The following is a 55454-nucleotide window of genomic DNA, read 5'->3' on the forward strand; positions in this document are numbered from 1 at the left end:
CGGGATTCCATCTCCACGCTCACGCTACCCCGCCCAGGTGGGCAGAACCCACACCGAACCCTACGGTTCGCATGGGACCGCTTAGCTGATCAGAGACGCTTCAGCTGCAAGCATGGCATTCCTTCCCCGTCACGTCGGCAGCGGCGTCACCCACATGCGGGCCGTTGCCCCCGGTTCCTGACACACACCGGCTAAGGGCGCCCGAATTCTCCGAGAAACCGGGGCAGCGGAACAGAGGCGCCGCCATGCTCTGCCGTGGCGCACTCAGGCTTCGCCACGGCAGAGCAGCGGTTGTGAACGGGTCAGCTCTTGCCGAGCATCTTGTTCATCTGCTCGATCTCGGCCGTCTGCGCCTTGATCACCTCGTCGGCCAGCTTGAGGGCGGGGCCGTACTTGCCCTCCGCCTTCTCCTTCTCGGCCATCTCGATGGCACCCTCGTGATGCTTGATCATCATCTCGGCGAACATCTTGTCGAACTCGGCACCCTTGGCCTTCATGAGCGCGTCCATGTCCTCCTTGCTCATCATGCCGGGCATGCCGTTCGCCATGTCGTGGCCCTGGCCGGACATGTCGGCGGGGACCTCCTCGCCCCACGAGGTGAGCCAGCCGGACATCGTCTTGATCTCCGGATCCTGAGCGCCCTTGATCTTCGCGGCCAAGTCCTTCGTCTCAGTGGACTCGGCCCGCGTCGGGGCCAGATCGGCCATCTCCACGGCCTGCCGGTGGTGCTGGATCATCTCCTTGGCGAAGGAGACGTCCGCCGCGTTGTGGTCCCCGGTCTGCGCCGGCGCGCTGGTGGCGGGCGCCGAGGTCGTGGACTCCATGGAACCCATGTCGTGACCACTTCCGCCGTTGCCGCCACAGGCGGCGAGCACCAGGGCGGCGACGCCACTGGCGGCGACGAGACCGGTACGACGGATCAGCTTACGGTGCGTGTTCATGTATGACTCCTGCGTTCGCTTTGGAAGGTATGCCGATGAGCGCCTCCTCGCCCGGTGGGACGAGCCACATGGGGCACGGCGCCGGGGGGCGCTTCCTAGATCCGCAGGAGTTGAAGTTCGGACAGCGACAGAGGGGCACGGCCCCGGTCGGCTGCGAAGGTGTGCGTGGTGGCGAGGCCGGCAGTCGGCTCGTCGGGGCAGATCACCGTGGGCTGGAGCGCGGGGAGTGAGACCGAGGCCCCGACAGCGGCCGAGGCGCACGCCGGATCGGCGTGGTGACCCTGCCCTTCGTGGCCCGAGCAGTCGTGATCACAGTGCCCAGTCGCGTCGAGCATCACAGCCGCAGGCTGGTTCGAGCCGCTCGGCTGCGCGATCGCAGGTACGGGCCCCATCGCGTGCATGCCGAGCAGCCCAATGAGTACGGCCAGGACGAGAAGCCCATGCACACGCATCCACTTCGGCGGCACTGCGCGCTTCTTGTCGGCCCTCATGGCCTCATCGTAGGCCCTGTTTCGCATAGCTACGGCTAGGTGGCGTGTAGCGCTGCGTAACCGCCTTGGTCTTCGTTTCCCCGCCCGCCGTCTCGTGGAGCCGAGCGAGCCCGGAGCAGCTTTCAGCGGGTGAGGTCAGCCAGGCTGTTGAGTGCGGTGTCGATCTCTGCCGGGGTGTTGATGACGGCGGTGCCGATGCGGGTGTAGTTCAAGGTGGACAGCCGCACGCGGCGGGTGGCGGCGTGGTCGACGACCTGCTGATGGGTGTATCCGGCCACGCTGAAACAGGTGATGCCCGCTGACAGATCCGGGTCGGCAGGTGTGTGCACGGTGACCCCGGGGAGGCGCCTCAGCCCTTGCTTCACCCGCGTCGACAGCTGCGTGATGCGGGCGGCGACGCGTGCTCGGCCCAACTGCTCATGCAGCGCTACCGCCACCGGCAGGGCGAAGGCGTGCTCGAACGCCAGGAACCCGCCGGGTGACAGGGCCGCGGTTCCTCCGCTCCCGATGAAGCTCACGAACGTGGGCCGAAGCTGGTCGAGGACGTCCGGTGCCACCCAGATCAGCCCCGTTCCCCTGGGGCCGAACAGCCATTTGTGCGTTCCGGCGATCACCACGTCCGCGCCCAGGCCGGCGGCGTCCTCGTCGACTGCCGCCAGCCCGTGCACGCCGTCGACGACCAGCAGGCACCGGTCGGCAGGACTGCGCCCCTCATTGGCCCGGCGCACCGCCTCGGCCACCGCACGCACCGGCATCCGAAGCCCCGTGCTCGACTGCACCCAGGTGATCCCCACGACTCTGGTGTTCGGGCGGATCGCCTCGCCGACCGCCGCTGCGATGGCTTCCGCCGAAGCGGTGGCCGGATCGGCGAACCAGGAGGCCAGTCGCACCGTGTTGCCGTGCCTCTCGGCGGCCAGTCGGGCGGCGGTGCGATGGGAGATGTGGTCGAGCTCCGTCAACAGGAACTCTTGTCCCGGACGGGTCACGACGCCGTTGTAGACGACACCCAGCCCGATACTCGTGCTCGCCGTCATCGCGATGTCCTCGGCCCGGCCTCCCAGATAGGCCGCGAGCGCCTGGCGTACCCGAGGCCATCCCGTCGGACCGTCGGGCAACGCCATCCCCGTGGGCACCGACAGAGGGTTGGCGTCGACCTGTGCGCTCAGGTGATCCACCGCGTCCCGCACCACCTTCGGATGCGAGGCCAGGTAGAACAACGCGAGGTTCACCCATCCCGGCTCCAGACGAAACTGCGCCCGCAAGGCGTCCCAGTCCACTCGCCGATCGGGCGTAGTGACCGGCCGCTCCCGCGGTGTGCTCACTCCTACCGCGCAGGAGCTGGGTAGGAGGGTGACCGCCAGCGCTCCCGCAGATCTCGCCAGCAGATCACGCCGACTCGTCATCGACATCAGCACCCCTTTGCACCGCGACCGGCGAAGCGGTGGCGGAATAGCTGTCGGTGCCCTTCTGGTGACAAGGTTACGCAAGGTGGCCGCGTGTGCCCACTGCGCCATCACCCAAACGGCCCGAAGCGGGCCTCGTAAGAACAGCCGCTCCACCTGGGCGGGACTCCCCCGTGAGCTGCCCGTCTACTATGAAGTCGAACTCGGGATCAGCGGAGAGGACACGGCCCATGCGTCGGCTGGGGGAGCTCGAGGCGGAGATCATGGACCGCTTCTGGAGATGGGACCGCCCCGCGACCGTGCGTGAGGTCGTCGATGACATCAACCTGCACCGGGACGTCGCCTACACCACCGTGACCACGGTCACGACCATCCTCTTCCACAAGGGCCACCTCACGAGGGCCAGGAACGGTCGGATCTGGCTGTACAAGGCCGCGGAGACCCGCGAGGCGTACTCGGCCGCGCTCATGGAGGACGGCCTGGAAGTCAGCGAGGACCGGCCGGCGGCCCTGGTCCAGTTCGTGGAGAACCTCGACGACGACGAGATCGCGGCTCTCCGCAAGGCCCTCCGGACCGTCGGGCGACGGGCGAAGCAGTGAACGCGGCCCCGGCCCTCCTGGGGTACGCGGCCGTCGTGGGCGTCGCCGCCCCGCGCCTGATGGTGCGCAGCGCCTGGCCGCACCGGGCACCGGCCCTCGGAGCAGCCGTATGGCTCGCCCTCATGGTGTCGTTCACGCTCGCGACCGCGCTCGCCGCCTCCCAGCTGGCGGCCCGCACCGAGCATCTGCACGCGGGACTCGTGGGGTTGCTGCACGCATGCGGCCTGGGTACGGGGACCCCGGTGGTGCCCAACCCGACGACAGTCGACCAGCTGGCCCTGGCGATGCCCCTCACCGTGGTCATCGCCTTCGCCGGCGCCTTCCTCTTCCACCTCGCGCGCGCGGGACTCATGCGCGCCCGGCACCGCGACCGGCTCGACATGGTGGGGGTGCGCTGCGACCGCCTGCGCGCCACCGTCCTACCGCACGGCACCCCTGCGGCGTACTGCCTCCCGGGCCTCCGCTCCCGCATCGTCGTGAGCGAAGCTGCCGTGCGACTGCTCACGGAAGAGCAGCTCGACGCCGTCCTGGAGCACGAGCGGGCGCACATCGCCGGCCGCCATCATCTGCTGATCGCGGTCGCGCAGGCGTTCGCCACGGTCTTCCCCTGTTTGCCGCTCGCCCGCCGGGCACGGGAGGAGGTGACTGTGCTGCTTGAGATGATCGCGGACGACCGCGCCCTGCGAAGCCACTCGCACGAGGTCCTGGCGACCGCGATGTACGAGATGGCCGCCGGCCGGGCACCGAAGGGCGCGTTCGGCGCGGGCGGCTCGACTGCCCTCCTCCGCATGAAGCGCATCCTGGGCCCGCGCCGGGCCCCTCACCCGGCTCTTTGGGGTTCGGTGGCCTCCGTCGCCCTGGCCGTCCCGCTGCTGCCGCTGCTGGTCGCCTGCCCGCCCGGCGTCTGACCGTACGCCCGCAGGCTCCAACCGAGCCCTGGCTGTGGAAAGCCATGCATAGTTGTTGCACTAACTTTGCAGATACGCCTTCTAAGCAGCTAAGAATAGGGGTCGCCCTGCCCCTGCTTCACGAGGACACCGATGCCCCAGTCGACTCCGGCCGCGCCGCCACTGCTCCACCGTATGAGGGCCGCCCTCACACCTCGCGAATGGGCGCGCGCGGGCGGTCTGGCCGCAGCGATCCTGGCACTGCACGTCATCGGCTGGGGCACGTTGCTGCTGATCGTCGTCCCGCAGCACTTCAGCCTCGGCAGTCAGGGCGCGTTCGGCGTCGGCCTCGGTGTCACCGCGTACGTCCTCGGCATGCGTCACGCATTCGACGCCGACCACATCGCCGCCATCGACAACACCACCCGCAAACTCATATCCGACGGTCAGCGACCGCTCTCCGTCGGGTTCTTCTTCTCGCTCGGGCACTCGACCGTCGTGTTCCTCCTGGCGCTGCTGTTCGCCCTGGGCGTCCGCTCACTCGCCGGACCGGTGCAGGACGACGGTTCGGCACTCCAGCAGACCCTCGGGTTCATCGGCACCTCGGTCTCCGGCGTCTTCCTCTACGTGATCGCCGCCTTCAACGTGGTCTCGCTGATCGCGGTCCTGAAGGTGTTCCGCCGCATGCGTACGGGCCGTCACGACGAGACCGAGCTGGAGGCCCAACTGAACTCGGGCGGTGGCCTCATGAGCCGCGTCCTCGGTCGCGCGACGCGCGCCGTCGGCAAGCCCTGGCACATGTACCCGCTCGGCTTCCTCTTCGGCCTCGGCTTCGACACCGCGACCGAGGTGTCGCTGCTCTTCCTGGCCGCCGGCGCGGCGGGGGCCGGCATCCCCTGGTACGCGATCCTCTGCCTGCCGGTGCTCTTCGCGGCCGGAATGAGCCTGCTGGACACCATCGACGGCTCGTTCATGAACTTCGCGTACTCGTGGGCCTTCTCCAACCCGGTACGGAAGGTCTTCTACAACATCACGGTCACGGGCCTCTCGGTCGCAGCGGCTCTCCTGATCGGCACGGTCGAGCTCCTCTCCGTCGCCGGCGAGAAGCTGGAGCTGCGCGGCGGTTTCTGGGACTGGATCGCGGCGATCGACCTCAACAGCGTCGGGTACGCCGTGGTCCTGCTCTTCGTGGTGACGTGGGCGGGCGCACTGCTCTTCTGGCGTTACGGCCGTGTCGAAGAGAAGTGGGCCCCGCGCGCCGTCCCGGCCGAGGACTGACCAGCGCCCCACGTTCTCCGGGTGATCCGGGAGCAGCCCCGGACCACCCGCGCCGCTCTCGTCGCTGCGCCCGCGCCCTGGGGCTGCATCTCGACGATGTGCGCACCGTGCTCGAGATCCACCGTGGCGGCCGGCCCCGTGCGACGCCGTACGCGATCTCCTCGACGCACGCATCGCCGAGATCGACGCCACCGTCGCCGACCTGCTCGCCCTGCGTCGGTCCCTCGCCGAGACCCGCAAGGCCGCCGAGGACGGCCGCTCGTGCGAGGAGCCTTCGGCAGTCTGCTCGATCATCGAGCCCCGGGAAGTCTGAAGCGACCCCGGTCCGGCCGCGTCACCCAGGCTGGTTATGATCTCGCCGTGGTCACGGAACCTACGGCGGCGAGGAAGCCCCGCGCGCGGTCCCTGGTTCCGCCGTGGGCGCGTCTGCTGTGGCTCGGAGCCCTTCTCTTCGGGCTCCTGTACGCGCACGGCCTCCACGCCGACAGCAGCGCCGGGCACACGACACCAGGCGGTGTCGCCACGGCCCCCGTCGGCCACTTCCACGAGCAGCTTCAGGCGTCCGTCGACGACCGCGGCACCGACGGAGCGCCGACGCACGCCGTACCGGACTGCGCGACCGGACAGCCCTCCGTAGGGTCCGATGTCCTTCCGCCCGCAGCGTCCCCGCTTGACGCGGAGCGCGCTCTCGACGGCACGGCCGGCACCAGTAGCCCTGCGGTGACGGTTCCTCCCGCGGCGTCACCCTGCCCCGCATCGGTCGTTCTGCGCATCTAGCAGGCAGTCGAGGCGACCGGCCACCCTCGGGGTCCGAGCCCATTTCACCGACCCACCACCTGGTCACCTCCTCACGTCCGAAGTGCTATCGCGCCGTCGCGCCAACAGGCCACGATTCAGGCCACTCCCTCGCACTTTCGGCGCCGTCCCTTCCGCTCCCCTGGTCGGAAGGTCGACCGCTGCGCGCCCACCGCACCTTGGAAGGCTCCCTTGTCCCTGATCACCGACCGGCCCGCCCCTGACCACACCGCGCCGCAGCCCGTACCTGGAGGACGTGCCGCCGCCCGGCGCGCTCGATCCCGCCGCAAGCGCAAGACGCCTCTGGCCGGCCGATACATCGGCTACGTCCTGTACTTCGTCGGCGCGGGTCTGATCAGCGGCGCCGTGGTGCACCACCCCTTGGACCCCGCCCGCTACACCATGGTGGGGATCATCGGCGTCCTGGTGTTCCTGGCCGCCACGGTGGTCAACGAATTCCTGCTGGCCCAGGACCGTCCGCCGCTCGCCCGCGCCCTGGCCGTGGTCGCCGCCTCCCTCCTGCTCTCGTTCGGCATCGGCATGCTCAGCGGCGGGCTCCAGCACTTCGGCGACTTCCCCGCGCGCGGAGCCGTCCTGGTCCCGCTGGGGATCGTCGTCTCGTTCGTCGCCTTCGTACTCAAGGACGCGGAGACCTCCTCCCGCCGCATCTTCAGCCCTCTCGGGCTGGCCTTCCTGCTCCTCGCCGGCGGCAGCTACCTCGGTCTGAGCACGATCGCGGCCGGGATGGCCGGTGAGGCGTCGGAGGGCGGCGGGCACAGCCACGGCGGAGGCGGCGAGCCGGAGACGGACGACCACGGAGCCGAGCCCGAACCGTCGGCTCCTTCCTCGACCGCCGAACCGAGCACGCCCGGAGAGGCGACCACGAGCGCCGAGCCGGCGGACGACGGCCACGCCCACTGAGCTCGCGGTCCACCTCCGCCAGTCGGACGGGAACCGGACCGTGCCCCCATTCGTCTTCTAAGTCACTTAGATGCTTAGCTGGAAGGTGCCATGAAGAACACGAGATCCCGCAACCAGCGCCGTGCCGTACCCATGGTCGCGCTGGCTTCGGCCGCCGCGCTCCTCGTCGCCGGATGCAGCTCCGCAGGGGCGACCGACTCCGACACCGGAGGTGCCGGGAAGGCGGCGGAGAAGACCACCGAGCGCGGCGGGCCGTCCTTGATAGCCGTCGACACCGCGACCTCGGGGAAGATCACGGTCAAGGTCGACGGCGGCGTGCTGGCTTCCGTGGACGTGAGCGCGCGGGGGCCCGGGAAGGTCGAAGGCACACTCTCAGAGGACAAGTCCGTCTGGACCTCGACCACTCCCCTCGCCCCCGGCACCACGTACACGATCTCCGCCCAGGGCACTGGCGGTGACGGCGCGCCCCTGAGCAAGTCGTCGAGCTACACGACCCCCGCGGCCACGAAGACCTTCGTCGGCACGTACAACGTCGACAAGGGGTCGACCGTCGGTGTCGCCCTGCCGGTCTCGATCACCTTCAACAAACCGATCCACGACAAGGCCGCCGTCGAGCGGAAGCTCAAGGTGACCTCGTCCCCGGCGGTCGAGGGAGCCTGGAACTGGATGAAGGACCGGGACGGCAAAGACCGGATCGACTACCGGCCGAAGGAGTACTGGAAGCCGGGCACCGACGTCACGCTCCGCATGGACCTCGCCGGCGTGGACGCGGGCGGCGGCGTCTACGGCACGCAGCAGCGCGTCGTGAACTTCCGCATCGGCGACGCCGTGACCAGCACCATCGACGTCGTGAAGAAGACCATGACGGTCTCCAAGAACGGAAAGGCCCTGCGGACCCTCAAGGTCTCCACCGGCAAGGAGACCTTCGAGACCTGGAACGGCACCATGGTCGTCCTGGGCAAGGTCCCCTCGATCCGGATGAACTCCGCCACCGTCGGCATCTTCGGCCCCGAGGCGTACGACATGGAAGACGTGAAGTGGGACGTCCAGCTCACTCCGTCTGGAACGTACGCGCACGCGGCGCCCTGGAACGAGGGCAAGTTCGGCCGGATCAACGCAAGCCATGGCTGCATCGGCATGAGCACGGCGGACGCCAAGTGGTTCTACGACCAGGTGCGCTTCGGCGACCCGGTCACCGTCGTGAACTCCACGGACACGGTCGCGGTGAACAACGGCTACGGCGCCTGGAACGTCGACTGGGAGACCTGGAAGAAGGGCAGCGCGCTCTCCTGACCCGTCAGCCGCCAGTCCGACAACCCGAGGAGCGAGCGACTTAGATGGCTTGTGGCGGGCACGATCAGCGGTCTGCTGGCCCTGTTCAGCATGTACTGGGACGACTCACTGCACACCGACGAAGGCCGGGACACCTTCTGGAGCGCCCGGCACGTCCTGTTGTACGGCGACTTCGCGATCCCGTCACTGCTGTTGTCGGCGGCGGGGTCCGCGCTGGCCGTTCTCGCGGCAGAGGGGCTGCCTCGGGGCCAGGGGCAGGGTGCTCGGGTGGTGGCGATCGCCCTGGTCGCCACCATCGCCGCGCTTCAGCCCCTCCTCTCACCAGGTCGGGCGTCGGCCCACGATCCCGGCCAAGGAGATGTGGTGGGCGAGGTGGACTGGAACGTCTCGGTGCGCCGCTCCGTCGTCGAGGTCCAGGTCGAGGCGACCGCGCCGGAACCTCTCCGCGCACCCTCCCTCGTCGCCCGGCGCGCGGGCCGTGAGGTCACCGGCGCGCTGGCCCCCGATGACGCCGGGAAGTTCCGGGGCGCGATCACCCTGCGCGATGCGGGGCGCTGGTTCGTGTACGCCGTCTTCCGGGACCCGGGGAACCGTACGGTCGAGTCCTGGGTCCCCGTAGACCTGTCGGCGGGCGGGAGCGTACGCGGGACCCGAGCCCTGTACGTCCCAGCAGCGCCGGAGCAGCGGGAAGCAGGCAGGACCGCCGCAGCCATCGCGCTGTACGGCCTGTCGGGGACACTGCTCGTACTCACGGCTCGGTCGGGGCGGCGACGCCCCCGCCCGGCCCCCGGAGAGTGACGAAGATCCCTACTGTTCTTCTAAGCAGTTTCGTAGACTACGATCGGTTCCGCCGTCGGCCGGTCCCTCTGAGCAGGCTCCCCCGCAGTGGCGTGCTCACCCGGCCGGCGGCTTCCCCCTTCGAAGGAGTACGTCCATGGGCAGCTGGCCTCTGCGGAGATGGGCCGTCGCCGTGGCGGTGGCCCTGCTCGCGGCGATCGTGATCGGCGTGCCCACGGGTGTCGTCCCCTCGCCGTTCTACACCCGGATGACCCCGGTCCTCTGGTGGAACTACCCGGTGTGGATCGTCAGCTCGGTCCTTGAGGGGCTGCTGGTCTCGACGTACGTCCGTGTGGGCCCTCGCCCCGCCGTCGCGCAGGCTCCGGAGGAGCGGCCGGTGACGGCGCGCGCCCTGGGCGCCGGCCTGCTCTCGGCCTTCGCCGTCGGCTGCCCCATCTGCAACAAGCTCGTCGTGCTCGCCATCGGCGTGAGCGGCGCCCTGTCCTTGTGGGCCCCGCTCCAGCCCGTTCTGGCGCTCGGTTCCGTGGGCCTGCTCCTGTACGCGCTGGTGCGCCGGCTCCGTACCGCCGAGAAGTGCCCCGTACCCGCGTGACGCTCGACGGACAGCACATAGGGCGGCAGGCGCGACTCCCGCTGAAGCAGGCGTGGGGCACGGCCGGGCTCGCGGGGATCGTGCTCTACACCTCGTTCCCGCCGATCGGCCTGTGGTTTCTCGCACCGGTGGGACCGGCGCTCCTGCTGATCGCGGTCCGGGGGCGGTCAGCCCGGTCCGCGTTCACCGTGGGAGCCGTCTTCGGCGCCTTCTTCTTCGGCCCCCTGATCGCCTGGCTCGCCAACCTCGCCGTGGCCGCCTGGCTTGCCCTCACGGCCGCGCAGACCCTGATCCTGGCGCTCGCGACCATGCTGCTGCCGCAGCTGCTGCGGACGCCCGGCTGGCCGCTGCTCGCCGCGGCCTGGTGGGTTGCGGTGGAGGCCGTACGGGGGCGGGCCCCGCTCGGCGGCTTCCCATGGGGGCGGCTCGCCTTCGGCCAGGCCGATGCACCGTGGGCCGACTGGGCGGCCATAGGCGGCGCTCCCGCGCTCACCTTCGTCACGGCGCTCCTCGGTTCACTGCTGGCCTACGTCATCACGGCGCGGAGGGCTGCCCGCGTCCGGGCCTGGGCGATCGCCGCCTGCGGCACGGCCGCTCTCGCCTCGTCCCCATCGCTGATGACGGCCCCGGCGGCGAGCGGGAAGAGCGCTGTCGTGGCGGTCGTGCAGGGCAACGTCGAGCGCGCGCGAACCCTGGAGGAGCAGGCGCGTGTACGCGGTGTCGCCGAGAACCACGCCCGTGAGACCCGAAAGCTGGCCGACGACGTCCGGGCGGGCAAGGTCCCGCGCCCGGATGTGGTCCTGTGGCCGGAGAACTCTCTGGACAGCGACCCCGAGGCCGACCCCGAGCTGGGCGGGCTCGTCGCGGACTCGGTCCGCGAGCTGGACGCGCCGCTGCTGATCGGCGCGATCCTCGATGGACCCGGGGGCCGCTCGTACAACGCCGGGCAGCTCTGGCTTCCCGGGCAGGGGCCTGTGGCCGCGTACGCGAAGCGGCAGCTGGTCCCGTTCGGCGAGTACATCCCGGCCCGGTCCGTCCTCGGCGGGCTCGGCGCACTGCAGCTCATCCCCCGGGACTTCATCCCGGGCACGTCCCAGGCACCCCTCGCCGCCGGCCCCGTCCGGCTCGGCGACGTGATCTGTTACGAGATCGCGTACGACAGCCGGGTACGGGACACCGTGCGGGCCGGCGCGAACCTCCTCGTCGTGCAGACCAACAACGCCACCTACGAGCGAGGCTTCCAGGGCGGACAGTCGGAGCAGCAGCTGGCGATGGCCCGCATCCGGGCCATCGAACACGGCCGGGCCGTCGCCCTCGCGTCGACGAGCGGCGTCAGCGCGATCGTGGGGCCGGACGGAGACGTCAGGGACCGGATCGGCACGTGGCGCGGGGGCTACCTGGTCGAGCGGATTCCGCTCCTGGGCGAGCGGACGATCGCAGCAAGCCTGGGTTCGTGGCCGGAGGCTCTGCTCGGCACTCCGGCTCTGCTGGGCCTGATTCGGCGGCGCAAGCGGGCCCACACGCTGTCAGCCTCGTCGGCCTGCATGCCGAAAGAGGACCAGGACTTTACTAATCTTCTTAGATGAATGCTTTACGGTGAAATCATGGAGTTTGCCTACCTGCCCAGCCCGTCGACCGGGGTCCTCTACCTCGGCGCCCTTCCTCTGCGGGCCTACGCCTTCTGCATCATCCTCGGCGTCTTCGTCGCGATCTGGCTCGGCAACCGGCGCTGGGTGGCCCGGGGCGGGGAGAAGGGGGTCATCGCGGACGTCGCGATCTGGGCGGTGCCCTTCGGCATCGTCGGCGGGCGCCTCTACCACGTGATCACCAGCCCTGACGCGTACTTCGGCGAGGGCGGCGAGCCGATCCGCGCCCTGTACGTCTGGGAGGGCGGACTCGGCATCTGGGGCGCCATCGCCCTCGGCGGCGTCGGCGCGTGGATCGGCTGCCGGCGGTACGGCATCTCCTTCCCGGCCTACGCGGACACGGTCGCGCCCGGCATCGCGCTGGCCCAGGCGATCGGCCGCTGGGGGAACTGGTTCAACCAGGAGCTGTACGGCCGTCCCACCACGCTCCCCTGGGGCCTGGAAATCGACCGCGCCAACCGCCCGGACGACATGCTCGACGTGGCGACGTACCACCCCACCTTCCTCTACGAGTCCCTGTGGGACGTGGGCGTGGCCGTGCTGGTCATCTGGGCGGGCCGCCGCTTCGCGCTCGGACACGGCAGGACATTCGCCCTGTACGTCGCGGCCTACACCGTCGGGCGCTTCTGGATCGAGTACCTACGCATCGACGAGGCCCAGATGTTCCTCGGCCTGCGTCTGAACAACTGGACCTCGGTCGTGGTCTTCCTCGGCGCCGTCACCTACCTCGTGATCTCGGCACGCCGACAGCCGGGCGTCGAGGACGTGTCGCGCCTGGAGAGGCCGAACGACGTCCCGAGCGAGCGGACGACCACACCCTGACACACGAGGCTGCCATGAGCGGCAAGACCAAGATCGGCAAAATGCACACCCGGTCGGTCCCGAACCGGATCGTCGGCTGGACCTTGTTCTGGCTCGGCCTGGTCGTCCTGGCCCTCAACTGGATCGACCAGTTCAGCGAGCTGGCCGTCCTGCCCGGCGGCCACTCTCCGTTCTACCTGGCCGGAGGCATCGCGGCAGCCGTCGTCGGCCTCTGGCGCGCCGGAGTCATGGACGCCAAGCAGTAGCCGGCACTGGACCTTCCCCTGCCGGCCTGCCCCTCACCATGGGCGCGAGGATCTTCGGTTGGAGGTCGTGGGGCGCGGATCCAATCATCATCACCACCTGTATTGCGGCGGAGAATGAAAGCAGGAACATCCGGTTTCGTACCGCGGTGGTGAGGACCGTGGTGGTTGCTCTGCTGGCGATACTCCTCGGGGCCCTGATCGCGGCCGCCCTCTGGTACGACATCGTTCGTCTGATCAGCACGGACGAGAGTCGCTGCCCTCCTCTGGCCCGGCTTCGGGGGCATCGTGCCGCTCTGGCGGCCGCGGAGCGGTGGTGCACGGGGCTGCTCCTGCACGGGCGGATCGACGGCGAAGAGTACCGGCGCCGGATGAACGGCCTCGCGCGAGGCAGGAGGCGGTTACCGAGCCGCCGCGGGCACGTGCGGGTGAGCGACCGGGGCGAACGGCCGAGTACCGATGCCGAACCGCCTCCTCTCGAGGAAGCTGTTCCCCAAGCCGCGGCCCGACCGCCCGGTCCTTCTCTCGCCCGCTCGCCTCACCAGGGGTTTCCATGCCGTCTCTCCCCCGCTCGCGCAGTGCTGGCGTCGCCGTACTCGGCTCCCTGTGCTTCGTGCTACTCCTCACCGGCTGCGGCGACGGCGGCACAGAACCCACCCCACCCCGCAGCACGCCGCCCGCAAGCCCTACGGCAGCTGCCGCCGACCAGATCATCATCCGCGGCTTCGCATTCAAGCCGACGTCCCTGAAGATCCGCCCCGGCGCGACCATCACCGTCGTCAACCAGGACTCGGTTCCGCACACGGTCACGGCGACGGAGGGCGAGGCATTCGACACCGGCGAGATCGCAGGCGGGCAGTCGGCCAGCTTCACCGCCCCGGACAAGCCCGGCACCTACCCCTTCTTCTGCTCGATCCACCCGTACATGAAGGCGACGCTCACAGTCGCCTGAATCGCGTGAGCGGCACCGCCGTCCCTACGATGGAAGGGACGACCCGCGGCCCCGGGAGGTGCGCCGCTCATGGGATACCCCGGCTCGAACGACAAATCGGCCGCCCGCCGTGCGCGAGCGGAAGAACTGCGGAGAGCAGAGCGCGCTCGGGAGCACCGTAGGCGTGTCACCACGTTCGCCGTCTCGGCGGCGATTCTCGCGGCGGCCGTCGGCGGTGTCGGCTACCTCGTCTCGACCGGCGGCGACGACGGCCAGAGCAAGGCCGCTCCGATCGTGGGCGAGCGGACCTGGTCCGACCTCGGCCGGAACCATGTCACTGGTGACCTCACCTACCCGATGACGCCGCCGGCCGGCGGTGATCACGATCCTGTCTGGCAGAACTGCGACGGCGACGTGTACCCGACGCCAATACGGGACGAGAACGCGGTTCACTCGCTGGAGCACGGCGCTGTGTGGGTGACGTACACGAACAAGGCCACGGCGGCCGACGTCAAGGCGCTGGGCGAGCGCGTCACGAAGACGCCGTACAGCCTGATGAGTCCGCGCACGGACCAGGCTTCGCCGATCGTCCTCACGGCCTGGGGCCACCAGGTGGGTGTGAGCAGCGCCTCCGACTCCCGCGTGGGCGCCTTCCTCGACCGGTATGCCCAGGGGCCTCAGGCTCCAGAGCCCGGCGCCACGTGCAGTGTCGGGAACACATCCTGACCGTGCCGTACGCGCGGTCCGCTGCCCGCAGCGTCACCCGGTGCCGCTACGATGCCGCTCGTGACCACTGCCGCGCCCTCCCGCCTCAGGCTGCTGCCTGTGCTGCTGCTGGCGTGTGTCGTCATGCTGTGCCTCACTGGGATGGCCCGTCCGGCCATGGCAACGCCGGGCATGACCGGCTCGATGCCATCCATGGACATGGGCGAGATGATGCCCGGGATGCACGCCGCCGAGAACGGCGCGGCTCCGGCCGTCTCTGACCCCCACAGCTTCCAGCAGACCTGCCCGATGTCGAGTGTGAGCGACTGCGCCCAGCCGTCCGTTCCGCCGGTCGCCGGCGACCAGAGCGGGTGCGCGCACGCCGAGGACGCGCCGGCGCCGGCCTTCGCCCAGCCGGGGCCACCCCGCTCCGGTGTTCCGCCGCCCCTCGCCTCGCCCTCCCCTCCTGAACTGACCCGTCTCTGCGTCAGCCGGACGTGACGGCGGCCCGTCCGCGGAAGCCCTTCCTCGGACGCGCCCGCCCTCACGTTCAGCCCGGCATGCGCTCGTACACGTGCTCGTGCCGCCTTTCCTGTTCAGGAGTCCCGACGTATGCCGTCGTCCGTCACCCTGCTCGTCACCGGTCTCACGACCGGTCTGATCGCCGGTGGTGCCTCGTGTGCCGCCGTCCAGGGGGGTCTGCTCGCGGGTGCGGTGACCCGCCGCGCTTCCGCCGCCGCAGCCCCCGCCCGTGTACCCGCCCTGGCCGGGGCGCGCCGCTCGGCCGCGAAGGCGACGCCCGCCGCTCCCCCGGAGCCCAAGGCGCTCGCCCCCGTCGCCGCCTTCCTCGCGGGCAAACTCGTCTCCCACACCCTCCTCGGCGCACTGCTCGGCGTCTTCGGTGACGCCCTCCAGCCCAGCCCCCGCGCCCGGGCCGTGATGCTCATCGCAGCCGGCCTCCTCATGGTGCTGTTCGCGCTCGACCTGTTCGGGGTCAAGGCGGTGGCCCGCTTCGTGCCCCGGGCGCCCGCCTCCTTCGGCCGGCTGTTCCGGCGCAGCGCCAAGACCGAGTCGCTCGCCACTCCCTCCCTCATCGGCCTGGCGACCGTACTCGTCCCGTGCGGCGTCACGCTGTCCGTCGAGCTGATCGCCGTGACCTCGGGCTCGCCGGTGGCCGGCGCTGCCGTCATGGCGGGGTTCGTCCTTGGTACGGCCCCGCTGTTCGCCCTCCTCGGCTACCTCTTCCGCCGCTCCACCCGAGCGCTCTCGGGCCAGCTGGCCTCGCTCACCGGCGTCGTCGTCCTGGCGGTCGCCGTGTGGACGGTCGCCTCCGGGCTCCAGGCAGGCGGCTGGGTCAGCCTGGACCAGGGCGGCAAGAGCGCGTCAGCCGCCGCTCCCGTCTTCTCCCCCGAGCCCGGCGCTTCGGCGGGCGCGGACAGCGGTGACGAGGCCGAGGAGCCCGCACCGAACGATGCGCCGGTACGCGTCGACGCCTCCGGCCGGCAGGTGATCACCCTGACCGTGACGGACTTCTACACCCCAACCCAGTTCACCGCGAAGGCCGGCCTGCCCACCACGCTCATCCTGCGCGGCAAGGACTCCGGCGGCTGCGCGCGGGCCTTCACCATCCCCGAGCTCGGCGTCCAGGAGATCGTCGAACGCAACGGCGACACCGAGATCGACCTCGGCACGCGTGACGCCGGGACGCTCCGGTTCTCCTGCGCCATGGGCATGCAGACCGGCTCCATCGACTTCGAGAAGGCGTGATCATGCCACTGTTCGGCGGGAAGAAGAAGCACGAGGCGCAGGTCACTGGCCCCGAGGTGACCCTCGTAGTCGAGGGGATGCACTGCACGAGCTGCGGTCTGCTGATCGACGACGAGCTGGAGGAAGTCCCCGGCGTCCGGTCGGCGCGCACCGACGTACGGAGTGGACGTAGCACTGTCGGGTTCGAGGACGGCGCGGAGGTGGACACGCACGCGCTGGTGGCCGCGGTGCGTCGGGCCGGCGAGTACGAGGCCCGGCCGGTCGGCTGAGCGGAGACGGGCGAAATGGCCTGGCCGGGAACCCCGGCCAGGCTGTTCTCCGGGGGCCTGCGTCGAAGTCGACCTCGAGCCGCTTGCCCGGCAGCACGATCGACGTGCTTCTGCGCGTTGGCCACCGCCTCCCGCTGAACACACACTGAGACTGAGGAGGCCGACAGGCGCGGCCGGCACGGCCCTTCGGCCTTCGCCCAGAAAGTGAGGCACCCCATGACCACGGCCAAGGACATGCTCGCCACCTACCCGGCCGATCTCGGAAACATCGACCCGGACAAGCTCGCACGCTGCATCGAGGCATGCACGATGTGCGCCCAGGCGTGTACGGCGTGCGCGGACGCGTGTCTGTCCGAAGGAATGGTCGGCGACCTGACCAAGTGCATCCGCACCGACATGGACTGCGCCGACATCTGCAACACCACCGCTTCGGTGCTGTCCCGTCACACCGGCTACGACGCCAACATCACTACCGCGCTCCTGAAGGCGTGCGCGGTCGCCTGCAAGGCGTGCGGCGACGAGTGCGCCTCCCACGCGGACATGCACGACCACTGCCGCCTGTGCGCAGAGGCGTGCCGTACCTGCGAAGAGGCATGCAACGAACTCCTCGCGGCCCTGGGCTGAACGAACGGCAGGCGCCTGAGCCGTCCGTTCCACGCGGCGGCGCTGTTCGCGGTGGCCGGTTAAGGCCGAACGAATTTCTGCATTTGCATACCCTCAGGGGGTACCGGGAACGCCCTGAACATGGACAAGACGAACTGGCATTTAGAGGGCGAGTGGTTCGACGTCTGCAGCTGCTCACTGCCCTGCCCATGCACCTTCGCGCAGGCACCCACGAACGGTTCCTGCCTCTTCACCCTGGTGTGGAAGGTCCACGAAGGGCACATCGGGGACGTGCGGCTCGACGGCCTCGCGGTCGTGGCGCTGGGCGAGTTCGCCGGCAACATGTGGGCGGAGAACACCGACTCCCGGATGAGCGTGATGTTCTACATCGACGCCAAGGGAACTCCCGCACAGCGCGACGCGCTGGAACAGCTCTTCCGCGGCAACGTCGGGGGGTGGCCCGGCACGTTCGGTGCGCTGATCGGCGACGTGCGCGAGGTGCGGTACGCACCCATCACCTTCGACGCCGCCGAAGACCTGGAGTACTGGCGCGCGACCGTGTCCGACCGGGTGAGCGTGGGCGCGAAGGCGCTCACCGGCCCCACGGCCGACCCGGGGCGCCGGGTCCAGCTGGTCAACGCCCCGGGTGCGGAGGTCGGGCCCGGGCAGGTGGCGACCTGGGGCGTCGTGGAGGCGGACCAGGCCGAGGGGTTCGACTTCTCCCGTCCGTATCGCGGCGGGTCGAGCAAGCACTTCCCCTTCGACTGGCGGCCTGACGTGTGACGCCGGGGGTCACGGAGGCGGCCCGGCCGGGCATTCCGGCCGGGCCGCTCCCGTACGGCCGCGATCTCTACTTGAGGTAGCCGAGGACGGTCATCATCCCGGATTCGGCGTGGTAGACGTTGTGGCAGTGGATCATCCACAGGCCGGGGTTGTCGGCGTCGAAGTCGACCTCGAGCTTCTTGCCCGGCAGCACGATCGAGGTGTCCTTGCGCGCGCCGCCATCTGCGAGCGCGTAGGTGTGGCCGTGCAGGTGCATGGGGTGCCACATCGTCGTGCTGTTCACGAACGACAGCCGTACGCGCTCGCCCGAGCGGACCGGGTAGCGCTGCGCGGGGTCGTACTTCTTGCCGTTGATGGCCCAGTCGTACTTCGCCATCGAACCGGTGAGCTTGAACTCGATCGTCCGGTCGGGGCGCCCGGAGTCGAGCCGTACGGACTCGGCCGCCTTCAGCTGACCGCCGTGGACGACCTTGCCGTCGAGCTCCTTCGGGCGCACGGAGGCGGTCGGTGCCGCGCCACCTCCGGTGCGCAGGACCGCGAGGGCGGTGCGGTTCTTGCCCTCGGCGAGCGCAGTGAGCGGGAAGGTGCCGTTTCCGACGGTGACGAGCGCGTCCAAGCGCTCGCCCATGCCGAGCAGGAGCGCGTCGGCCTGCGTCTGCTCGACGGGGAAGCCGTCCGTGTGCGTGACGGTGAACTTGTGGCCGCCGAGGGCGATACGGAAGGCGGTGTCGCCGTCGGCGTTGATGATGCGGAGCCTGATTCGGTCGCCGGGCTTGGCGGCGAAGGTCTGCGGCTTGTCCGGCGTACGACCGTTGATCAGGTAGTGCGGGTACCCGACATCGCCGGCGTCACCGCCGAGCAGGTCGCTCGTGGCGCCCATCAGCATCCGGGAGGGGCCGGAGGGCTTCGGGGACGGGGACTTCTCGGTGGGCATCGACATGTTCGACATGTCGGGGCCCTCCATGCCGCCGGAGCCGCTGGAGCCTCCGTGGTCCATGCCGCCCATGCCCTTGCTCAGTTCGGCGAGCACGGCGTCGGGGGTGGAGCCGTCGACACCGTCGACCCAGTCGTCGAGGACGACGACCCACTCCTTGTCGTACTTCAGGGGCTCCTTGGGGTCCTCGACGATCAGCGGGGCGTACAGGCCCCGGTCCTGCTGGACGCCGGAGTGCGGGTGGAACCAGTAGGTGCCTGGGTGGGAGACCGCGAAGCGGTAGTCGAACGAGTCGCCCGGTTTGATGTCGCGCTGGGTGAGGCCCGGCACGCCGTCCATGTCGTTGCGGAGGGCGAGTCCGTGCCAGTGGATGCTGGTGGCCTCGGGGAGGTTGTTGGCCAGGGTGAGGGCGAGGGTGTCGCCGGCGGTGACCCTGACCTCCTGGCCGGGCAGGTCGTCCCCGTACGCCCAGGACCGGACGGTGCGTCCGCCACCCAGGTCGAGCGGGGTCTCGACGGCGGTCAGCTTGAACCTGCGCTCAGGACCGGGCTTCCGGAGGGCTTCGGTGGCGCCGACCTCCTTGCTGTCCGGGGCGAGGTAGTCGGCGCTCGGCGACATGCCGCCCCCGCCGGAGGAGTGATCCATGCCGCTCATGGATCCAGAGCAGGCGGTCAGCAGACCGGTGCCGGCGGCGGCGAGTCCGGCGCCGAGGACGGTACGACGGGTGAGTCGGGACATGACTGTGGAACCTCTTGACGTGGTCGTTGCATGGACAAGGCGGCGTTCCGCTCACGAGGTGGAGCAGCCGGTCTGCCTATATGCGCAACAACGAGAGGCGGGTCAGGAGGGACCTGGGCGGGGCAGGAGGCGGGATCGCGCGGAGGGCGTAAGCGAGCCGTACGGCCGGCAACAGCGCGTCGGCCCCGCGCCATCGGCGTCCGAGCGCCCCACGGGCCACCAGGAGGAGGCCGATTCCGACGCCGAGCACGGCGAGGCACACGGCCGTGACTCCGGCCCCGTGCGCGGGCCCGGGGGGCGTCGCCTGATCCCGGTCGGCCGCCACATGCTCCGCCGCCACAGCGGCGTGGGCACTTGTGATCAGGTGGTTCCCGGACAGGTGGGTGGGGGTTCGCCAGGGTGGCCGAGGACGTGCATCAGCACGATGCCCACGAGCAGCGCGACGGCGAGCACGAATCGGCCCCACCATGTCGCAGCCCTGGAGCGCCCTGCCACCTCAGCCTCCGTTCTCCGCCCGGTTCGACGATTACCGGACTCCCCGCACCTAGTACGGGGAGGGGGTATCGGCCCACTCATGTGATTCGGGTGATAGCTACAGGCCATGAGCCGTCACCGGCCCAGAACGGACGTCGCGGGCATCGCCCGTGCGTGAGCCACGATTCATCGCTCAGCCGTGAGCGCCCGTCGCACCGTCGGCTCCTTCGGGCCGAGGAATTTCGGGTCCGGCTGGAACGTCGCGTCGAGGCTGGCCTTGCCCGCCGCCACGATCTCCCTGACGCCGCTGTAGTACCAGGTCGCGTTGCGCGAGCCGGAGACTCCGACGCCGTAGGACTGGACTCCCGCCGCCTGGCAAAGGGCGACCGCACGCCGGATGTGGAAGCCCTGGCTGACGAGGACCGCCCGGTCGACGCCGAAGATCTTCTTGGCGCGCACGCACGAGTCCCAGGTGTCGAAGCCCGCAAAGTCACTGACGATGCGCGCGTGGGGGACGCCCCGCTTCGTCAAGTACATGCTCATTGCGTGCGGCTCATCGTAGTCATGGCGGCTGTTGTCGCCGGTCACCAGAATCACTTCGACACGCCCCTGCCTGTACAGGTCGGCCGCCGTGTCCAGACGGTGGACGAGGTAGGAGCCGGGCTCCCCGCCCTGCAGGCCCGCACCGAACACGACCGCCACCTCGGCGCGCGGCACGCTTTCGACGGTCCGCAGCCGGTTGTCCGACACCGTGAAGGTCCAGGTCGCGGGCAGAAGTGCCAGCACACAGAGGAGCATCGCCGCTTGCACGGTCCGCCGACGCCCGGCACGGGTGCGCGGCAACCGAGGCCGGCTCAGGGTTCGTAGCCTACGGAGGGTGCGGTACGGCGCGTGTGTGACGCGGAGCAGACGCATGACTTGGTTCTTCCTGGATCGCCGGCCGCGGCGTCCGGCAGATCGACTCCCGCCGGCTCCCTATCCCTCGGCCGTGTAGTGCACGGCGGTTTCGCCGGCTCGACGAATCCCACCGTCTTGATCAACGACCACACCACGTACGGCGATCCGGCTCCACCCGCAGTGTGATCAGCCTCACCAGCCGATGGCCGGGCTGCGCACCGCTCCGGATCTCGCCTATATCCGTGGCGAGATAGGCATCCGCTACGGCGGACGCCCACCTCGAACTCGCAGCCCGAACTGAAGCCCCGGCGAACCCGTGCAACCTCAGCCAGGTAACGGCTAAGTAGATAAGTAGGCCGTTTCCGTGATCGATCGGTCGAACGGCCCCTCCGCCACGGAGGGTGCGGGCCTGGCGGCGACGACGGGGCGGGGGAGGTTCGAGGGCGGGCCCGTGTCGCGTGTTCCTCTCGCGTGGGGGTGCAGGCATGACGCATCGTCACCATTATCCGCTGGCGCGCATCTTCCATCCGAACTTCGGTGACTTGCAGTGTCCCTGCCACCCAAGCAGCACCACGGGATCTGTCCACCCCCACGCAAGTCCCGAGAGGAATTCGATGAAGAAGTCCCCCCTTGTCGTGCTCGGCGGAATAGCCGGCACCGTCGCCCTCCTGATTGCCGGGGCCTCACCGGCCAGCGCCGACAACTCCTGGGGCGGTTACCACTGGGCCACCACGAACGGCACCGCTCAGCTCAACGTCATCAACAGCTCGACGAGCGACTGGACTCCGCGGATCCAGAAGGCCGTTGCCGCTCTCCATCAACCAGGGTGACACGAGCAACACCGCGCGCCGCCGCTGCACCTACCCGACCGGCAACGCCATCTGTGTCTGCAACTACGCCCACGGCAACACCGGCTGGCTCGGTATCGCCTCGATCCAGCTCTCCGGAGGGGGCACATCTCCACCGGCACGGACAAGCAGAACGAGACCTACCTGAGCACCGACACCGAGGCCGCCAAGCAGCACGTCGTCTGCCAGGAGGTGGGACACCTCTGGGGCCTCGACCACCAGTTCACCAACGCGGGTTCCTGCATGGACTACGCCGGAATCGACGACCCCGCCTACGTGAGCCCCAACCAGCACGACATCGACGAGCTGGGCGTGATCTACAACCACGGGGACGGCGCGGCCGCGGCGCAGCCCGTGAGCGCCAGCAAGATCAAGACGGGCAAGACGGTGACCAGCATCCTGTGGGCCGACCGATCTGAGCCCCGCGGCCGATCCGCGAAGGGCGGTGCCGGCCGAGGCGCTTCACGCGCGTCGGCCGGCACCGTCGCGTCTGCCCACGACACGCCCCCACTTGACCCTCGTTCGTCCCAGGCTTCGAAGGGAACACGTGCGCCCCTCACGACTCGGAACACTCGCCATCCTGCTCGCCGTCGGTGCCACCGCCTGCGGCACCAGCCAGGCATCCACGCCCGATTCCGCGCCGAAGGCGGATGCCTTGAGCACCCAGGCGCCCGATCCCACCCGGCCGGGCGACAGCGCCGGACCGGCCGGCTCTCTGGAGCTGACCTCGGAAGGCGGCGCTGGACCCGCCGCGTCCCTGCGGTACGTCCGCGTGGAGACGCTCCAAGGGAAGACAGTCGTCGAGAAGGAGTTCCGGTCACCCGTCAACTTCACGCACTCGCCGGCCGCCGGGTCGTACCGGGTGATGACATGGCGACGCGACTGCACCGGCAACTGCCCCACTCAGGGGGAGAAGGGGCTCAGTGATCCGGTGGACATCTGCGGGGCGAAGGCCCAGATCCGGGCGGACGCCCCGACGCGTATGAAGATCCCGGGCGGCACGCGGACCTCCGCGTGCCGCCCGGCCGGGCCACGCCAGGCTGGTCGAAGCCAGGCAGGATGACCTACGCGGCGAGCGCCGCCGCGGCCACCAGGGAGCCCCGCATGACGGACTGCTATCCGTACCGAATCGCGACCGGGAGAGGCGAGCTGACGCTGATCTGGCGGCCCGGAGAGGGCGATGCCCCCGATGAACTCATCGTTGACGACATCGGAAGACTCCTCGCGTTCCATGACCTCAAGACGCTGCAGGAATACTGCGATCGCAACGGCTGGGAGCTCGTCTGGGAGGGCGAAGCCACCCTCGATCTGGGCGTCGTAAGGCGGTGGGTCGAGCACCCCGACCTTGGCTCGGTCACGGCAGGACTGCTGCTGGACGCGTGGAACTTCTTCGAAGACCTCTCTCACAGCCGGAAGGCTGGCCCATCCTTCCCCTCCCAAGGATCGATCCACGACAGCGCCTACGAAAAGATCTTCGGCGGCGAAGCTCTCGAACCCACCGCCGGCGAGGGGGCCTGCACGGACGAGGAGACTGCGGCCATGCGCGAACTCCTCCGCGCTGGGCTGGACCTCTGGGAACGGGCCACGCACGGGTCCAGCACCGGCTGATCGAACGCGCGGGCAGACACCGGTACACGTCACGGTCCGCCCACCGGCGGAAGCTTCTGCCGGCGCAGCCCCAGAGCCATAGGCCGAGCAGCGGGAAAACGGCCGTGCCCCCTTCCCCAGGGACGACTATGGGGAGCCGTGGCCGCGGTGATGCCGATGGCCGTGGGCTGGAGCGTCCTCGTCCGGCGACACCGCTTCCTCGATCACGTGACCCGAAGGCCGCAGCCCGGTGAGGGTCACCGCGACGAGCCGCTGAACCGCCGCCTTCGACGGGAGGCCCGCAGCCGCGCCGAGCGCGTGGAGGCAGTACGCGGCGAGCTCGTCGGCGACGACGTCGGTGCGCATCGCACCACTCGCGGCGCCCTCGGCGACCAGGTCCCGGACGAGCTGCAGGAGCCGCTGGTGGGTCTGGGTGAGGGCCGGCCCTTGGTGGAGCAGCGCGGCCATGTCGGTGCCGTGGTGGCCGTGACGCTCGTACGAGATGAGGGCGTACGTCTCCAGTACGGCGTGGAGCCGCTGACCCGGGTCGACGATGCGGTCCCGTACGGCTTCGAGCTGTTCGAGATGGTGGGCGACCTGGCGCTCGTGCCAGGCGGCGAGGATCGACTCGACGTCCGGGAAGTACTTGTAGAGCGTCGCCCGTCCGATGCCGGTCTCCTGCGCGATCCGCGACATGGTCACCGACATCAGGCCGTGCTCGGCGACCAGCGCGGCGGTCGCGTCGAGGGTCGCGTCCCGCACGGCGTTGCGGTGAGCCTCGATCGTCTCGTTCCACAGCTTCGGCATCCCCACAATGTACGGGACGCCGGGGGCATGACACCATGGCTTGACAGAGACACTCTGTATCGAAAAGGTGGGCGCGGCCGGCGTCCCGCCGTTCCGTTCCCGTACGCATCGGAGTCTCCCCATGTCCGAGCAGGCCCCTCCCCCGCACGCTCCCCGGCCCCGCTGGGTGACCGCGCTCCTGATCGGCGCGGCGGTCCTCGTCGTGGCCTTCCTCGCCCTGCATCTGGCCGGCGGCGGCATGCGGGGCCACGGCTGATGGCGATGTCGCCGCGCGTGCGCAAGCTCGCCCTCACCGCCCATGTGACCGCCTCCGTCGGCTGGTTCGGCGCGGTCGCGGTCTTCCTCGCCCTCGCCGTGACCGGACTGACCGCGAAGGACGCACTGACGGTCCGGTCGGTGTACGTCACGATGGACGTGACCGGCTGGTACGTGATCGTCCCGCTCTGCTTCGCCGCGCTGGCCACCGGCATCGTGTCCTCGCTCGGCACGACCTGGGGCCTCTTGCGCTACTACTGGGTGACGGTGAAGCTGGCGATCACCGTCCTGGCGACCGGCGCCCTGCTCCTGCACATGCCGCCCATCAGCCATATCGCGAGCGCGGCGGCAGCACCGGACTGGACCGGCGACACCCTCACCGGCCTGCGAACCCAGCTCGTCGTCCAGTCCGCCGCGGCCCTGGTCGTGCTCCTGCTGGCGACCGCCCTGTCGACGCACAAGCCGCAGGGCCGGACCCGCTACCGGCAGCGCAGGCAGCAGCGTTCCGGTCCCGATCAGAGGTCCAGCGTCAGCATGGGGCTCCGCGCCCGGGAGACGCACGGATAGATCACGTCACGGCGGGCACGGTCGCCCCTCGGGAGCACGTTGTCCCGGTGGTCCGGGATCCCGTCAAGGACGCGCAACTCGCAGCTGCCGCAGACCCCTTCGCCGCAGGAGTACTCGATGGTGGGGACCGCGGTGCGGAGGACGTCGAGAAGGCTGCGGTCGACAGGGACGGGCAACACCCGCCCGGAGCGGCGGAGTTCCACCTCGAACGCCCGTGCGCCGGTGACGGTCCCGGCGGCCCCGGAGCCGTGGAAACGTTCCACGTGCAGGTGCGGACGCCGGTCGGGACCACGGGCGGCGACGGCCGACTCCACGGCCCTGAGCAGGGGTTCGGGACCGCAGGCGTAGACGGCCGTACGCGTCGACGCGTCCTTGAGCGCCCCTGCGAGGTCGGGCAGACCGTCGGTGTCCTGCGGAACGAGGCGTACGCGGTCGCCACCGAGGGCCTGGAGCTCCTCGGTGAACGCCATGGCTGTGCGCGAACGGGCGCCATAGACGAGGCTCCAGTCGCGGTCGGCGGCCTCGACGGCGCGGATCATGGGCAGGAGCGCTGTGATGCCGCCCGCGAGGAACACGTAGCGCTCCGCGAGTACGAGCGGGAACCGGTTGCGAGGCCCCCGGACGGCGATCCGCTGCCCCTCGCGCAGTCTGTGCACCTCCGCCGATCCACCGCGGCCGTCGTCGAACCGGAGCACGGCGACGCGGTAGGTGGCGGGATCGTCGGGGTCCCCGCACAGGGAGTACGAGCGGATCAGACCGGACGGGAGGACCAGGTCGATGTGGGCGCCCGGCTCCCAGCTGGGCAGGACGGCGCCGTCAGCCGCGGCGAACTCGACGGTCACCACGCCGTCGGCGGCCCGCTGGACCTCCGTCACCACTACGGGGCGAGAGCCCTGGGCGTCTGCGGTCCGGGTCGGACGTTCGGCCGACGGGCCGTCGTCCGTGCGCCGTCCCACGACGAGCCGGTAGACGGCCAGGAACGTGACGGCCGCGCCCACAAGCAGTGCCGTCCAGCGCGCGGCGTCTTCGTCGGTGCCCGCGGTGAGGGCGTGGACGGTGGTCAGCAGGAACAGCGGGAAGGTGCTGTAGTGCACGTACCGCCACCATCGTTGCGGGATACGGGACTTGAGAAGCGAGGTGGTCTGGACGGCCGCCACCAGGTAGAGAGCGGCCACACCCCAGGCGACGGCCACAGGCCGGTACGCGGACGTGAAGGGGATCACGATCTGGAGCAGTCCGATGTCGACCCAGCTGTCGGCGACGAGCCCGAGCAGGTGCAGGACGAGGAAGCTCAGCGAGAACCCGGCCAGGAAGCGGTGCAGGTCGAGGAGCCGGGCGTGCGGCGCACGGTGTCCCAGGACGCGGGTGCGGACGAGGAGTCCCCAGACGACGGTGGCCGAGAGCAGCCACCAGGACATCAGCCCGCCGACGCGGGCGAGGTACCACCAGAGCTTGGGGTCCACGACACAAACCTTTCCCATGGCCCGGCGCTGCGCGCCGTACCGTCTTCCGTCACGAGCAGCCCCGCGACCCCGTGGGTTTCGAGGAGTTCGGCCCCCGCCTCCGGGCCAGCGATCAGTGCCGCCTTGGCCAGCACCTCCGCCCAGTGCGCCTCGCCCGCGACGACCGTGACGGTCACCGCATCCCCTGCCGCCGGTGAGCCTGTGGCCGGGTCGATCAGGTGATGACGCTCCTCCCCTTGCCACTGCCAGCGGCGCCGCAGGCGGGTGGAGGTGGCGACGGCGCCGTCCGTGAGGGACAGCCACGCCGTGTCTGTGCCGGGACGTGTCTCGTCCTCCACCGCGACCGACCACGCGCCGGTGCCGGGCGGCGTGCCCCATACCCGTACGTCACCACCGAGGTTGACGCACGCGCCGTCGGCCCCCGCGGCGCGCAGCCACTGGGCGACGAGGTCAGCGGCGTAGCCCTTCCCGATGCCGCCGGGATCGAGCCGTACGCCTGGCGGCAGACGGACGGCGTCGTCACGGAACTCAATGCCCGAACACCCGAAGGCGGGCACGGGCCGGACGCTACCCGGCAGTTCGCGCGCCACCTCGTCGAAGGTGCGGTCGTACCCGGCGGCTTCGAGGGCCGGCAGCACGGTCGGATCGAAGAGCCCGCCGGTCACGTCCCACGCCCGTACCGCTCGGGAGACGAGAGCGAGGGTCGGAGGGGAGAGCGGAACCCAGGTTCCCGGTGCGGAGTTGAGCCGGCACAGCTCGCTCTCGGGGCGGAACCGGGACCACAGCAGCTCCAGTTCGCGCAGGAGCCCGCGGGCGGGCTCGACCAGATCCACGCCGCCGGTGATCAGGAGGTGTCCCGTGCTACCCATCACCCGGAAGCGCGACTCGGCGAGCGACTCAGCTGCCACTGCTGCGGGTGACCGGAGCCGATGGTACGGCCGGTGCGGGAGTCGCCGAAGTGGCCGTCGCATCGGCGCTCGTGCCGCCGCAGCCGCTCCCGCTGCTGCGGGTGACCGGGGCAGCCGGATTCGACTGGGCCTGAGGGGCTGCGGGAGTCGCGGCCGTCGGCATCGAGGCGGCGACGCTCTGGCTCGCGGTCGCCACGGACTCACCGCCTGCCATCAGGATTGCCGTGAGCAGCATGGCGCCGGAGACGCCGGCGGCGGCCACTCCCACCCGTACCGCGGTACGGCGGTCCCGCTCGTCATCGTCAGGGCTCGGCCGGTCGGCCATCGGGGTCTCTCCTTGAACGTACGGGTGCGCGTGCACAACTTCTTGTGATGCGGGTGGCGCTACATGTCGCCCATCCCCATGCCCATGCCGTCGTCCATGCCCATGCCGCCACCCATGCCGGACTTGTTCATGCCACCCATGCCGCCGCTCATACCGCCTGACTTGTTCATGCCCTTGTCCTGGCCCATCTCCATGCCCGAATCCATGCCGGCCCTCATGCCGGCCTCCATGCCGTCGCGCACGCCCTGCATCCACCTCCGCATCTCGGCCTCGCTCATGCCCGTGCCACCGTTGCCCTGCTGCGCGGGCTGGGAGGGCTGCATCGGCTGAGCGGACTGGGAAGGCTGGGCGGGCTGGTTCGGCTGGGCGGGAGCGGTCGGCGGGGTCGTACCGGCGCTCGGGGTGGCGGCGGGCATGGTCGACATGCCCGTGCCGGCCGGCGTGTCGGGGCCGCCTCCCACGATGGCGGCGGTGGCGACGGTCGCGGTGACGCCGACCGTGACAACGGCCGCGGCGATGGCGAGGGCGGTGCGGTGCTTGATGGCGTCGGCCATGAGGATTCGTCCTTTGACTCGGAAGGAGGGGGGGGTCAGCTGTTGTTCGTGGGCTGGAAGCGGCGCAGGCGCAGGCTGTTCGTCACGACGAACACCGAGGAACTGGCCATCGCCGCACCCGCGATGAGCGGGTTGAGCAGCCCGAAGGCCGCGAGCGGCAGGGCGCCGACGTTGTAGACGAAGGCCCAGAAGAGGTTGCCCTTGATGGTGGAGAGGGTCTTGCGGGCGAGCCGGATCGCGTCGGCCGCGCCGCGCAGGTCGCCCTTGACCAGGGTGAGATCGGCGGCGGCGATGGCCGCGTCGGTACCCGTGCCCATCGCGAGACCGAGGTCGGCTTGAGCGAGCGCGGCAGCGTCGTTGACGCCGTCGCCGACCATGGCCACGACCTTCCCGTCGGCCTGCAGGCGCTTGATCTCGGCGACCTTGTCCTCGGGGTGGACCTCGGCGATCACCTTGTCGATACCGACCTCGGCGGCTACGTGCTCGGCGGCGGCCCGGTTGTCGCCGGTGAGCAGCACCGGGGTCAGACCCAGCTTCTTGAACTGGGCGACAGCCTCCGCGCTGGTCGGCTTGACGGTGTCGGCGACGACGAGGGCGGCCCGTACGTTGCCGTCCCAGGCGGCGAACACGACGGTACGGCCCGCGCGTTCGGCCTTCTGCTGGGCGCGGACCAGCTCGGCGGGGATCTCCAGGTCGTGCTCGTCGGTCAGCCAGCTCGCCCGGCCGGCGAGCATCTGCCGCCCGTCGACCGTGCCGGTGACACCACGACCGGCGTGGTTGGCGAATCCCGTTACGGACGCCAGGTCGCCGGTCTCGTCCTCGGCGGCGTCCGCGATCGCCCTGGCGATCGGGTGCTCACTGGCATACTCCAGCGCTCCGGCCCTGCGCAGCACCTCGGCCCGGTCCTCACCGTCGGCCGTAATCACGTCGGCGAGCCGCATCCGGCCCTCGGTGACAGTGCCGGTCTTGTCCAGCACGATCGTGTCGATCCGGCGGGTGGACTCCAGTACCTCCGGCCCCCGGATGAGCAGCCCGAGCTGGGCACCGCGCCCCGTACCGACCATCAGTGCGGTCGGTGTGGCGAGCCCGAGCGAGCAAGGGCAGGCGATGATCAGTACGGCGACGGCGGCGGTCAGGCCGACTGCGACGGAGTAACCCAGGATCAGCCAGGCGAACAGGGTCTCCACGGCGAGCAGGATGACGATGGGTACGAAGACCGCCGAGAGGGAGTCGGCGAGGCGCTGCACCTCCGCCTTGCCGGTCTGGGCCTCTTCCACCAGGTGCGCGATCTGCGCGAGCTTGGTGTCCGAGCCGACGCGCGTGGCCCGGACGACAAGCCGTCCGCCCGCGTTGACGGTCGCTCCCGTGACCGGATCGCCCGCGCCGACCTCCACCGGCAGCGACTCACCCGTGATCAGCGACTCGTCGACGGCGGAGGTGCCGTCGGTCACCACGCCGTCGCTGGCGATCTTCTCGCCGGGGCGTACGACGAACTCGTCGCCGACCGCCAACTGTTCGATCGGTACGCGCGTCTCGCGTCCGTCGCGCAGGACGGTGACGTCCTTGGCACCGAGGTCCATCAGGGCGCGTATCGCCTCGCCCGCGCGGCTTCGGGCACGGGCCTCGAAGTAGCGGCCGGCGAGGATGAAGGCCGTGAGGGCGGCGGCGACCTCCAGGTAGACCTCGGCCTGCCCGGCGTGCTCCCCGGAGCGGGGCAGCAGGGAGACCGTCATCCGCATGCCGGGTTCGCCGGCGCCGCCGAGGAACAGGGCGTAGACGCTCCACAGCCAGGCGGCGAGCACGCCGAGCGAGACCAGGGTGTCCATGGTCGCCGCCTTGTGGCGCAGGTTCAGGGCGGCGGCTCGGTGGAAGGGCCACGCGCCCCACAGGGCGACGGGCGAGGCGAGCGCGAAGGCGAGCCACTGCCAGAACCGGAACTGGAGGACCGGGATCATCGACAGCAGCACCACGGGCACGGTCAGCGCGGCGGAGACGATCAGCCGGTCGCGCAGCGCTCGTACGTGCCGCTCTTCCTCGCCGCCCGGCTCGTCACCGGCCGCCTGCCCTTCGCTCCCCTCCGATGTGGTGGCGGGCGGGGTGGGCAGGCTCGCGCCGTACCCCGTGGCCTTGACCGTGGCGATCAGGTCCTGGGGCGTGAGGTCCTCGGGGCAGCCGACGCGGGCACCCCGGTGGCGAAGTTGACCGTCGCGCTGACGCCGGGCATCTTGTTCAGCTTGCGCTCGATGCGCGCGGCACAGGAGGCGCAGGTCATACCGGTGATCGCAGATCGACGGTCTGTGGCGGCGCGTCCTCGTCCGCCGGCTGCGGGAGGGTTGCGGTGCTCATGGTGCGGGTCTCGCCTGGTGCTCGCCGTCGCTCTCTCAGGCTGCAACCAGCTCGTAGCCGGCCTCGACGACGGCCGCCCGCACGTCCTCCGTCGCGAGCGGGGCGTCGCTGTCGACGGTGACGAGCCCGGTAGCGAGTTCGACCTCGACCTTCCGCACCCCGGTGATCTCGGTGATCTCCTCGGTGACGGACGCGACGCAGTGCCCGCAGGTCATGCCGGTGACGGTGTACGTGGACTGGCTCATCGAGGGCTCCTCGCTTCAAGCGGACGGCCGCCGGGTCCGGCGGCCTCCGGTCTCAGGGGCGATCCCTGGACAGCCACAGGGTTACACTTCCAGCGCACTGGAAGTTCAAGGGCGGAGGGCCATGAAGATCGGCGAAGTGGCTGACCTCACAGGGACCAGCACGAAGACCATCCGTTTCTACGAGGACTCCGGCCTGGTCCCGCCTCCGGCGCGCACGCCGAGCGGCCACCGTGTCTACGGCCCGGAGACGGCCGACCGGCTCCGCTTCATCCGCCGCTGCCAGGCCGCCGGCATGTCCCTTCAGGAAGTCCGGCAGATCGTCACCGTGCACGACAGCGGCGAGAGCCCCTGCGCCCACGTCGGACGCGTGCTGACCGACCGCCTGAACCATGTCCGTGCCCAGGTCGCCGAACTCGTCACGCTCGAAGCCCACCTGGAGAAGCTGCTGGCCCACGCCGCCCAGGGCAAGCCGACCGACCACGACGACACGGCGGTCTGCTGGATCCTCGAAGCGGACCTCGCGGACGGTGCGACGACCCGCTGACCGGCCCCGTCAGGCCACGCTTTCCATAGTCGGCGTACCGACCGCCCGCCGGGACCGCCACATCGAGACGCCGGTGAGCGCCGTCAGCGCCACCATGACGCCGACCGAGATCAGGAACGCCGGCGAGGTCGGTGACGAAGCGGAGGCTCCGGCGACGACGTAGGCGGCTGTACCGGGCAGCACGCCCAGCGCCGTGGCGGCGGCGAAGGAGCGCAGCCGTACGCCGGAGAAGGCGGCGGCGAAGTTGACCGCCGGGAAGGGAACGCCGGGCACGACCCGCAGCAGGAACACGCTGCGGAAGCCCTGCTGGGTAAGCCGCCGGTCCAGCGCGGACAGCACCTTCCCCTTCAGGAACGGCTGAAGCGCCTCGCGCCCGAGGCCCCGCCCCAGCGCGAAGGCCAGGACCGCACCCAGGGTCGTCCCCGCCACAGCCAGCACCAGCCCCTCGGGTGCGCCGAAGAGGACCCCGGCAGCGACGTTGAGTACGGGCTTGGGGAAGAAGGCCAGGGTGCCGATCGCGAACACGAGGACGAAGGCGAGCCCCGCCCAGGCAGGGGGAATTTCGGAGTCGAGACCCTGAGTGAGCACACGCTGAGGGCTCCACAGGAGGAGAGAGCCGGCCGCCGCTGCCAGGATCGCGACGAGCAGACCCAGCCGGACGGACGGTGTCATATGCACACGCCGAGTGTACGTGGACGGGGGCCCGACCGGCCGAGCGGATGGCGACGGGCGCCAGTGCCACAGCGTCTCCGGGGCCGGGCCGAATCCGGGTGGGATCGAGGACGTCGGCACCCCTCCGGCCCCGGCTCGTCGAGGCTCACGGCGCCTTCCCGGACTCCGTCGATTTCCGCGTGTTGCTCCCGGCGCCGTCGCTCGGGGACCGACCGGCGGACGACGACGGCGCGCCCGGAAGTCGCAGCCCTTTCAACGCGAGGGCGTTGACGGCGACGATGACGCTGGACCCGGACATCGACAGGGCGGCGATCTCGGGCCGCAGGACCAGTCCGGTGGCGGGTTCGAAGACTCCGGCGGCGATCGGCAGGGCGATCGCGTTGTAGCCGATGGCCCAGCCGAGGTTCTGGCGCATCTTGCGCAGGGTGCCTCGGCCGATGCGCAGCGCAGTGGCCACGTCGAGGGGGTCGGAACGCATCAGGACGAGGTCGGCGGTCTCGATGGCCACGTCCGTGCCGGCACCGATGGCGATGCCGAGGTCGGCCTGCGCGAGGGCCGGGGCGTCGTTGACTCCGTCGCCGACCATGGCGACCTTGCGGCCGTCCCGTTGCAGTTCGGCGACTTTGGCCGCCTTGTCGCCGGGCAGGACCTCGGCGATCACGGTGTCGATGCCGAGGCGGTTCGCGATGCGCTCGGCGGTGGCCTGGTTGTCCCCGGTGAGCATGACGACTTCGACACCGAGGGCGTGGAGTTCGGCCACGGCGCCGGCCGAGGTCTCCCTGGGCGCGTCGGCGATGCCGATCAGGCCGGCGGCACGTCCGTCCACGGTGGCGATGACGACCGTACGACCGGTGGCGGCCAGCTCCTCGCGCCGGGCGGACAGCTCGCCGAGGTCGACGCCCTCACGCTCGGCCAGGCGGCGGTTGCCGACCGCGATCCGGTGACCGTCGACGACGGCGGTCGCACCATGGCCGGGTACGTTCTCGAAGTGCCGGGCGCTCGCCGCGTCCACGGACCGCGCCTCGGCGTACCGTACGACGGCCCCGGCGAGGGGGTGCTCGGACTCGCGCTCGACCGCCGCGACCAGCCGCAGCAGGTCGTCTTCATCCGTGCCCGGGGCGGTGACCACGTCGGTCACTTCTGGTTCGCCCTTGGTCAGGGTGCCGGTCTTGTCCATGACGACGGTCTGGACGCGGGCAGAGGTCTCCAGGGCGATCGCGTTCTTGAACAGGACGCCTCGTCTGGCTCCCAGGCCGGTGCCCACCATGATCGCGGTGGGGGTCGCCAGGCCGAGGGCGTCCGGGCAGGTGATGACGACGACGGTGATGGCGAAGAGCATGGCCGTGCTGAACGGCCGGTCGGTGGCCAGCAGCCAGACGGCCAGGGTCGCGGTGCCGCCGATGAGCGCGACGAAGACCAGCCAGAACGCGGCGCGGTCGGCGAGCCGCTGGCCGGGGGCCTTGGAGTTCTGGGCCTCCTGGACCAGTTTCACGATCTGGGCCAGTGCCGTGTCGGCGCCGACCTTGGTGGCGCGCACGCGCAGTGTGCCGTTGGCGTTGAGGGTCGCGCCGACGACCTGGGAGCCCGGGGCCTTGTGTACCGGCAGGCTCTCCCCGGTGACCATCGACTCGTCGACCTCGCTCTCGCCCTCCTCCACGACTCCGTCGACGGCGATCTTGGCGCCGGGCCGGACCAGCAGCAGGTCGCCGCCCACGACCTCGGCGGTGGGGATCTCGACCGGCGCGCCGTCGCGCACCACGAGGGCCTTCGGCGGTGCCAGGTCGAGCAGGGTACGGATGGCGTCGTTGGCGCCGCCGCGGGCGCGCATCTCGAACCAGTGGCCGAGCAGGACGAAGGAGGCCAACACGGTGGCCGCCTCGTAGAAGACGTCGCCGCCCCCGGTGAGGGTGATGATCAGGGAGTACAGCCAGCCGGAGCCCACGGCGACCGCGACCAGCACCATCATGTCGAGCGTGCGGGCCCGCAGGGCTCGTACGGCCCCGTCGAAGAAGATCGAGCACGAGTAGAAGATCACCGGCAGGCTCAACAGCAGGGCCCACACGTCCTGGCGCAGCCCGAACGGTACAGGTGCGTGCCAGCCGAACACGTCCTCGCCGATCGGCGACCAGATGACGATGGGGATCGAGAACACGAGCGCCACCAGGAAGCGGTTGCGCATGTCCGCGCCCATGTCCGCCATCGACATGGCCTTGTGTCCGCCGTGCCCCATCAGCTCATGCGGCGACGGCATCTCCTCGGCCCCGGTGGCGGCCTCGTGTGCCGCGTGCCCGACGTGGCCGGCAGGCGGGGCCGCCGCTGGTCCCCCCACGTCGTGGCCCTCGTGAGCCACGTACCGGCCCTCGGCGGCTTCGACGGGCGGGTCCGGTTCGGCCATCGGGTCGCAGATGTGGGACGGCACGGACTGGCCCGCGCAGTGGTAGCCGCACTCGGTCACCCAGCGGCGCAGCTCGGCCAGCGAGGTGCGGCGCGGATCGAAGACCACCGTCGCCGCCTGCGCGACCGGGTTGACCTCCACCTCCAGCACGCCGGGCCGCCGCCCGAGGACGGCGGCGACCGTACTCTGCTGCGACGCCCAGGCCAGGCCGCGTACGTCCAGAACAGCCGTGCTGCGCTCCTTGCCGGGCTCCGCTTCGTCGGGTGTGCCGTGATCGTGGCGCTCTGCTGGGTGGTGCACGCTCACTCCTCCTTCGGTGTCCCGGAGGCCGACGGGCGGGGAGCCGGCGGCGGGTGCCGGCGACCGCGCGGCGTCGGGTCCCGGCTCGGACCGCAGTCCGTAATACAGCCTGCCCGCGGAGAACACCGGTGTCGTGGTGAGCGCCCAGAACCAGAGTCGGGCCCACCCCAGGTTTTCGCGTGTTCCGGCGGACAGGCACCGGTCCCCTTCCTCGCCTGGAAGGCGCCGGGCGCCTGGGCGGAGGTTGCGCCCCGGGCCGCCGAGCCGGAGCCTGTAGGTGTCCGCCCACGACAAACGGCCTGGCTGATGCTTCACCCAGCCGAGAGGAGGCGGGCCGCCATGACCAGCATCACTCGCCGCATCACCACCCTGTTCCGGACCAAGGCGAACAAGGTCCTGGACAAGGCCGAGGATCCGCGCGAGGTACTGGACTACTCCTACACCCAGCAGCAGGAGATGCTGCAGAAGGTGCGACGGGGCTTGGCCGACGTGGCCACCAGCCGCAAGCGCATCGAAATGCAGATAAGCCGACTGGAGCAGTCAGGCGGCAAGCTCGAGGGCCAGGCGCAGCAGGCGCTGGCCGCCGGACGCGAGGACCTCGCCCGCGAGGCCCTGGCCCGGCGCACCGCCGGCGCCTCCCAGATCACCGACCTCCAGACCCAGCACGAAACGTTGCAGGTGGAGGAGGAGAAGCTGACCCTCGCCTCGCAGCGCCTGGAGGCGAAGGTGGACGCCTTCCGCACGAGCAAGGAGACCATCAAGGCCCGCTACACCGCGGCCGAGGCCCAGACCCGTATCACCGAGGCCGTCACGGGTATCGGCGAGGAGATGGGCGATGTCGGCCTGGCCATGCAGCGTGCCCAGGACAAGACCGAGGCACTGCAGGCCCGAGCCGGCGCGCTGGACGAGCTGCTCGCCTCCGGCGCGCTGGAGGACGCCACCCTCCCGGCCGGACGTGACGACATCCAGGCCGAACTCGAACGCGTCACCGCCGGCCAGGACGTGGACAGGGAACTGGCCCGGATGAAGGCCCAGCTCCCGGGCTCCGCCACCCCGCCGGCCGTGGAGGGCAAGGGGGGCACCGAGCCGGGCCCGCCGGACCAGGAGGCGACATCATGATCATGCGGATTCTCGGCGAGGGCCAGTACGAGATCGCCGAGGCACACCTCGACCATCTCGACGAGCTGGACTCCGACCTGCAGTCGGCCGCCGACGCGGGCGACGAGACGGCCTTCGCCGCCTCCCTGTCAGCCCTGCTGGACGCCGTACGCGCTCTCGGCACCCCGCTTCCGGACGGGACGATCACGCCGTCCGACCTGGTTCTGCCCGACGCGGACACCAGCCTCACACAGGTCCGCGAACTGCTCTCCGACGAGGGCCTCATCCCGGGGTGACGACGATGCACAGCCGCTTCGAACCGGACCGGCAGCTCACGGCCCGGATGCTGGTCACCATGTTCCTGCTCGGACTGCTGTACGTGGCGTTCATCGCCGCGCTGATCGCGCTGCTCAAGTCCGTCGTCCTGGTCGTCGTCATCGCCGCCGGGCTGCTTGGCGCCCAGTACTGGTACTCCGACCGGATCGCCCTGTACGCGATGCGCGGTCGCCTGGTCACCCGTGAGGAGGCGCCCCAGCTGCACGGCGTCATCGACCGCCTGTGCGCCACCGCCGACATGCCCAAGCCACGCGTGGCCGTCTCCCAGACGGACCTGCCCAACGCCTTCGCCACCGGCCGCAACGCCAACCACGCGGTCGTCTGCGTCACCACCGGGCTCCAGCGCCGCCTGGAACCCGCGGAGCTCGAAGGCGTCCTCGCCCACGAGCTGTCCCATGTCGCGCACCGCGACGTCGCAGTGATCACCATCGCCTCCTTCCTGGGCGTGATCGCGGGCCTCATCGTCCGCTTCGCCTTCTACTCCCAGCTGTTCGGCGGCCGGAGCCGCGACCAGAACACGGCGGTCGTGATCATGGCGGTGATGGCGGTCTCGGCCGTCGTCTACGCGATCAGCTTCCTGCTGATCCGTGCGCTGTCCCGCTACCGCGAGCTGGCCGCCGACCGGGCCGGCGCCATGCTCACCGCCCGGCCCTCCGCCCTCGCGTCGGCCCTGACCAAGGTCACCGGCGACATCGCCCGCATCCCCACCCAGGACCTGCGCACCGCCCAGGCGTTCAACGCCTTCTTCTTCACGCCCGCCCTCGGGCCCGGCACCACGATGGCCAACCTGTTCTCCACCCACCCCACCCTGGAACGCCGACTGGACGCACTCGCGGAGATCTCCGAACAACTGGGCGAGCCCGGATGACCGCCGACCGCGCGCCCAGGGCGCCGAGCCGGACGGAAGGGAGGTGAACGATCGTGGGTTTCCTCGATGCCCTGTTCGGCCGCAGCAAACCGGCCAAGCCCGACCTCGACCAGCTCTTCGGCCTGCCGTCGGCGGCAATCACCCTCCAGGCGGCGATCGGCTTCGTCCCGACCGGGGCCGGTTCCGTGTGCTTCGCCAGCATCGAGGGCGGAGCCTTCGCCCAGGTCCAGAACGACGCACGCGCACTGCTCGACGCGGACACCCAACGGGGCGGCACACCAGTGGAGTTCAGTCGTGACGACTACGGCTACTCCTGGCTGCTCACCCGCCGGAGCCCCGACGACCTGCCCGGCCTCGTGGGCGACCTGCACGCCGTGAACACCGCCCTCCAGGACAGCGGCTTCGGACCCCAACTACTCTGCTCCCTCGTCGCCTTCCACGACGCCGAGCTCCGGCCGCTCGCCCTGATCTACCTCTACAAGCGCGGTACGTTCTGCCCCTTCGCTCCCCTGCCCGGCGAGAAACGCGACAACCCACTCGAACTCCAGGTCAAGGCCGTTCTCGCGGACGACCTGCGCATCGAGCGAGACCTGACCCGCTGGTTCCCCCTCTGGGGCGCGCCCGGCCTGTGACCAGCCGCGCGGGTTCTCCACGGCGCCTGGACGGCGTGGCCTGTCGACCCGGCGAGCCGCCGCCCCGGCGGGCGCCAGGCAGCCGACCAGGCCATGTCCCTGGTCAGGGGCCGCACCCACCTCGGCGAGCTGGGGAAGATCACCAGAGAGGAGAACCGGCTGGAGGAACGCCTCGCCGAGCTGCGCGCCCGCAAGAGCGCGCCGCATCCCGGGCCCAGGTGGCGGCGGTGATCTGGGTGAGAACGTCGACGCAGAAGCGGTCGCCCTCCCGAGATCACGGTTACCTGTTCTCATCTCCTCGTGGCGTGCCGCGCGCCGCGGGCGCACGGTAGCGGTCGGGTTCGGCGCGGAAGGCTGCGGCGCATCCGGCGGAGCAGAAGTAGTACCTCTCTCCGTCCAAGTCCTGATGCTCCGCGGCGGTTTGTGGGTCGATCCGCATGCCGCACACCGGGTCCGTGACGGTCGAAGGCGGCTCGTGCTGCCGGTCGTCGCCGGTGTGTTCGCTACTCATTTCGGTCTCCCGGGTCGTGGTCGGCCGTGGTGCGTGGTCGGCCGGTGTCTCGATCTGCGGCTCGACCGCCCGCCGGGTCGCAGGAGCAGCGGTGGGCGGCAGCGGCGACGTACGCCATCGGCGCAGGCGGGATGCGTTGGTGACAACGGAGAGAGAGGACAGGGCCATGGCGGCAGCGGCGATGATCGGGCTCAGTCGGATGCCCCACAGGGGGTACAGGGCCCCGGCGGCAATGGGGACGCCGACAGTGTTGTAGATCAGGGCGAAGAACAGGTTCTGCCGGATGTTGCGCATGGTGGAGCGGGAGAGCCTGATCTCGGTGACGACTCCGGTCAGTGAGCCGGAGATGAGGGTGATGTCGGCGGCTTCGATGGCCACGTCGGTGCCCGTTCCGATGGCCAGGCCGACATCGGCGGCGGCCAGGGCGGGAGCGTCGTTGATGCCGTCGCCGACCATGCCTACCCGACGGCCTTCGCCCTGGAGGCGGCGGATCTCGTCCGCCTTGTGCTCAGGGAGCACGTCGGCCAGTACGCGCCGTACTCCCACCTGGGCGGCGATGGCAGCGGCGGTGCGGGCGTTGTCGCCGGTCAGGATGGCGGTCTCGATCCCGAGCTGGTTCAGGGCGGCGATGGCCTGGGCAGAGTCGTCCTTGACGGTGTCGGCGACGGCGAGCACGCCGGCGGGCCGGCCGTCGACGGCAGCGAGGACCGGGGTCTTGCCCTCAGCCGAGTAGCGGGTCGCGACCGGATCGAGGGCGCCGGTTCCTACGTCGGCTTCGCCGAGCAGCCGGGCCGTGCCGACCAGGACCGTACGGCCGTCGATGGTGGCCCGCACGCCCCTGCCCGTGACCGAGTCGAAGCCGCTGGCCGCGGGCCAGGTGAGGCCCCGGTCGCTCGCCCCGGTGACGACGGCTGCCGCGAGCGGGTGCTCGCTGTCGGCCTCGGCGGCCGCGACCAGGGCCAAGAGCTCGTCGTCCTGGAAGCCGTCGGCGCAGTGGACGTCGGTGAGCCGGGGCTTGCCCGCCGTCACGGTGCCGGTCTTGTCCAGCACCACGGTGTCCAGCTTGTGGGCGGTCTCCAGCGCCTCGGCGGAGCGGATGAGGATGCCCGCCTGGGCGCCTTTGCCCGTACCGACCATGACCGAGAGCGGTGTGGCCAGGCCGAGCGCGCACGGGCAGGCGATGATCAGTACCGCGACAGCCGAGACCAGCGCCAGGGTCAGCGCCGGGGCGGGCCCGATCGTGAACCACAACGCGAAGGCGACGATCGCGATGGCGATGACGGCGGGTACGAAGTAGGCGGAGACGGCGTCGGCAAGGCGTTGGATCGGGGCTTTGGACGCCTGCGCCTCCCGCACCAGGCGGATGATCTGCGCGAGCATCGTGTCGGCACCGACCTTGTTCGCCCGGACCCGGAGCGACCCGGTGCCGTTCACGGTGGCACCGATGACCGTGTCCCCGGCCCGCTTGGTGACCGGCATCGGCTCGCCGGTGACCATCGACTCATCCACCGACGAAGCCCCCGACAGCACTACAGCGTCGACCGGCACCTTCTCCCCAGGCCGGACCAGCACCTCGTCGCCGACCGCGACCTCCTCGACCGGGATCTCGGCCTCGGTGCCGTTCCGGACGACGCGCGCGGTGCGGGCCTGGAGGCCCAGCAGGGCGCGGATGGCCTCCCCGGTGCCGGCCTTGGCCCGGGCCTCCAGCAGACGGCCGAGCAGGATCAGGGTGAGGATCGCCCCGACCGCCTCGAAGTACACCTTCCGTACGTCCTCGGGCAGCAGGCCGGGGGCGAGGGTGACCAGCAGGCTGTAGCCGTACGCGGCCGTCGTACCCAGCGTGATGAGGGAGTTCATGTCGGCGCCGCGGTGCTTGAGCGTCAGCCAGCCGGTGTAGTGGATCGGCCACCCGGTGTAGAGCATCACCGGCGTGATCAGTGCCAGTTGGAGCCAGTTGTTCAGCAGCCAGCCGGGCACCCAGTCGGCGTGGAACAGCTCGTGGGCCATCACGGCGAAGAGCACCGGGAGGGTGAGCACGGCGCCGACGGCGACCCGGCGGGTCAGGTCGGCGATCTCCGCACGCCGCTCGGCGGCATCGGCCGCCTCCGCCTCCGCCCCTGTGCCTTCCGCAGTGGCGACGGCAGCCGCGTCCCGGGTATCGCTCGGGGGGACCTCCGCTGCGCCGGCGCCCTCGACCGGTTCGACCATCAGCGTGCCGTGGATCATGTTCATCCCGCAGGCGAAGCCGAAGGACCCGGCCTGGTCGGGACTGATACGCACGGTGGTCCGCGCGTACGCCGGAAGCCCGGCACTGACCCTCAGGTCCGGAAAGACGACCCGGGAGGTGCACTCACCGCTCTCCTGCCGATCGAAGACCAGCTCCACCGGTACGCCCTGCCGGACGCGGATGACATCGGGGCTGTAGCCACCCCGCACCCTCACCTCGACCCGCTGCACCCCGGCCTCCAGCCGTGCTGCCCGGGCCCGGCGCGGCCCGAAGAAGAACCAGCCGAGACCGGCGATCAGGACGGCGGCGGAGGCCACCACGACGACATCGGCGACACCCATGCAGATCGTCCTCCCTGCGCGGTCGCTTCTCCATCCTCGCTCGCGACTTCCCGTAGGAGGTAGGGCCAGCCCCCTTCGGTAGGGCGAAGTACAATTTCCCATTGACCGCCTGCACTTGGCGGCGGACATGGAGCACGCCTTTCCCATGGTCGATGTCCTCCGGGCTCAACCCGAACACCTCGCCTTGTCGAAGCGACTCCTCCTCATGAACTGACACCTCGCCCCCCCCAGGCCCCCGGGCCGCACCATCCCGCGGCCCCACACCAGCAACGCAGTCGGTGGCTGCGGGCGCAGCCCAGGCGTACGTGCTTACTGAGACCGCTGACGCCTTCACGCCGATCGCCCCAGCGCGGTCCACGGCGCCGGCGGAACCCGCACCGCCACCCCACGGGCCGTGCCTCGGCCCCGTACAGCCGACGCCGTCCCATCGCACGGCTACCCGCGCCCTGCCCGCCGACACGGACCGGATGGTCGCGACGCCGGGACAGTGAGAAACTGGACGCCACAGAGTGTTCGAGGCACGTGACACACCGGACCTGCCGTGCGTCATCAGCGGTTGTTCGTGGCGGCACTCGCCCTGTTCCTCGTCACAGCGCCGGCGGTCACCGCGGCGGCACAGGGAACGGCACAGGGCGAGGAGGTCGCGCGCGGCCCGACGTTCGGCGCGCGAGCTCTGCAGGCACTCCTGGACGGCATCCAGTTCGGCGTCATCATCGCCATCTGCGCCGTCGGCCTGTCCCTGATCTTCGGGACCATCCATCTGATCAACTTCGCGCACGGCGAGCTGGTGACGATCGGCGCCACCTTCGCCTTCTTCCTGAACGTCTCGCCGTCCGGCCCGGGCTGGCACCTCGTCCCCGCCACGCTCGCCGCCGTGGCCTTCGGCGCCCTGCTCGGCGCGGCCATCGACCGAGGCCTGTGGCGCCCCCTGCGGGCCCGTGGCACCGGCCTGATCAACATGTTCATCGTCACGATCGGACTGTCGCTGCTCCTGCGCCACCTCGTCCTCGTCCTCTACGGGACCCGCCCCGGCTCCTACGCCGAGTACGACATCCAGGAGGCGATCGACCTCGGCCCGGCCGGCATCACCCCACGTGACCTCACGGTCACCCTGCTGGCGGTGGCCACATTGCTCGGTGTCGCCGCGCTGCTCCAGAAGACCCGGATCGGCACCGCCATCAGGGCCGTCTCCGCCGACCGCGACCTGGCCGAGGCCTCGGGCATCGCCGTCAAGCGTGTCGTGCTCGTCGTCTGGATGCTCGGCGGCGCGCTCGCGGCCCTCGGCGGCGTCTTCTTCGGACTCGTCGAGGTCATCACCTGGGACATGGGCTTCAAGCTGCTGCTGCTCATGTTCGCCGGCGTCATCCTCGGCGGCCTCGGCTCCGCGTACGGCGCGATGGTGGGCAGTCTCGTCATCGGCATCGTCGCCCAGATGTCCACGCTGTGGTTCCCGGTCGACCTGCAGTACGCGTGGGCGCTGCTCGTGCTGATCATCGTTCTGCTCGTCCGGCCGCAGGGCATCCTCGGCCGGCGCGAACGCGTCGGATGAGGGCGGTGAGCCATGGACTTCGAAGTCATCCTCTCCGACGCCATCCGCTCCGGCATCGGCCCCATCGCCGCGATCTTCGCGCTCTCCGCCATGGGCCTGAACCTGCACTTCGGCTACACCGGGCTGCTGAACTTCGGGCAGGTCGGATTCATGCTCGTCGGCGGCTACGGGCTGGCGATCACCGTGGCGACCTGGGGCGGCTCGATGTGGCTCGGCGTCCTCGTCGGACTCGCCTCCGCCGTCGTCCTCGCCCTGCTCCTCGGTCTGCCGACGCTGCGGCTGCGCGCCGACTACCTCGCCATCACCACGATCGCCGCCGGGGAGACACTCCGGCTGTTCTATCGCTCCAGCTGGGCCGAGCCCACCACCGGTGGTGTGTTCGGCCTCCAGCGGTTCGCGAACGACTTCTACGACCTCAACCCCATCCCGCGTGGCACGTACGGCTTCTGGATGGTGAAGTTCAGCGCCCGCGACCTGTGGGTGATGATCGTCGCCTGGGCATTGGTGATCATCGTCGGGCTGCTGCTCGCCCTGCTGATCCGCAGCCCCTGGGGGCGCGTCATCCGCTCGATCCGCGACGACGAGACCGCCGTACGCAGCCTCGGCAAGAACGTCTACGCGTACAAGATGACGAGCCTCGTGCTCGGCGGTGTGATCGGCGCGGTGGCCGGCATGTTGCAGGCCATCCACGTGCAGTCGGTGAGCGCGGACAGCTTCGATCCGGGCGTCACCTTCTTCCTCTACACGCTGCTCGTCCTCGGCGGTGCCGGGCGCATCCTCGGCCCAGTCGTCGGCTCGGTCCTCTTCTGGTTCATGCTCACCTTCGTCGACAGCGCACTGCGCCAAGCCATCGACTCCGGCGTCATCTCGTCCGACGTCATCAGCACGTCGGAGATCGGCGCCGTCCGCTTCGCCCTGGTCGGACTCGCGCTGATCCTTCTGGTCGCGTTCAGACCGCAGGGGATCCTCGGCAGCCGGAAGGAGATGCTGCTCAGTGGCCGATGACACGCGCCCGCCTCCCGTGCCGGATGCGCCCGAGCCCGTGCCGGGTACGCCCGAGCCCGTGCCGGGTGCGACCAAGCCGGACCCGCTGCTCGTCCTCGACGACGTCACCCGCGCCTTCGGCGGTCTCGTCGCCGTACAGGTCGATCACCTGGAGGTCCAGCGGGGGACCATCACGGCCCTGATCGGCCCCAACGGCGCGGGAAAGAGCACGCTGTTCAACGTCGTGAGCGGCTTCGACCGCGCCGACAGCGGACGGTGGTCCTTCGCCGGAAAGCCCCTCACCGGCCGGTCGCCGCACCGGATCGCGGGCGCGGGCCTGGTCCGTACGTTCCAGCTCACCCGCACGCCCGGCCGGCTCACCGTCCTCGAGAACATGCTCCTCGCCACCCCCGGACAGCGTGGCGAGCGGCTGCTGCCCGCCCTGCTGCCGCCACTCTGGCGCGCACAGGAACGCGCCGCCGTGGCCAGGGCCGACGAACTGCTCGACCGCTTCCGGCTCAGCCGGCTGCGCGACGACTACGCGGGCACGCTCTCCGGCGGCCAGCGCAAGCTGCTCGAACTGGCACGCGCGCTGATGGCACGGCCCGTGATGCTGCTGCTCGACGAGCCCATGGCCGGGGTCAACCCGGCCCTGACCCAGTCGCTCCTCGGCCACATCACGGCCCTGCGCGACGAGGGCCTGACGGTGTGCTTCGTCGAGCACGACATGGACGTGGTCATGGGCATCAGCGACTGGGTGGCCGTCATGGCGGGAGGGCGCCTTGTGGCCGAGGGCCCGCCGTCCAGTATCGGCCGTAACACCGCCGTCGTGGACGCCTACCTCGGCAAGCGACACGACGAACCCGAGGCGGACCGACCCGAAGCGGGCGGACCCGAGGCCGACGGACCCGAAGCGAGCGGAGAGGAGGCACCGCCCTCATGAGCGAGGATCCCGGCATCCCGAACGGTCCCGTCCTGATCGCCGACGACCTCGTCGCCGGCTACCTGCCCGGCGTCGACGTCCTGCGCGGCTGCAGCATCGAGGTACGGCCCAGCGAACTCGTCGGCGTCATCGGCCCCAACGGCGCCGGCAAGTCGACCCTGGCCAAGGCCGTCTTCGGCCTGCTCCGCATCCGCAAGGGCACAGTGCGGCTGCACGGCGAGGACGTCACCAACCGCCCCGCCCACGAACTCGTACGACGCGGCGTCGGGTACGTCCCGCAGCTGGCGAACGTCTTCCCCTCGCTCACGGTCGAGGAGAACCTGCGCATGGGCCTGTATCTGCGGCCGAAGCAGTATGAGGACCGGGCCGCCGTGGTCGAGGATATCTTCCCGGTCCTGGCCACCCGCCGGAAACAGAAGGCGGGCTCGATGTCCGGCGGCGAGCGGCAGATGCTCGCGATGGCCCGCGCGCTGATGATGGAACCGCAGGTGCTGCTCCTGGACGAGCCGTCGGCGGGCCTTTCCCCGATCTTCCAGGACCAGGTGTTCGACCGCGTCAAGGAGATCAACCACGCGGGAGTCGCCGTCCTGATGGTCGAGCAGAACGCCCGCAGGTGCCTCCAGATCTGCGCCCGGGGCTACGTCCTCGACCAGGGCCGCAACGCGCACACGGGGACGGGTGCCGAGCTGCTGAACGACCAGAAGGTGATCGACCTGTATCTCGGCACCCTCGCCCGTGTCCGCTGAAGTCCGCCGAGCCCCGCACGCGAGGCGTCAGCCCTTGCTCACCTCCGTACGCACGGTCTTCAGCACGCCCTTGTCGTCGTACGTGTACACCTCGATCGTCGCCTGGCCCGGCTCACCGGCGTCGACGAAGTCGAGGGGACCACTCACACCGTCGTAGTCGATGTCTTTGCCCTCGGCGATCAGCGTCTTGCAGGCGGCGAAGGTATTGCACTTCTCGCCGTCCTTCGTGACCGGAACGATCTCCTCGGCGAACTTCCCCGGGTCGTCCGACTTGGCCTGCTCGGCGGCGAGCGCGATGGTCGTCACGGCGTCGAAGGTCTGCGGGGCGAACTGCAGCACCTTCAGGCTCGGCGCGAACGCCTTCAGAGCCTTCACGAACTCGGGATTGGAGGCCGAGGCCGGAGCCGTTCCCTTCATACCCGCGAGCCGGCCGGGGTCGGCGGGCGACACCACCTTGGCCAGCTCCTCGCTGCGCAGTCCGTCGGTGCCGTATACGCCGATGCTGTCCGGCCCGAGGCCTGCCTCGATCATCCCCTGGATGATCTGCGCGCCCTCCTCGAAGGCGATCACCACAGCCGCTTCAGGGTTCGAGTTCTTGATCTTCTGGACAACCTGGTCGAAGTTCGTGGCCTTGGGGTCGTACGTCTCGGCAAGCGTCACCGTGACGCCGCCGTCCTCAAGGGCCTTCTTCGTGGAGTCGAGCAGCCCGCGCCCGTAGTCGTCCGCGCGCGCGACCAGGGCCACCCGCTTGTGCCCGTCGCCCTGGATCGTCTTCGCCAGGACCGGGGCCTGCAGCGCGTCGCTCGGCGCGGTACGGAAGTAGAAGCCGCCATCGTCGTAGTCGGTGAAGGTGAGCGCCGTATTGGAACTCGAGAACTGGACGACACCCTCACCGGTCACCCGGTCGATGATGGCCAGCGACATCCCGGACGCCGCCGCACCGATGATCGCGTCGACCCCCGCGTTCAGCAAACGGTCCGCCGACTGAGCCGCCACAGCCTCCTGACCTGCCTCGTCGGAGCCGAGCACCTTCGGAATCGGCTTGCCGAGTACGCCACCGCTGTCGTTGATCACCTTGATCGCGAAGTTCGTCGACTGGATCATGGGCGGGCCGAGAAAGGCCAGCTGTCCCGTCTCGGGCAGGACGTAACCGAGTTTCAGTACGCCGTCGCCGTCACCTCCCTGCGCCGCGGAAGCGCCACCTCCGCCACCACCGTTCGAACCGTATGCCGCGGCCAGGAGGACGGCCGCGCCCAGGAAGACCGCGGACCGCCGGACCGGCGATTTCATGTCCGCCTCCTCTCAGAGGCTTCTGCGCCTCTCCGTGGAGAAGACGCGAAGCATCGCTCTGCGTCCCGCGACTAACCGGTCATGGCGCGGCTAAACGGCCTGTGCGCCGCCTGCATGCGCCCGGCGCACGCCCGGCGCACGCCCGGCGCACGCGTCATGATGGATCCGTGGTCATCACCCGTGAGCTGCTCATCGGCGGCCAGGAAAGGCCCTTCCGCTGCCGCCCGGCGCCGCCGGCGCGCAGGCCGTGGACCTCAACGACGCGGGCACGATGCTCGTCGTCGGCACGGACTCCACGGGCGTGGGCCTCCCGGTGGGCTCGTTCCTGTGGGACCCGGCCGCGCGGCGTACACCCCCCCGTCGACCGGTCCCGCGGGCACCGACCCCGTGCCGATCGCACGCACGCCCGACGAGCACGGCGGGGTGGCCGGGGGCCTGGTGTCCCCGGCCGGCGAGCAGGTGTGGCACCACACCGCGACGGTGTGGGAACACGGCACCCTGGTCCCGCACACGCTCGCCTCCGGCCGTGGCAGCGGCACGTTCGCCACCGACCGCAACGAGAACGGGATGGTCGTCGGCTGGCGGATGAACGCGCCCGGCACCGCGCCCACCGCCGTCTACTGGCCGAGCGCGGACGCGGCTCCGGTCGGACTTCCCGGTCAGGTGGCCTTCGAGGCCAACGCCCGCGGCCGGATCGTGGGCATCCGCCCCGTCCCCGGCTCGACCGCGTTCCCGTTCACCGCGGTGATGTGGGAGCCGGCCCGGGACGGCCGGGTGCTGACGACCGAGCTCGGCGACGAGAGCCTGGGCTCGTACGTCAACGCCCTCCAGCCGAGGGTGCCCTCCTTGGGGGGGCACTCCCTGGGGGGGCACTCCCTGGGGGAGAATCTGGGGAGTGTCCGCGCTGCTGGGGAGCGTCTGGGGAGAATCAATCGCCTCACGCGGCACGCCCCTGAAAGACACATCTGCCCAGCTCAGCCTCGGGTGTCGCCGTTACACCGCACGTCTACGCTACTGGCCGGTGAACTTCATGACGTACGTACCGAGATCGTCGGCCTCGACGATCCCGGGGAGCGAGCCGCCCTCACGCAGGGGCGTGACATAGAGGGTCGCTGTCACTTCTGCAAGCATTGCCCCAGGCTATCCATTGGCCGCCATCGGCCCCCCGACGACGAACGCGCCGGGGCCACCCTTCCTGACGAGCAGAACCGCCCCGTGTGACCGGTGACACATTCCCGGCCGTGATGAATCCGGTCAAGGATCCGCTTGATCACCCGGAGCACGTCGTCGGCATCGACAGGAAGGGTGATGACAGATGGAGCGCGAAAGTCAGAGGCTGTCCGCGGCCGACATGGGGGGCCTCGCGGCCGAGTTCGTCGAGCACGCCGCGGCCAGGGCCCGGCTGCCGCTGGACTACAGCGCGGCGAGCCTGCGCCTCGTCGACCGGCTCATCGACGGCCTGCGCCGGGGAACGGGCGGCCGGGATCAGGTGAGTGGCACGCTGGTGGGGCTCGGGGCGTACGTGGGCGAGGTGTTGGTGCGCCAGGCCGGCGCGGTGTGGGTGGACCTGCCGCCCGAGCACCTCCTCCGGACCGTCTTCGCCCAGCCCGTCGGGGTGCGGATGCCGGACGGCCGGGTGTGGAATCCGCTCGGCCGGACCGTGAACCGTTTCGAGGTCGGGGCGCAGGAATCCCTCCAGACGTACTTCCTCACTCTGCACGGCGGCAGACCCACCACAGCGACAGGACGGCTGGGCAGCGCCGCCGATGGGGTGCCGACCAGGGCAGTCTGACGATCTGACAGGATGGTCGGAGTCCGGTTCATGGCTACAACCGGCGATCACGTGTGCGTACGCAGGTCAAGGGGATCGTGTGGGGGAGGGGACGAGCCGGACGCCGCACAGCACCGCGCTCGACTCGCGACTCGGCTCGGCCGTCGAGCGGGCCCAGGCCGGCGACGAGGCGGCCTTCGCGGACGCGTACCGGATCGTCAGCCCCGGCCTGCTCGGCTACCTGCGCGGCGTCGTCGGCGAGGATGCCGAGGACGTGGCGTCCGAGGCGTGGCTGGAGATAGCCCGCGACCTCGGCCGGTTCCGCGGGGACGGCCTCGGCTTCCGCGGCTGGACCGCGACCATCGCCCGGCACCGGGCGCTGGATCACCTCCGTCGCGTACGGTCCCGGCCCCGCCCGGCCCTTCTGGAAGCGGACGTCCTGGCGCTGCCCGCCACCGGGGACACCGCCGCCGAGGCCCTTGAGGCCCTCTCCACGGACGAGGTCCTCGCGCGGGTCGTGGCACTCCCCCGGGACCAGGCCGAGGCGGTGCTCCTCCGGGTGGTCGTCGGCCTGGACGGCCCGACGGCCGCCCGGGTCCTGGGCAAACGCCCCGGTGCGGTACGGTCCGCGGCGCACAGAGGGTTACGACGACTCGCCAAGGAACTGACGGGAAGGGGGAAGCCGAAGAGTGACCGATGACCAGCGCCATGCCGCCCTGCGGCGGTCCCTGCGCGACGCCCTGCTCGCGAACGCGCGCGGTGCCACGAGCGGCGCCACGAGCGGCGCCACGGGCGACGACCCCGCGAGCCGCGAGGCCGAATCGCGCGCGCTCGCCGCGTTCCGGACCGCGCGTGACGCCGGGGAGCACACGTCCCGTGCCACCCGCCCGCGCGACGAATGGAGCCCTTCCGCACGTCGGCGCCGTTTCCCGCGGTCGCTGAGGACGGCCCTGGCCGCCCTGGTCGCCAGCGTGACCCTGGGAGGTGTGGCGATCGCCGCCGGCAACCTGCCCGACTCCTTCCGCGACGCGCCGGCCCCGCCCCCCACGGAACCGCTCCCCAGCAGCACCGCTCCCGACGTACCGACCGCCGTGCCACCGGAGAGTCCGTCGACGTCCGGCCCGCGAGGCGGTGTCGTCCCGGACCGTACCGACCAGAAGCAGCACGGGATGCGGGAGGGCAAGAAGCACGGCAAGGCTCAGGACGCGAAGGATCGTCCCGGAGGCGGGAAGGGCGGGCCCAGGAAGGACGGACGGGGGGCTCCGTCGCCGACAGCGGCAGAGGGAGCCGAGGGAGCCGAAAGGGCGGACGGAGCCGACGGAGCCGACGGAGCCGACGGAGCCGAACGATCCCGGCCGGCGGCCGACCGTTCCCAACGGCCCCACCCCGCACCCCCCTTGGGAGAGCCCCGCCCTGCCAAGTCCTGAGACGGAGTCCCGCTCGAACCCCCTACCGGACGTACGGGAGTGGTGAGGCCGAGCAGTCGGACGACGTCGAGAGGATTCACGTGGGCCTCTCTCCGTAGTGGATTCCGTGGTCAGCACGGAGGCGTCCCGTACCCCCGCCGGGCGAGGCTGTGACCGCAGCGAACGGGCCGCCGGCCCACGACCACGGGAGTGACCATGACCAGCACCACGAGCACTGCGTACGAGGGTTTCACGGCCGAGGAGCGGGCCGCGATGAAGGACCACGCCCAGGAGCTGAAGGCGGCCGGGCGCCGGTCCTCGCCCGCCGACAAGGCGGCGGAGGCCGAGCGCGCCGTGCTCGCGAAGATCGCCGAGATGCAGGACTCGGACCGGACGATGGCCGAGCGTCTGCACGCCGTCATCACCGAGAACGCGCCCGCCCTCGCACCGAAGCTCTGGTACGGAATGCCCGCCTACGCGCTGGACGGCAAGGTCGTCTGCTTCTTCCAGAGCGCGGAGAAGTTCAAGGCGCGCTACGCGACGCTCGGCTTCAGCGACCTGGCGCGGCTCGACTCGGGCCCCATGTGGCCGGCCGGCTTCGCCCTGACGGAGGTGACGCCCGAGGTGGAGACGCGGGTCGCCGAGCTCGTGAAGCAGGCCGTGCGCTGAGGCAGGGCACCGGAGTCGCGGCGGTCGTCAGCTCCAGCCCCCGCCCACCGACCGGTGGGACACGATCGAGGAGAGCAGCGCCATGCGCAGGCCGGGGATCCTGTCGTCGAGCCGCTGGGCGAAGGCCTTGAGCGTCTCCCGGTGCGCGCGCCGCTCCCGGGCGTCGAACAGGACGCTCACCTCGCCCTCGGTGCACAGCACGGCCGTGGCCAGATCCGCCGGCGGAACGGTCGCCGGATCGGCGTCGTTCAGCACCGTGTCACGGGTCGCCTCGCGCACGGCGCGCACCTCTTCGGGGGCGCTGAGAACGACGTGATGGTGGCCCAGCGGACCGAGCCGCCGATGCACGGGCTCCTTGACCACTCCGGCCGCGAGGAGTTGCGCCCGTACCGGCGCCTCGGCCGTGTGGGCCTTGCTGTGGATCAGCGTGAGCCAGGTGTGGGGCGTGTCGGCGGACACCTCGCCCCATGCCTCGGCGAGGAAGGCATCGGCCGGCGGCTCGGTTCCGAGCCGGACGGCCTTGCCTCCCTCGGCGCCGACCAGTCCGGCCTCGACGAGCTCGATCAGGGCCGCGGCCTGCACCCGCTGTCCGCGGAACTGGAGGTCTGCGGTGATGAAGTCCTTCTTGGCCGGGCTGTAGCTCATCAGATAGACGCGCTGAGGCAGTGTCAGATTCACCGGGTGCCCGCTCCTTCGCTCTGGGACGTAGTCGGCTGTCGGTGATGAAGGAGAGAGGTCGTTCTCATCCTGAATCGCGCCGCGTGTCCCTCGTGGTCACCCGACGCTAACGCGCGGCACGGACCACGTCACCGCCATCCGGCGGCGCGTCCCCCGCCACACCGCCGGCGCCGTACGGCAGCCGGTGCTTGCACCCGCACGGATGAGCGCCGTCGGGTCCCCGGCTCCGCCTGCCTCGCCGCACCGGCCGGTCGTCGGAGAGTGGGCTGATCATGCGTCAACCACTCCGAGCAGGGAGCCAGATGGGCCGTCAGCTGGTCGTTCGATGCCGCAGGACGTTCGCCGCCGTGACACTGGCCGCGATGACCGCGCTGGCCCTCCCGGGCACGGCCCTCCCGGCCACACCCGCAGCACCCGCAGCACCCGCAGCACCCGCCACCGCCGTCCCCGGCGCGGTCACATCAGTCACCCCGATCACCCCCGCACGTGCCGCCTTCGACCCCTCCCCCGCCCACGCGAGTCTGGAGCGCCTGCTGCCCTCCCGGGCCGCGCAGTTCACGCTCGTCCCGGTCCCCCGGCCGCCCGGCTCCGGGGACTCCTTCTCCGTGTCCGGCCGGGCCGGGGCGATCCGCGTACGGGGCACCTCGCCGGCCACCCTGCTCACCGGCGTCGGCTGGTACCTGAAGCACGTCGCCGGTGTCGACATCGGCTGGCCCGGCGACAGCCTCGGCCGGCTGCCCGCCACGCTCCCGGCGGTCGACGGCGAGGTCACGCGCGCGGCGAGCGTCCCGCACCGCTACGCCCTCAACGACACCGACGAGGGCTACTCGGGCCCGTACCGGGACTTCGCCTCGTACCAGCGCGACATCGATCTGCTCGCCCTGCACGGCGTGAACGAGGTGTTCGTCCCGACCGGCGCCGAGTACACGTACTACGAGACGTTCCAGCACTTCGGCTACGGCGAGGCCGAGTTGCGCGACTGGATCCCGGGCCCCGCCCATCAGGGCTGGTGGCTGCTGCAGAACCTGTCCGGATTCGCGGGCCCGGTCTCGCGGCAGCTCGTCCACGCCCGCGCGGACCTGGGCCGCCGGATCGCCGACCGGCTGCGCGCGCTGGGCATGACGCCCGTCCTGCCGGGCTTCTTCGGCACGGTGCCGCCCGGTTTCGCCGAGCGCAACCCGGGTGCTCTCACCGTCCCCCAGGGCAGGTGGGTGGGGTTCGACCGCCCCGACTGGCTGGATCCGACGGGCCCGGTCTTCGATCGCCTGGCCGCCACCTACTACCGCGTACAGCAGGACCGGTTCGGCGACACGGACATGTTCAAGATGGACCTCCTGCACGAGGGCGGCAGCCCGGGTTCCGTGGACGTCCCGAGCGCGGCGGGCGCCGTCCAACGGGCCCTGGAGAGCGCCCGTCCCGGCGCCACCTGGGTGATGCTCGGCTGGCAGCGCAACCCGTCCGCGGCCGTCCTCGGCGGGGTGGACCGGAGCCGGGTGCTCGTCGTCGACGGCCTCTCCGACCGGTACGACAACCTGGACCGGGAGACCCAATGGGGCGGTACGCCCTACGCCTTCGGCACGATCCCGAACTTCGGCGGTCACACCGGCCTGGGCGCCAACACCGGCGCCTGGGTGAGCCGCTTCCACACCTGGCTGGCGAAGCCCGACAGCGCGCTGCGCGGCATCGCGTACCTGCCGGAGGCCACCGGCGGGAACCCGGCGGCCTTCGGCCTGTTCACCGAACTCGCCTGGCGGTCCGGCCCGGTCGACCGGCCGGCCTGGTTCGCCGACTACGCCTCGCGCCGCTACGGAGGTGAGGACCCGCACGCGACCGCCGCCTGGGAGCAGCTGCGCCTCGGCCCGTACAGCACCCCGTCGGGCGCCTGGAGCGAGCCGCACGACAGCCTGTTCACCGCGCGGCCGAGCCTGACGGCCGTGCGCGCCGCGCGCTGGAGCCCGACGGTGATGCGGTACGACGCCGCGCGCGTGGAGAACGCGCTGGCGGAGCTGCTCCGGGTGGCTCCCGAGCTGCGCACCACCGACGCGTACCGCTACGACCTGGTGGACGTGGCCCGCCAGGCCCTCGCCAACCGCAGCCGCGTCCTGCTGCCTCGTATCCGCACGGCGTACGAGGCGAAGGATCTGACGGCCTTCCGGGCGCTGGTGAGCGAGTGGAACGCCGACGAGGAGCTGCTCGGCCGGCTGGTCGGTTCGGACCGGCGCTTCCTGCTGGGTCCGTGGCTCGCCGCCGCCCGGTCGTGGGGCGCGGACGGCGCCGAGCGCGACCGGCTGGAGTACGACGCCCGCTCGATCCTGACGACCTGGGGTGACCGCGGGCCGAGCGAGGGCGGGCTGCGCGACTACGCCAACCGTGAGTGGTCCGGCCTGATCCAGGACCTGTACGCGCCGCGCTGGCGGGTGTACTTCGCCGGCCTCGACCAGGCGCTGGCCAACCGTACGGATCCGGTGGCCGTCGACTGGTTCGCCGTGGACGACGCCTGGGCGCGCGGCCACGCGGCGTACCCGACGCGTCCGGCCGGCGATCCGGTCGCGCTGGCGGGCGAGGTCCTGGCCGCGTTGCGCCCCGTCTCGTCGCTTCGTTGAACCTTTCGGCCCTCCCACTCGTACTCCCTGCCACAAGGGGAACGCAACGGATCAGGAACGCAAGGGGAGTGCGATGAGTGGAGTGGCACGTCGGACGGTCGTCTCGGCGGCGGGTGGCGCGGGCCTGGTGGCGGCGCTCGCGGCCTGCGGAGGCGGCGGCACGAGCGACAAGGGAAGCGGTGGCAGCGGCGCAGGAGCGGACGCGCCGGCGGAGACCGGGGCGGCGCTCGCGAAGACCGCGGACATCCCGGTGGGCGGCGGCAAGGTCCTGGACGGTCAGGGCGTGGTGATCACCCAGCCGACGGCGGGCGAGTTCAAGGCCTTCTCGTCCAAGTGCACCCACCAGGGCTGCGCGGTGAGCGGGGTCTCGGACGGGGTCATCCTCTGTCCGTGCCACCAGAGCAAGTTCGACGTCTCGGACGGCAGCGTGAAGGGCGGCCCCGCCACCGCTCCGCTGCCGTCGACGCCGATCAAGGTGGACGGGGACTCGATCACGCTCGCGTGACGTGGCGCCTGTCCGCATGACGTGGCGTCAGGCTCGCGCCGCGCGCCGCGGGCTCTTCCAGCAGCGCAGCACCTCCTCGGTGGTGGCGATGGTGGAGACGAGCGCGAGCGTGTGACGGATCATCGCGGGGGTGTAGTCGGCCGGCACCCCCGCGATGGCGTCCCCTGGCACGACCACGGTGTATCCGTGGTTGACCGCGTCGAAGACGGCGTTGGGGATCGCCACGTTGGCCGAGACGCCGGTGACGACGAGGGTGCGGCAGCCGAGGTTGCGGAGCAGCGGGTCGACGTCGGTCCCGGCGAGGGGCGAGAGCCCGTGCAACCGCCGTACGACCAGGTCCTGGTCGGTGACCTCGATGGGTTCGGCGATCCGAACCGCCGTACTGCCGCTGTGCTGCTGCACGGGCAGCCGGGCCGCGGCCCGGAACAGCCGGGCGTTGGCGTTGGCGCCGCGCCCGTCCGGTCTGCGCTCGGCGACGGCGTGCACCACCTGCACGTCGGCCTCGTGCGCGGCCGCGACCAGCCGGGCGACGTTCGCCAGCGCGCCCGACGCACGTGCGGCGGTGGCGAGTTCGGGCAGGGCGCTGTTCCGGCCGACGACGCCCTCCTGGCATTCGACGGTGAGCAGCACCGTTCCGGCCGGTTCGAGCCGCTCCTGAAGCTGGGCCCACTGTGTCGCACTGGTCATGGTCTCCCCTGTCCCCCGCACCGCGTCTGGCGTACTCCTCCGGGCGGGGGAGGCTAGCCACCCTTGCCCCAGGAGGGAAGAGCGCCCATCATCTCTGACACTCCATCAGAATTATGGAAAGGGGCGGGCGATGACCATCGCACAGCGCCGTGGACGCCGGATCATGATGACCCCGGCCGAGCTGGACACCTTCCTCACCGAGCAGCGCACATGCCGGGTCGCGACCGTCTCCGCGGACGGCCGCCCGCATGTCGGCGCCCTCTGGTTCGTCTGGGACGGGACCTCGCTCTGGCTCTACTCGATCACCAGGAGCCGCCGTTGGGCGGAGCTGCGCGCCGATCCGCGGATCGCGGTGGTCGTCGACGACGGCGAGGAGTACGGCGAGCTGCGCGGCGCCGAACTGTCGGGCACGGCCGTCTTCGTCGGCGAGGCCCCGCGCACGGGCGAGCCGTGCCCCGAACTCGACGTACCGGAACGACTCTTCGCCGCCAAGAACTTCGGCCTTGACGCGATGCCGCACGACGGCCGGCACGCCTGGCTGAAGCTGACCCCGGACGCGGTGGCGTCCTGGGACTTCCGCAAACTGGCCGGTCTCTGAACCACTGCTTCTCTGGAGGAGCTTGACCGTACGTCAGAGACTGAGCGGCGACCCGGCCCCCTGGAGCGCCTCGACCGCCGCCCGGATGGACGGCCGCCGGTCGGCGTCGCTGCGCCAGGTCGCGTAGATGTGCCGCTTCATCTTCTGCCGTACGGGCACGAACGCGATCCCCTCCGGGGTCGGTCCGCGACCGAGGCGCGGGGTGACGCACACCCCGAGCCCGGCGGCGATCAGCGCCAGCTGGGTGTGGTGCTCCCCGGCGAGATGGGCGATGCGCGGCTCCATGCCCTGCGAGCGCAGCGTGAACATGAGCCAGTCGTGGCAGAACTCGCCCTCGGGCCAGGAGACCCAGTCGTCGTCGCCGAAGTCGGTCAGGTCCACCTCGTC

59 protein-coding genes and 2 pseudogenes (1 of these 61 running past the window's edge) are annotated in these 55454 nt (G+C 70.8%); 42 read left to right on the forward strand and 19 right to left on the reverse strand.

The genetic code is table 11. The features are described 5' to 3' along the window. Positions 1-302: 302 nt before the first annotated feature. The 3 genes from Q5762_RS26785 to Q5762_RS26795 form a co-directional block, all read right to left on the reverse strand. Positions 303-941 carry a DUF305 domain-containing protein gene (locus Q5762_RS26785; protein WP_315894802.1) on the reverse strand — a complete coding sequence of 213 codons (639 nt, stop codon included), beginning with the start codon at positions 939-941 and terminating at the stop codon, positions 303-305. Between the two features lie 95 nt (positions 942-1036). Continuing rightward, the gene (locus Q5762_RS26790; protein WP_315894803.1) at positions 1037-1432 is read right to left on the reverse strand and encodes a DUF6153 family protein; all 396 of its coding nucleotides are present in this window, start codon (positions 1430-1432) and stop codon (positions 1037-1039) included. A gap of 122 nt (positions 1433-1554) precedes the next feature. Further along, positions 1555-2709, reverse strand: coding sequence for an aminotransferase class V-fold PLP-dependent enzyme (locus Q5762_RS26795; protein WP_315894804.1), 1155 nt, complete (start codon positions 2707-2709; stop codon positions 1555-1557). Positions 2710-3065: 356 nt separating this feature from the next. On the opposite strand from Q5762_RS26795, the gene Q5762_RS26800 reads away from it, so the two are divergent. The 19 genes from Q5762_RS26800 to Q5762_RS26885 all read left to right on the forward strand — a co-directional run bounded on the left by Q5762_RS26800 (position 3066) and on the right by Q5762_RS26885 (position 17766). Then, positions 3066-3434: a BlaI/MecI/CopY family transcriptional regulator gene (locus Q5762_RS26800; RefSeq protein WP_283297173.1), complete on the forward strand. Its 369-nt coding sequence runs from the start codon at positions 3066-3068 to the stop codon at positions 3432-3434. Beyond that, positions 3431-4342: a M56 family metallopeptidase gene (locus Q5762_RS26805; protein ID WP_315894805.1), complete on the forward strand. Its 912-nt coding sequence runs from the start codon at positions 3431-3433 to the stop codon at positions 4340-4342. Before Q5762_RS26800 ends, Q5762_RS26805 begins: the two co-directional genes overlap by 4 nt. 132 nt (positions 4343-4474) lie before the next feature. After that, the gene (locus Q5762_RS26810; protein WP_315894806.1) at positions 4475-5599 is read left to right on the forward strand and encodes a HoxN/HupN/NixA family nickel/cobalt transporter; all 1125 of its coding nucleotides are present in this window, start codon (positions 4475-4477) and stop codon (positions 5597-5599) included. 64 nt (positions 5600-5663) lie between these two features. Then, positions 5664-5912 carry a MerR family DNA-binding protein gene (locus tag Q5762_RS40055; protein WP_399495272.1) on the forward strand — a complete coding sequence of 83 codons (249 nt, stop codon included), beginning with the start codon at positions 5664-5666 and terminating at the stop codon, positions 5910-5912. 47 nt (positions 5913-5959) lie between these two features. Further along, complete coding sequence (locus Q5762_RS26815; protein WP_315894807.1) at positions 5960-6376, forward strand: hypothetical protein; 417 nt, start codon at positions 5960-5962, stop codon at positions 6374-6376. A gap of 210 nt (positions 6377-6586) precedes the next feature. Beyond that, entirely contained in the window at positions 6587-7315 is a 729-nt protein-coding gene (locus tag Q5762_RS26820; RefSeq protein ID WP_315894808.1) for a hypothetical protein, read from the forward strand. A gap of 90 nt (positions 7316-7405) precedes the next feature. After that, the gene (locus Q5762_RS26825) at positions 7406-8608 is read left to right on the forward strand and encodes an Ig-like domain-containing protein (protein WP_315894809.1); all 1203 of its coding nucleotides are present in this window, start codon (positions 7406-7408) and stop codon (positions 8606-8608) included. A gap of 51 nt (positions 8609-8659) precedes the next feature. Beyond that, a complete protein-coding gene (locus Q5762_RS26830; RefSeq protein ID WP_315894810.1) occupies positions 8660-9406 on the forward strand; it encodes a hypothetical protein in 747 nt (248 codons plus the stop codon). Positions 9407-9542: 136 nt separating this feature from the next. Continuing rightward, the gene (locus Q5762_RS26835) at positions 9543-9998 is read left to right on the forward strand and encodes a hypothetical protein (protein WP_315894811.1); all 456 of its coding nucleotides are present in this window, start codon (positions 9543-9545) and stop codon (positions 9996-9998) included. Next, the gene (gene lnt / locus Q5762_RS26840; RefSeq protein ID WP_315894812.1) at positions 9980-11584 is read left to right on the forward strand and encodes an apolipoprotein N-acyltransferase; all 1605 of its coding nucleotides are present in this window, start codon (positions 9980-9982) and stop codon (positions 11582-11584) included. The genes Q5762_RS26835 and lnt overlap by 19 nt, the downstream gene beginning before the upstream one ends. An 18-nt stretch (positions 11585-11602) precedes the next feature. Continuing rightward, positions 11603-12466, forward strand: a complete 864-nt coding sequence (gene lgt, locus Q5762_RS26845; RefSeq protein WP_315894813.1) for a prolipoprotein diacylglyceryl transferase — start codon at positions 11603-11605, stop codon at positions 12464-12466. Between the two features lie 14 nt (positions 12467-12480). Further along, positions 12481-12711, forward strand: coding sequence for a hypothetical protein (locus Q5762_RS26850; RefSeq protein WP_315894814.1), 231 nt, complete (start codon positions 12481-12483; stop codon positions 12709-12711). A gap of 550 nt (positions 12712-13261) precedes the next feature. Further along, on the forward strand, positions 13262-13660 hold the full coding sequence (locus Q5762_RS26855) for a cupredoxin family copper-binding protein (RefSeq protein WP_315894815.1): 399 nt from the start codon (positions 13262-13264) through the stop codon (positions 13658-13660). 69 nt (positions 13661-13729) lie between these two features. Continuing rightward, a complete protein-coding gene (locus Q5762_RS26860; RefSeq protein WP_315894816.1) occupies positions 13730-14365 on the forward strand; it encodes a DUF3105 domain-containing protein in 636 nt (211 codons plus the stop codon). A 60-nt stretch (positions 14366-14425) separates the two neighbouring features. Next, positions 14426-14845, forward strand: coding sequence for a hypothetical protein (locus Q5762_RS26865; protein ID WP_315894817.1), 420 nt, complete (start codon positions 14426-14428; stop codon positions 14843-14845). Positions 14846-14956: 111 nt separating this feature from the next. Next, positions 14957-16111 (forward strand): sulfite exporter TauE/SafE family protein, encoded by a 1155-nt coding sequence (locus Q5762_RS26870; protein ID WP_315894818.1) that lies wholly within the window; start codon positions 14957-14959, stop codon positions 16109-16111. A 2-nt stretch (positions 16112-16113) separates the two neighbouring features. Further along, the gene (locus Q5762_RS26875) at positions 16114-16380 is read left to right on the forward strand and encodes a cation transporter (RefSeq protein WP_315894819.1); all 267 of its coding nucleotides are present in this window, start codon (positions 16114-16116) and stop codon (positions 16378-16380) included. Positions 16381-16596: 216 nt separating this feature from the next. After that, positions 16597-17004 (forward strand): four-helix bundle copper-binding protein, encoded by a 408-nt coding sequence (locus Q5762_RS26880; protein WP_315894820.1) that lies wholly within the window; start codon positions 16597-16599, stop codon positions 17002-17004. A 120-nt stretch (positions 17005-17124) separates the two neighbouring features. Next, a complete protein-coding gene (locus tag Q5762_RS26885) occupies positions 17125-17766 on the forward strand; it encodes a DUF1326 domain-containing protein (RefSeq protein WP_315894821.1) in 642 nt (213 codons plus the stop codon). A gap of 67 nt (positions 17767-17833) precedes the next feature. Here Q5762_RS26885 and Q5762_RS26890 read toward each other — a convergent pair whose 3' ends face one another. Further along, a complete protein-coding gene (locus Q5762_RS26890; protein WP_315894822.1) occupies positions 17834-19438 on the reverse strand; it encodes a multicopper oxidase family protein in 1605 nt (534 codons plus the stop codon). 660 nt (positions 19439-20098) lie between these two features. Then, positions 20099-20827 carry an ElyC/SanA/YdcF family protein gene (locus Q5762_RS26895; RefSeq protein ID WP_315894823.1) on the reverse strand — a complete coding sequence of 243 codons (729 nt, stop codon included), beginning with the start codon at positions 20825-20827 and terminating at the stop codon, positions 20099-20101. A gap of 596 nt (positions 20828-21423) precedes the next feature. Here Q5762_RS26895 and Q5762_RS26900 point away from each other — a divergent pair. The 3 genes from Q5762_RS26900 to Q5762_RS26910 all read left to right on the forward strand — a co-directional run bounded on the left by Q5762_RS26900 (position 21424) and on the right by Q5762_RS26910 (position 23265). Further along, positions 21424-21639, forward strand: a complete 216-nt coding sequence (locus Q5762_RS26900; protein WP_315894824.1) for a hypothetical protein — start codon at positions 21424-21426, stop codon at positions 21637-21639. A 565-nt stretch (positions 21640-22204) separates the two neighbouring features. Beyond that, entirely contained in the window at positions 22205-22720 is a 516-nt protein-coding gene (locus Q5762_RS26905; RefSeq protein WP_315894825.1) for a hypothetical protein, read from the forward strand. A 41-nt stretch (positions 22721-22761) separates the two neighbouring features. After that, positions 22762-23265, forward strand: coding sequence for a hypothetical protein (locus tag Q5762_RS26910; protein WP_315894826.1), 504 nt, complete (start codon positions 22762-22764; stop codon positions 23263-23265). A 126-nt stretch (positions 23266-23391) separates the two neighbouring features. Here Q5762_RS26910 and Q5762_RS26915 read toward each other — a convergent pair whose 3' ends face one another. Continuing rightward, positions 23392-24051 carry a TetR/AcrR family transcriptional regulator gene (locus tag Q5762_RS26915; protein ID WP_315894827.1) on the reverse strand — a complete coding sequence of 220 codons (660 nt, stop codon included), beginning with the start codon at positions 24049-24051 and terminating at the stop codon, positions 23392-23394. Positions 24052-24172: 121 nt separating this feature from the next. On the opposite strand from Q5762_RS26915, the gene Q5762_RS26920 reads away from it, so the two are divergent. Both Q5762_RS26920 and Q5762_RS26925 read left to right on the forward strand, forming a co-directional pair. Further along, on the forward strand, positions 24173-24307 hold the full coding sequence (locus Q5762_RS26920) for a hypothetical protein (protein WP_315894828.1): 135 nt from the start codon (positions 24173-24175) through the stop codon (positions 24305-24307). Beyond that, positions 24307-24873 (forward strand): hypothetical protein, encoded by a 567-nt coding sequence (locus Q5762_RS26925; protein ID WP_315894829.1) that lies wholly within the window; start codon positions 24307-24309, stop codon positions 24871-24873. The genes Q5762_RS26920 and Q5762_RS26925 overlap by 1 nt, the downstream gene beginning before the upstream one ends. On the opposite strand, the gene Q5762_RS26930 is transcribed toward Q5762_RS26925, so the two are convergent. The 6 genes and pseudogenes from Q5762_RS26930 to Q5762_RS26955 all read right to left on the reverse strand — a co-directional run. Beyond that, positions 24822-26336, reverse strand: coding sequence for a 2Fe-2S iron-sulfur cluster-binding protein (locus Q5762_RS26930; protein WP_315894830.1), 1515 nt, complete (start codon positions 26334-26336; stop codon positions 24822-24824). The genes Q5762_RS26925 and Q5762_RS26930 overlap by 52 nt on opposite strands. After that, a complete protein-coding gene (locus Q5762_RS26935) occupies positions 26291-27244 on the reverse strand; it encodes an FAD:protein FMN transferase (protein WP_315894831.1) in 954 nt (317 codons plus the stop codon). Before Q5762_RS26935 ends, Q5762_RS26930 begins: the two co-directional genes overlap by 46 nt. Next, complete coding sequence (locus Q5762_RS26940) at positions 27234-27569, reverse strand: hypothetical protein (RefSeq protein WP_315894832.1); 336 nt, start codon at positions 27567-27569, stop codon at positions 27234-27236. The genes Q5762_RS26935 and Q5762_RS26940 overlap by 11 nt, the downstream gene beginning before the upstream one ends. Positions 27570-27628: 59 nt before the next feature. Further along, positions 27629-28123, reverse strand: a complete 495-nt coding sequence (locus Q5762_RS26945) for a hypothetical protein (RefSeq protein ID WP_315894833.1) — start codon at positions 28121-28123, stop codon at positions 27629-27631. A 35-nt stretch (positions 28124-28158) separates the two neighbouring features. Further along, positions 28159-30395, reverse strand: a pseudogene (locus tag Q5762_RS26950) (heavy metal translocating P-type ATPase). Between the two features lie 109 nt (positions 30396-30504). After that, positions 30505-30705, reverse strand: a pseudogene (locus tag Q5762_RS26955) (heavy-metal-associated domain-containing protein); the annotation flags it as partial. Between the two features lie 130 nt (positions 30706-30835). Between Q5762_RS26955 and Q5762_RS26960 the strand changes: the two are divergent. Beyond that, on the forward strand, positions 30836-31258 hold the full coding sequence (locus Q5762_RS26960) for a heavy metal-responsive transcriptional regulator (protein ID WP_315894834.1): 423 nt from the start codon (positions 30836-30838) through the stop codon (positions 31256-31258). A gap of 9 nt (positions 31259-31267) precedes the next feature. Here Q5762_RS26960 and Q5762_RS26965 read toward each other — a convergent pair whose 3' ends face one another. Next, positions 31268-31930, reverse strand: a complete 663-nt coding sequence (locus Q5762_RS26965; RefSeq protein ID WP_315894879.1) for a TVP38/TMEM64 family protein — start codon at positions 31928-31930, stop codon at positions 31268-31270. Positions 31931-32075: 145 nt separating this feature from the next. After that, on the reverse strand, positions 32076-34625 hold the full coding sequence (locus tag Q5762_RS26970; RefSeq protein WP_315894835.1) for a heavy metal translocating P-type ATPase: 2550 nt from the start codon (positions 34623-34625) through the stop codon (positions 32076-32078). A gap of 339 nt (positions 34626-34964) precedes the next feature. Between Q5762_RS26970 and Q5762_RS26975 the strand changes: the two genes are divergently transcribed. The 5 genes from Q5762_RS26975 to Q5762_RS26995 all read left to right on the forward strand — a co-directional run bounded on the left by Q5762_RS26975 (position 34965) and on the right by Q5762_RS26995 (position 37790). Further along, positions 34965-35744, forward strand: a complete 780-nt coding sequence (locus tag Q5762_RS26975; RefSeq protein WP_315894836.1) for a PspA/IM30 family protein — start codon at positions 34965-34967, stop codon at positions 35742-35744. Next, positions 35741-36019, forward strand: a complete 279-nt coding sequence (locus Q5762_RS26980) for a PspA-associated protein PspAA (RefSeq protein WP_315894837.1) — start codon at positions 35741-35743, stop codon at positions 36017-36019. Before Q5762_RS26975 ends, Q5762_RS26980 begins: the two co-directional genes overlap by 4 nt. Before the next feature lie 5 nt (positions 36020-36024). Further along, positions 36025-36927 (forward strand): zinc metalloprotease HtpX, encoded by a 903-nt coding sequence (gene htpX / locus Q5762_RS26985; RefSeq protein WP_315894880.1) that lies wholly within the window; start codon positions 36025-36027, stop codon positions 36925-36927. 53 nt (positions 36928-36980) lie between these two features. Next, on the forward strand, positions 36981-37559 hold the full coding sequence (locus Q5762_RS26990) for a PspA-associated protein PspAB (protein ID WP_315894838.1): 579 nt from the start codon (positions 36981-36983) through the stop codon (positions 37557-37559). Positions 37560-37652: 93 nt separating this feature from the next. Next, on the forward strand, positions 37653-37790 hold the full coding sequence (locus tag Q5762_RS26995) for a hypothetical protein (RefSeq protein ID WP_315894839.1): 138 nt from the start codon (positions 37653-37655) through the stop codon (positions 37788-37790). A gap of 49 nt (positions 37791-37839) precedes the next feature. Here the strand turns inward: Q5762_RS26995 and Q5762_RS27000 are convergent, their stop codons facing one another. Next, positions 37840-40638: a heavy metal translocating P-type ATPase gene (locus Q5762_RS27000; RefSeq protein WP_315894840.1), complete on the reverse strand. Its 2799-nt coding sequence runs from the start codon at positions 40636-40638 to the stop codon at positions 37840-37842. A gap of 562 nt (positions 40639-41200) precedes the next feature. Here Q5762_RS27000 and Q5762_RS27010 point away from each other — a divergent pair. Genes Q5762_RS27010 through Q5762_RS27025 form a run of 4 tightly spaced genes read left to right on the forward strand, consistent with a single transcriptional unit; the run spans position 41201 to position 44860 of the window. Beyond that, positions 41201-42187, forward strand: coding sequence for a branched-chain amino acid ABC transporter permease (locus Q5762_RS27010; RefSeq protein WP_315894841.1), 987 nt, complete (start codon positions 41201-41203; stop codon positions 42185-42187). 12 nt (positions 42188-42199) lie between these two features. Further along, a complete protein-coding gene (locus Q5762_RS27015) occupies positions 42200-43192 on the forward strand; it encodes a branched-chain amino acid ABC transporter permease (RefSeq protein ID WP_315894842.1) in 993 nt (330 codons plus the stop codon). Beyond that, positions 43182-44114 (forward strand): ABC transporter ATP-binding protein, encoded by a 933-nt coding sequence (locus tag Q5762_RS27020; RefSeq protein WP_315894843.1) that lies wholly within the window; start codon positions 43182-43184, stop codon positions 44112-44114. The genes Q5762_RS27015 and Q5762_RS27020 overlap by 11 nt, the downstream gene beginning before the upstream one ends. Further along, positions 44111-44860, forward strand: a complete 750-nt coding sequence (locus Q5762_RS27025; protein WP_315894844.1) for an ABC transporter ATP-binding protein — start codon at positions 44111-44113, stop codon at positions 44858-44860. Before Q5762_RS27020 ends, Q5762_RS27025 begins: the two co-directional genes overlap by 4 nt. A gap of 27 nt (positions 44861-44887) precedes the next feature. Here the strand turns inward: Q5762_RS27025 and Q5762_RS27030 are convergent, their stop codons facing one another. Beyond that, positions 44888-46150 (reverse strand): ABC transporter substrate-binding protein, encoded by a 1263-nt coding sequence (locus Q5762_RS27030; RefSeq protein WP_315894845.1) that lies wholly within the window; start codon positions 46148-46150, stop codon positions 44888-44890. Between the two features lie 387 nt (positions 46151-46537). On the opposite strand from Q5762_RS27030, the gene Q5762_RS27035 reads away from it, so the two are divergent. The 5 genes from Q5762_RS27035 to Q5762_RS27055 all read left to right on the forward strand — a co-directional run bounded on the left by Q5762_RS27035 (position 46538) and on the right by Q5762_RS27055 (position 49996). After that, a complete protein-coding gene (locus tag Q5762_RS27035) occupies positions 46538-47371 on the forward strand; it encodes a hypothetical protein (RefSeq protein WP_315894884.1) in 834 nt (277 codons plus the stop codon). 94 nt (positions 47372-47465) lie between these two features. Then, positions 47466-47942, forward strand: coding sequence for a hypothetical protein (locus Q5762_RS27040; protein WP_315894846.1), 477 nt, complete (start codon positions 47466-47468; stop codon positions 47940-47942). A 79-nt stretch (positions 47943-48021) separates the two neighbouring features. Further along, a complete protein-coding gene (locus Q5762_RS27045; RefSeq protein WP_315894847.1) occupies positions 48022-48621 on the forward strand; it encodes an RNA polymerase sigma factor in 600 nt (199 codons plus the stop codon). After that, positions 48611-49348, forward strand: a complete 738-nt coding sequence (locus Q5762_RS27050) for a hypothetical protein (RefSeq protein ID WP_315894848.1) — start codon at positions 48611-48613, stop codon at positions 49346-49348. The genes Q5762_RS27045 and Q5762_RS27050 overlap by 11 nt, the downstream gene beginning before the upstream one ends. 195 nt (positions 49349-49543) lie before the next feature. Then, positions 49544-49996 carry a DUF1801 domain-containing protein gene (locus tag Q5762_RS27055; RefSeq protein WP_315894849.1) on the forward strand — a complete coding sequence of 151 codons (453 nt, stop codon included), beginning with the start codon at positions 49544-49546 and terminating at the stop codon, positions 49994-49996. 27 nt (positions 49997-50023) lie between these two features. Here Q5762_RS27055 and Q5762_RS27060 read toward each other — a convergent pair whose 3' ends face one another. Then, positions 50024-50674: a GPP34 family phosphoprotein gene (locus tag Q5762_RS27060; RefSeq protein WP_315894850.1), complete on the reverse strand. Its 651-nt coding sequence runs from the start codon at positions 50672-50674 to the stop codon at positions 50024-50026. Positions 50675-51021: 347 nt separating this feature from the next. On the opposite strand from Q5762_RS27060, the gene Q5762_RS27065 reads away from it, so the two are divergent. Together Q5762_RS27065 and Q5762_RS27070 are read left to right on the forward strand one after the other, a co-directional pair. Further along, on the forward strand, positions 51022-53277 hold the full coding sequence (locus Q5762_RS27065; protein ID WP_315894851.1) for an alpha-N-acetylglucosaminidase: 2256 nt from the start codon (positions 51022-51024) through the stop codon (positions 53275-53277). Positions 53278-53350: 73 nt separating this feature from the next. Continuing rightward, complete coding sequence (locus Q5762_RS27070; protein WP_315894852.1) at positions 53351-53782, forward strand: Rieske (2Fe-2S) protein; 432 nt, start codon at positions 53351-53353, stop codon at positions 53780-53782. Between the two features lie 27 nt (positions 53783-53809). Here the strand turns inward: Q5762_RS27070 and Q5762_RS27075 are convergent, their stop codons facing one another. After that, positions 53810-54469, reverse strand: a complete 660-nt coding sequence (locus Q5762_RS27075; RefSeq protein WP_315894853.1) for a cysteine hydrolase — start codon at positions 54467-54469, stop codon at positions 53810-53812. Between the two features lie 130 nt (positions 54470-54599). On the opposite strand from Q5762_RS27075, the gene Q5762_RS27080 reads away from it, so the two are divergent. Next, positions 54600-55067 carry a pyridoxamine 5'-phosphate oxidase family protein gene (locus tag Q5762_RS27080; protein ID WP_315894854.1) on the forward strand — a complete coding sequence of 156 codons (468 nt, stop codon included), beginning with the start codon at positions 54600-54602 and terminating at the stop codon, positions 55065-55067. Between the two features lie 33 nt (positions 55068-55100). On the opposite strand, the gene Q5762_RS27085 is transcribed toward Q5762_RS27080, so the two are convergent. Next, positions 55101-55454 carry the 3' end of a LysR substrate-binding domain-containing protein gene (locus Q5762_RS27085; protein WP_315894855.1) on the reverse strand. It continues 552 nt past the right edge of the window, so 354 of the gene's 906 nt are visible here — the last part of the coding sequence; its start codon lies off the right edge, out of view; the stop codon is at positions 55101-55103.

Source organism: Streptomyces sp. P9(2023), assembly GCF_032436795.1.
Taxonomy (GTDB): Bacteria; Actinomycetota; Actinomycetes; order Streptomycetales; family Streptomycetaceae; genus Streptomyces.

Excerpts from the sequence above, each read along its gene's own strand:
- Q5762_RS26995 (WP_315894839.1), top strand. The coding sequence starts at position 37,653 with ATGTCCCTGGTCAGGGGCCGCACCCACCTCGGCGAGCTGGGGAAGATC.
- Q5762_RS26980 (WP_315894837.1), top strand. The coding sequence starts at position 35,741 with ATGATCATGCGGATTCTCGGCGAGGGCCAGTACGAGATCGCCGAGGCA.
- htpX (WP_315894880.1), top strand. The coding sequence starts at position 36,025 with ATGCACAGCCGCTTCGAACCGGACCGGCAGCTCACGGCCCGGATGCTG.
- Q5762_RS26890 (WP_315894822.1), bottom strand. The coding sequence starts at position 19,438 with ATGTCCCGACTCACCCGTCGTACCGTCCTCGGCGCCGGACTCGCCGCC.
- Q5762_RS27070 (WP_315894852.1), top strand. The coding sequence starts at position 53,351 with ATGAGTGGAGTGGCACGTCGGACGGTCGTCTCGGCGGCGGGTGGCGCG.
- Q5762_RS27080 (WP_315894854.1), top strand. The coding sequence starts at position 54,600 with ATGACCATCGCACAGCGCCGTGGACGCCGGATCATGATGACCCCGGCC.
- Q5762_RS27015 (WP_315894842.1), top strand. The coding sequence starts at position 42,200 with ATGGACTTCGAAGTCATCCTCTCCGACGCCATCCGCTCCGGCATCGGC.
- Q5762_RS27000 (WP_315894840.1), bottom strand. The coding sequence starts at position 40,638 with ATGGGTGTCGCCGATGTCGTCGTGGTGGCCTCCGCCGCCGTCCTGATC.
- Q5762_RS26900 (WP_315894824.1), top strand. The coding sequence starts at position 21,424 with ATGAAGAAGTCCCCCCTTGTCGTGCTCGGCGGAATAGCCGGCACCGTC.
- Q5762_RS26855 (WP_315894815.1), top strand. The coding sequence starts at position 13,262 with ATGCCGTCTCTCCCCCGCTCGCGCAGTGCTGGCGTCGCCGTACTCGGC.
- Q5762_RS26785 (WP_315894802.1), bottom strand. The coding sequence starts at position 941 with ATGAACACGCACCGTAAGCTGATCCGTCGTACCGGTCTCGTCGCCGCC.
- Q5762_RS26790 (WP_315894803.1), bottom strand. The coding sequence starts at position 1,432 with ATGAGGGCCGACAAGAAGCGCGCAGTGCCGCCGAAGTGGATGCGTGTG.
- Q5762_RS26880 (WP_315894820.1), top strand. The coding sequence starts at position 16,597 with ATGACCACGGCCAAGGACATGCTCGCCACCTACCCGGCCGATCTCGGA.
- Q5762_RS26940 (WP_315894832.1), bottom strand. The coding sequence starts at position 27,569 with ATGGCCGACCGGCCGAGCCCTGACGATGACGAGCGGGACCGCCGTACC.
- Q5762_RS27025 (WP_315894844.1), top strand. The coding sequence starts at position 44,111 with ATGAGCGAGGATCCCGGCATCCCGAACGGTCCCGTCCTGATCGCCGAC.
- Q5762_RS26975 (WP_315894836.1), top strand. The coding sequence starts at position 34,965 with ATGACCAGCATCACTCGCCGCATCACCACCCTGTTCCGGACCAAGGCG.
- Q5762_RS26920 (WP_315894828.1), top strand. The coding sequence starts at position 24,173 with ATGTCCGAGCAGGCCCCTCCCCCGCACGCTCCCCGGCCCCGCTGGGTG.
- Q5762_RS26810 (WP_315894806.1), top strand. The coding sequence starts at position 4,475 with ATGCCCCAGTCGACTCCGGCCGCGCCGCCACTGCTCCACCGTATGAGG.
- Q5762_RS26910 (WP_315894826.1), top strand. The coding sequence starts at position 22,762 with ATGACGGACTGCTATCCGTACCGAATCGCGACCGGGAGAGGCGAGCTG.
- Q5762_RS26850 (WP_315894814.1), top strand. The coding sequence starts at position 12,481 with ATGAGCGGCAAGACCAAGATCGGCAAAATGCACACCCGGTCGGTCCCG.
- Q5762_RS26870 (WP_315894818.1), top strand. The coding sequence starts at position 14,957 with ATGCCGTCGTCCGTCACCCTGCTCGTCACCGGTCTCACGACCGGTCTG.
- Q5762_RS26835 (WP_315894811.1), top strand. The coding sequence starts at position 9,543 with ATGGGCAGCTGGCCTCTGCGGAGATGGGCCGTCGCCGTGGCGGTGGCC.
- Q5762_RS26945 (WP_315894833.1), bottom strand. The coding sequence starts at position 28,123 with ATGGCCGACGCCATCAAGCACCGCACCGCCCTCGCCATCGCCGCGGCC.
- Q5762_RS26825 (WP_315894809.1), top strand. The coding sequence starts at position 7,406 with ATGAAGAACACGAGATCCCGCAACCAGCGCCGTGCCGTACCCATGGTC.
- Q5762_RS26860 (WP_315894816.1), top strand. The coding sequence starts at position 13,730 with ATGGGATACCCCGGCTCGAACGACAAATCGGCCGCCCGCCGTGCGCGA.
- lgt (WP_315894813.1), top strand. The coding sequence starts at position 11,603 with ATGGAGTTTGCCTACCTGCCCAGCCCGTCGACCGGGGTCCTCTACCTC.
- Q5762_RS27040 (WP_315894846.1), top strand. The coding sequence starts at position 47,466 with ATGGAGCGCGAAAGTCAGAGGCTGTCCGCGGCCGACATGGGGGGCCTC.
- Q5762_RS26925 (WP_315894829.1), top strand. The coding sequence starts at position 24,307 with ATGGCGATGTCGCCGCGCGTGCGCAAGCTCGCCCTCACCGCCCATGTG.
- Q5762_RS27075 (WP_315894853.1), bottom strand. The coding sequence starts at position 54,469 with ATGACCAGTGCGACACAGTGGGCCCAGCTTCAGGAGCGGCTCGAACCG.
- Q5762_RS26915 (WP_315894827.1), bottom strand. The coding sequence starts at position 24,051 with ATGCCGAAGCTGTGGAACGAGACGATCGAGGCTCACCGCAACGCCGTG.
- Q5762_RS26965 (WP_315894879.1), bottom strand. The coding sequence starts at position 31,930 with ATGACACCGTCCGTCCGGCTGGGTCTGCTCGTCGCGATCCTGGCAGCG.
- Q5762_RS26960 (WP_315894834.1), top strand. The coding sequence starts at position 30,836 with ATGAAGATCGGCGAAGTGGCTGACCTCACAGGGACCAGCACGAAGACC.
- Q5762_RS27030 (WP_315894845.1), bottom strand. The coding sequence starts at position 46,150 with ATGAAATCGCCGGTCCGGCGGTCCGCGGTCTTCCTGGGCGCGGCCGTC.
- Q5762_RS26800 (WP_283297173.1), top strand. The coding sequence starts at position 3,066 with ATGCGTCGGCTGGGGGAGCTCGAGGCGGAGATCATGGACCGCTTCTGG.
- Q5762_RS27055 (WP_315894849.1), top strand. The coding sequence starts at position 49,544 with ATGACCAGCACCACGAGCACTGCGTACGAGGGTTTCACGGCCGAGGAG.
- Q5762_RS26875 (WP_315894819.1), top strand. The coding sequence starts at position 16,114 with ATGCCACTGTTCGGCGGGAAGAAGAAGCACGAGGCGCAGGTCACTGGC.
- Q5762_RS26895 (WP_315894823.1), bottom strand. The coding sequence starts at position 20,827 with ATGCGTCTGCTCCGCGTCACACACGCGCCGTACCGCACCCTCCGTAGG.
- Q5762_RS26885 (WP_315894821.1), top strand. The coding sequence starts at position 17,125 with ATGGACAAGACGAACTGGCATTTAGAGGGCGAGTGGTTCGACGTCTGC.